The sequence below is a fragment of the Paenibacillus apii genome (assembly GCF_011043685.1).
Taxonomy (GTDB): Bacteria; Bacillota; Bacilli; order Paenibacillales; family Paenibacillaceae; genus Paenibacillus_AQ; species Paenibacillus_AQ sabinae.
Window position 1 is genome coordinate 1 of the sequence record NZ_JAAKGU010000005.1, and the last position, 57397, is coordinate 57397.

The window sequence follows — 57397 nt, forward strand, 5'->3', positions numbered from 1 at the left end:
TCAGATTGACGGGTTTTTTTTTATGCACGTGCGGAATCGAAATGGTCCCAAAAAAATCGGCTTCCTGCGATCTTAACGGTTTCAGGTGTATATACCTCCACTATCCCACCGTAGTCCATCAGGTGACCGATCGGCGGGTTCTAAGCGAAACCAGACTGATACCCGGGATTGTGTATTTGGAAGTCGGTATCATAACAAATTGAAGTGTATTCAAAATACTACCTTTAGCGGTTTGACTTAGGTCAGTTTTTCTTTGCACCGTAGGTTACCGGCATCTCCAGAATAGCACCGCAAGTTACCTATCAGGAATTCTATCTATTAACCAAAAGCTTTGAGCTAGCATAAATTGTGGTACAGAAGAAGTGCCGAAATCCTGATCAAGATAAAGCTTAGGGAGGAAGGGAAGAATCTTGGCTCCTCTCGGAAAACGCAATAACTCAGGCTCCAAAAAGAAAAACCCTGCTTCCTTGATCAAGGAAAACAAAGGGCTTGAATTAACGGTGGCCGCGCTTTTGTTAACCGGCAAACTTAAAGTCGATTCCGTTCAGTTGTTCACTGACGCTTCTCTGGTTATAAGCCTGGTGGGCAAATACAAAAAATTAAGTGATATCAGCGACAGCAACGTCGAAAAGCTGGTTAACTTCATGAATGATAACGGCGGATTAACCTTAAACGATCTGATGGAAGCTTTAAAGAAGAAAACCGGGAACAGTAAATAAATTTTAAAAAAGAAGGCGGGGAACCGAATGAGTGGCTTCGACGGAGAAAGCTTTGCCGGAAACATTCTATTAATCATTGTTATCACTTTGCTTGTTTTTGGATCTACAGATATCGAGGACTTAACCGGCGCTCCATCTTCATCCTGAACAGATAGCACCAGCCCTTCCGTACAATAGGTACTGCTGAAATGCAAAACAACCCCGCCGGCATGACGCCTGACGGGGTCTTTGCTAATTTTTTCAAACTCTGTCTTCCGGTCTGTATGTTTCATGACCATCACGGATTTCGCGATTTTTCGTATAGATGTACAGATCGAGCGCCTCAATTCCGCGACGGGCAAGCTTGACAAACAGGATAAAGGCGTAGAGCCCAAGCCCTGCTGAAATCAGCCAAAAGAAAAAGAAAAATGGAGCGATAGCCAATCCTCCGCCAAAAAACATCCCTGGTTGCACCATCAAATGTCTCATCTCCTTGTGAATGCAGCTTCAAATAGTATATTAATTCAATTGGTGCATCTTGTTAGTGAATAAAGTCTCGGTAAGGGATTAAAGCCGTGAATTAACGAAGAAAAGCCGAAGGAAACTGCTGGACAATTCCTCGCGTCATGACGTCGGCCATTTCGAGCGCCTGTTGTTCGATCCGGTCACTCGATGCGACGTTCTCCGCATAATTGCCCGCAATACGCGTGGCGACCTCATTGCTGAGCAGTCTCAAATGCTCATGAAGCATTTGGCGCCATTCTGCCTCGGACCAATGGGGATTGATCCGGCTTAAGAATGCAGCGATAGCATCCGCATTCGCATACCAACGCTTTTGGGCATCCGCAGCCGCTTTGGAATTCCCCGCTTTCAAAGCCTTGACGAGCTCTGCTGCGATCGTGAGATGCCCCCGCAATAATTTGGCAAATTCGGCCGCGACTGCCGTACCGTACAGAGGGGCGAGAACAGCCGCAAAGTCGTCGGGATTCCGAAGAAGCCTTTCCGTTGTTTCTTTTTCATCCTTAAGGCCATCGACGATACTGTTGACCGTTAACCGGGTCCAGTACACCTGCTGTTCCCACAAAGACCTGAGCTTTCGGTTCAACTCTACTTTCGATGGTGTCCACTCCATTTGATGAGGCTGCCGGTAAGCGTAATGGTGATAAATCGGGAATAAACATTCATTGGGCTGGCTCCTTCTTTTTTTAACAGTATATAGGCGGAATCCTCATTTGTGCCTGCTTTAATCCCGATTAGCAAATCCGGCAGCAGAAAAAGGGACCCCTCCTTGCAACCTTTACGGTCACTGGATAGGTCCCATTCGGAGCGGCGCCCCAATCAACCACTTTTAATAATTGCGAACTCAAACTTGCTTCGATTTCAGACTTTTTAGTTCCTGTCTCTTGGCTGCCAACGAAGAAAAGGTCTCGAAGGTTTGCCGAGCCAAGTCGGGGAGTTGTTCCAGATTCAACGGCAGGCTCTCCGCCAAATCGTGAAGCTGGTTCTGCAGGCTGACCGCCTCACTGTTTAATTGCTTGATTTCTTCCTTCAGCTGAACGATTTGCTCCATACATTACCCCTCCTGTTTGAGCCGTTTCGCCCGAATACAGCCCATGGTATTAATCTTACTTTAATAATTATACTGTTTTTATAACTATTATTATGTAATAAATGTTACACTCGAATATTTAGGAACCGACTTCCGCTTTATTGAGCAGCTCCGGTTGATTAAGGCGCCGGCTTGTTTTATCATGAATGACAAACTGAGGGGGTGTCTAAGCTATGTGCGGCCGTTACACGATAACCGTCTTATTGGAAGAGCTTATGCTGAAATATTACACCGAAGATGTCACGATCAAACATTACGCTCCAAAATATAATGCCGCGCCCATGCAATATATTCCCGCCGTTATCGGCACCGGAGCCGGGAACCGGATCGGCCATCTGCGCTGGGGGCTTGTTCCTTCATGGGCAGCGGATGACAGATCCGGAAGCAAATTGATCAATATCCGGGCCGAGACGCTGCGGGACAAGCCCTCATTTAAAAAACTGCTCTCTTCGCGGCGCTGTATTATTCCGGCAGACGGATTTTACGAATGGCAGAATCAGGGCGGAAGCAAGCAGCCGATGCGGATTGTGATGCGTGACGGCGGTATTTTTTCGCTGGCGGGGATTTATGATATTTGGGTAAATGCTGATGGCGCGAAGCTGGGCACCTGTTCCATCATCACTACGGAGCCCAATGCTTTAGTGGCGGAAATTCATAACCGGATGCCGGTCATTCTTCGGCCGGAAGATGAGGCTAGCTGGCTTGAGCGAAGCAATCAAGATGCGAACAGCCTGGCCCGGCTGATGAATCCGTATGACGCTTCCAAAATGCGGGCCTACCCCGTCTCCCCTAAGGTCGGCAATGTCCGCAACGATTCGAAAGAATTGCTGGAGGAGGCTTAATGCTCGTTTTGGTTAAAAAATTCCTCGACCTCATTGTAGGTCTGCTGTAAATTTTTGCTCCCGTCTATTTTTAATACATCAAGATTAAGTTCTAGGGCTTCATGTTCGACAAAAGCGGCAAATCCGGCATCCCTTGTCATCCATTTGTCAAAAGCTACAACCGGATCATCCGTGCAGTCCAGTATTTCTTGTATCCACTCCCGCTTACGGTAATGATGACGCTGAAAAGGTTCGGTAGGGATAAGCCAGATGGCTTTATGTCGGGAATTCAGGCATGGCGCAACCAAAGATGGCAGCAGCTGATTGCCCTCGACAATTATGGACTGATGGCTTCTTTCCTCAAGATCTCGCAAGACAAAAGTAAAATCTTCTTTAAAAAATTCGATATACTCTTTTAATTGTTCCTGAACACTTCGAATATAAAAGGCTTCATTATAAGTCATCCTCGAAACCTTATGCATGGCAGGCTGATTCGAGGCAGATATGCTCCGCAAATGTCGATCCAGATACTCATCGCAGGAGTACAAATCAAAACCGCGCTTCTTTGCGTACTGCCTCGCGATTATGCTTTTACCGGCACAGGCTGAGCCCCCGATCCAGTAGATAACTTGTTCCAAAATTACCCCCTCCTTTCGAAATAATAATAACACTTTACGGGTCAAATGTAAGCGTTTCTAATTCTAGTCCTATTGCTCCATTTAACCTCGAGAGCGGATTCTGCTACACTTGTGTTATGATCAAATCCAGCGCCAAGGAGGATCAGAATATGAGAAAGCCTATCTATACCGAATGGCGGTTTTGGGTTATTATCGCCGTTATTGTATTGGGGATTGCCATTGCAGCCGCGATAGTACAGCAGCAAGAGCAAGCACGGAACAACCCGCCGTCCGCCTCTCCTCAGCCGGCTGCAGCCACTCAATTGCCATCGCAGGAAACGGCCCCCACACCTTCCGCAACGGTGGCCCCCGTCGCTTCTGCGGCAAATCCGACGCCTCCTACGTCAACGCCAACGAACGCAGTGCCTTCGGCGGGAACTCCGCCGACAACCACTCCGCCTTCGGCAGATCCCGGCCAAACCGCCCCTGCGGATCAGGTCCCTTTGCCTAAATCAGAGGTGCTGGCCTACTCGCGGCAGTTGAAGGGCGCTCCGTATATAAGAGATGTTGCGGTCGGAACGGATAATATTGAAATCCATTACTTTGGCAGCTTCGCGGAGTTCGCACAAGCCAACCCTGGCACGCAGTTAACCAAAGCGGATTATAATGAAAATTTCAGCTCCCGCGATGCCATTAACAAAATCCTTATGGAAGCACCGGTCCAGCTGTTCCGCCAATTCCCGGGCACGGCCTCCATTGACATCACTCTGCCATACAGCGGCAAAACCTATTCGGTCTCACTGACCAAAGGTTCGGTGGAGAAGTTTTTCAATACCGATTTGGATGGCATCGAAACCGACGAGCAGTGGGCCGAGCAAATCAGCGGTCCTTACTTCAATAAAGAATACCGGGATCAGTTCGCACAGCGATACATTCAGGTTAAATAAAAAAAAGAACCCCGCCTCTAAAGCGGGGTCAATCCTGTATTATAAGGGGGTTATGATTCTAAATTAACCCCTAGCCGCTAAAATGAATCTGAATCGCAACTAAAAATTAATCGATTTATGATCGGGGGCCGATTCCAGCTTCATCAGCACCTCTTTCACTTTGACAACTTCCCCGATGATGATCATCGCCGGATTGCCAATCTCGAGCGCGAATGCCAGTTGTTCCATGTTATCCAGTGTCCCGACCGCCGTCCGCTGGCGGCTCGTCGTTCCATTCTCAATCAGTGCCACCGGTGTCGATCCCGATTTGCCGTGGCGGAGCAGCTCCTCCCGGATTTGCCCAAGGCGGCCAACACCCATATATACGGCTATCGTATCCACACCACGCGCAAGATGCTCCCAGTCCAGCTGAGCTTCCGGATCGCCGCACCGGCTGGCGGTGATGACGGCAAAGGAAGCGGCGACGCCGCGGTGAGTTAGCGGGATGCCGGCGGCTGCGGCTGCTCCGATAGCAGAAGTAATACCGGGAACGACTTCCCAGACAATACCGGCCTTAGCGGCCGCCAGCGCTTCCTCGCCGCCCCTGCCGAACACGAACGGATCGCCACCCTTCAGCCTGACAACCTTGGAACCTTGACGGGCATGATTAATCATCTCAAGCTCAATTTGTTCCTGGGTCATGGTGTGCTGGCCCGGCGCTTTGCCGCAGTAGATCAAACGCGCATCGGGTTTTGCATAATCGAGCAGCTCCTTCGACACAAGCCTGTCGTACAGCACGACATCCGCTTCCCGGATGCGGCGCACAGCCTTCAACGTGATCAATTCCGGATCTCCCGGCCCCGCCCCGACGATGGATATACGTCCGCTCTTCATAAGCTTTTCTCCACCGGAAAAACAACCGCGCTTGCAACCGGAATTTTCGTCTGTGCCGCTGCAGTATTAGACAGGGTGGTGGCAGAGGCCAGTATGGCTCCGCCCAACACACCGCGTGTCACCAACTGAGAAATGGTCAGCTCCGCTTTAGTCTTCTCTGCATCAATCATTGACTGCTGAACTTCATCGGGTTTTACGTAATCCATGATGTGCTGCCCCCTTTCTAACCAGACTCCGAAATCTATCTCCCGAGACCGGAACCTTGCCGGCCTTTAGACGGTTAGATAAATGGCGCCAGTCGCCGGATCAACCTCAACTTCAAAGGTGGGAACGCATCCCGTGTCCGGCTCCTGCACTTTCCCCGTATGAAGGTCAATGCGCCAGTCATGCAGCGGACAGTGGACCTTGTCGCCGCAGACTATTCCTTCCGACAACGTGCCCCCTTTATGCGGGCACTTGTTCTCCACAGCCAGCACTTCCCCGTTCGACAGGCGGAACAAGGCAATTTCCAAGTCCCTTACTTTAAGTGTCCGCGATCCCTTAAGGTCGATTTCCGACACATTGCCGACATGCATTTTGGTCATCGTCATATCCTTTAGCCCTCCTGGTATACCGTCTCGGTCCGAGAGATCGGCTCGAAATTTTTGCGAAGCTTTTTGTTAGATACGATCTCCTTCCACGGATCGGTGGTCACACTGAGCGCTGTCTGGATTCTTTCCTGAAGCGCAAGCCGCTCCTCTCTTTCCTCAAGCGCCTTCTTGATGCTGTCCAGCCCGACACGCTCCACCCAAGTCGAGGTTCTTTCGTTCCATCCGGCATTTTCGCGGTAATATTGAAGGAACGCGCTTGCCCACTCGACAACCTCATCCTCTGTCTTCACTACGCAGAGCAGATCCGTCGCCCGGACATGCACGCCGCCGTTGCCGCCGACATGCAGCTCCCAGCCTCCGTCGATTGCGACAACGCCAAAATCCTTGATCGTCGCTTCCGCACAGTTGCGCGGACAGCCGGAGACGGCAAGCTTGACCTTGGCCGGCGTATTCAGCCGCTCGAATTCCTTCTCCAGACGGATGCCCATCGCTATGGAGTCCTGGGTGCCGAACCGGCAGAAGGTCGATCCGACGCAGGTCTTGACCGTACGCAGCGTTTTGCCGTATGCATGTCCCGAAGGCATGTCAAGCTCTTCCCAGATTTTCGGCAGGTCCTCTTTTTTGATGCCGAGCAGGTCAAGCCGTTGGCCTCCCGTGAACTTCACCAACGGAACGTCGAATTTCTCTGCAACCTCGGCAATCTTCTTCAGCTCAGCCGGGGAAGTGACGCCACCGTAGATCCGGGGAACGACGGAGTACGTTCCGTCCTTCTGAATGTTGGCGTGAAAGCGTTCATTCGTGATCCGGGATTCTTTCTCATCCACATATTCTTCCGGCCACAGCATGCCGAGATAATAGTTCAGGGAAGGACGGCATTTCGAGCAGCCCTCCTCATTGTTCCATTCCAGCACATTCATGACTTCCTTGACACTCTTGAGCTCCATTCGCTTGATTTCCGCAACGATTTCGTCCCGGCTAAGCGTGGTACAGCCGCAAATGCCTTCCTTGACCTTGACCGCAGCATCGCCCGCATACAACTCCAGCAGCCCTTCTACCAATGGCTTGCAGCCTCCGCAGGAAGCCGACGCTTTCGTGCAGGCCTTGATCTGCCCTACGCTTGTGCAGCCGCCGCTTGTAATGGCTTCTGCAATGGCTCCCTTGGATACACCGTTGCAGCCGCAGATGATTTCATCATCCGCCATTGCATCGAGGCGGGCCGTCGGAGAAGATTTCACCGCGTCATCCGGCAGGCCGAGCAGCAGAGCTCTTTCTTTGCCCTGGATCGATTCGCCGCTCTTAATTAGAGAGAACAGCTGCGCGCCGTCCGCTGTATCGCCGAACAACACCGCGCCGATGAGCTTGTCTTCACGGATAACGAGCTTCTTGTAAACTCCACCGATTTCATCCTGATAGCGGAGCGCCCGCGATCCGGCCGGTTCCTCGTATTGTCCTCCGGAGAAGACATCCACGCCCGACACTTTAAGCTTGGTCGAAGTGACCGATCCTTCATAGCCTTGCGTTTCAACACCTGCCAGCTTTTTGGCAAGCACGGCACCCTGCTCATACAGCGGCGCGACAAGACCGTAAGCGATGCCCCGGTGCTCCGCGCATTCCCCAATGGCATAAACGCCCGGAATATTTGTTTCCATATAGTCGTTGACGACAATACCGCGGTTAACGGTTATGCCGCTCTTTTTCGCAAGCGCGGTATTGGGCCGGATTCCGACCGCCATCACGATCAGATCGGCTTCCGCCGTGCTGCCGTCCGCGAAGAGCAGGCTTTTGACCCGCTTTTTGCCGAGAATGGCTTCCGACTGCTTGGTCAGCAGGAACTTCATGCCCTGGGCCTCCAGCTCCTTCTGCAGCATGACCGCTGCTTCCCTGTCGAGCTGTCTTTCCATTATATATTCGGAGATATGGACAACGGAGACGTCCATTCCCAGATGCAGCAGGCCACGGGCCGCTTCCAGGCCAAGCAGTCCTCCGCCGATTACAACGGCTTTTTTATAGGACTTTGCGGTTTCCATCATGATTTGACAGTCTTTGATATCGCGGAAAGCGATAACGCCCTCCTTGTCCGCTCCCGGAAGCGGGAGCATAAACGGATCAGAACCGGTAGCGAGAATCAGCTCATCGTAAGCCGCCTCCACCCCGAGGTCGGAACGGACAACTTTGTTCTCCGTATCGATACTCTCGATTTTGTGTCCTGTATACAAAGTGATATTATGATTCTTATACCATTCATAATCGTTAATAACGATTTCGGATAAATCAGTTCCCCCTGCCAAAACGGAGGACAGCATAATCCGGTTGTAGTTCGGATGCGGCTCGGCGCCAAAGATCGTTATTTCATAAGTATCGGGAGCCAGCTTGAGCAGATGCTCGATTGCCCGCACACCCGCCATACCATTGCCGACAAGCACCAGTTTTTTACGCGATGATTTTATCATGTATCTCTCTCCTCTCCTTGGGGAACACAAAAAGCCCGCTTCAAAGCCCGTACGAGAGAAAGCATCACTCGAATCAGACATGAAAGCAGGCGCCATTGCCGCTTTTTCTCAGATACGCCTTTGTATCCGCAAAAGATTGAATTTGTTAAATCGACTATACAACACCGTTTTTTAAACGTCAATAAATTTAACATATAAATTTTTAATTTTTAAAAATATCGACATTTAGGCGCATTTTGTGTTATATAAAATAACATTGATAGATAATCGCACGATTTATACGGCGACTGTCAAGCGTTACCAAACCAAATTTCTTCCAAGTTTAAAAAAAGGGGCGTCCGACTATGCATTCCCTGTTGGTTGTCTATAGCGAGCTGGCCGGGAAACACCCTGGCAAGACCGATGCCCAGTCGAAACCGGAGGTTATTCTCAGGTCCTGCGGCTATATTGTTGAAGTGGCCGCTTCTCGGGAAGAAGCCGTCAAGCTAATTGCGGACGTCGACGCCTCTATCCTTTGTATTCCGATTACGGAATTCAAATGCTGGGCGGATCTTTTGATGTCCCGCAAGACTGCCCCCGTCATGTGGTGGTGTACGGACGAGACCGCTACGCTCTCTGTATCCGCATGCGAGGACAATATTATGACTGACGGTATCCTCTGCCCGTCCATGCGGCCGCAAGAGATTCATTGGAGTCTTCACTTCGGCGCCAAACAGTGCTTCGAACGGAAGCAGTGGATGAAGGAAAAGGAGCAGCTGCTCTCCCGGCTCGAAGAAAGAAAATGGATCGAAATGGCGAAAGGGATTCTCTCCAAGGCCAAAAACATCCCCGAATCCGAAGCGTACGATCTTCTGCGCAAGCAAGCGATGAACGAACGCAAACGGATGGTGGATGTCGCAACTTCAATCGTCAAGGTATACCAGATGCTTCAGGATCAAAAGTAAGGGGGCACCGAACATGATTAACCTACTTAAAGAAGTCGCCAGAGGCAAACGGGGCGCCCGGGATTTAGACTTCGGAGAAGCTGCCGCCGCCGCAGAAGCGATTCTAGGTCAGTCCGCCACACCGGCGCAGATTGGAGCGTTCCTTGTAGCCGAACGGATCAAGCTTGAAAGTATAGAGGAATTGGAGGCATTCGTGTCCGTCTGCCGAAAATTTACGCGCCGGGAGCCGATCCAGGAGGGCCTGGACTGCGCCGGACCTTATGACGGACGAATCCGTTCCTTTGCGGCGACATTTCCGACCGCCTTCCTGCTCGCCGCGGCGGGACTGCCGGTGACCCTGCACGGTTCCGCTCCGCTCCCTCCGAAATGGGGGATCACCCTGCAGGACATTATTCTGGAGGCGGACATCCCGCTCTCCGCTCTTTCCCGCTATAGCTCCATTCATGCGGCCCGCCGCAGCGGTGTGCTGTATGCAAGCTCCGAAGAGTGGTGCCCTCCGTTCGGTAAAATCCGGGGAATCCGCGAGGAAATCGGGATGCGGACCATTTTGAATACGACCGAGAAGCTGATGGATTACTCCTGCTCGCCTTTCATCGTGTTCGGAATCTATCACAATACTGTCTTTGACCGTCTCGCGCGGCTCATGATTAAACTCGGATACCGGAAAGCCATGATCATACAAGGGACTGAAGGCTCGGAAGACCTTTATATCGACCGCCCGACACGGGTTTACAAGGTCGAGAACGGCTCGGCGGGTCTTGATATTATTGATCCCGAAGCGCTCGGATTGGATACTCCCGTTCCGGAGCTTGTCTGGGATGCCCGCCTGCAGCTGACAACGGCTGAAGCCGTGCTGCGGGGCGGCGGCCACATCGCCTTTTACAATCAGGTCCTCCTCAACGGGGCCGTCCGACTGCATTTGGCTGGCCGTGTCGGTTCCATTGAGGAGGGTGTGTACACCTGCAAGGATCTGCTGGATGGCGGCAAGGCTTGGGACAGCTATAATGCATGGAAGAATGCACTGCTCAGCGAGCCGCCCGTTACGCATCAAGTCTAATCTGCGGAAGACCGGATCAAACGCCCTTATTAATACGCAGAAAGCGCCTTTCCCTAAAATGCCGGGGAAAGGCGCTTTTTCTATACATACCTATTCAGTTAACAGCCGTTCCTAATACATAAAAGTCCGAGTAATAATGACAAGCAGGATAAACAATACCAGAATTGTTCCTGTCGATGTTCCGATTCCGCAACCGCCGCCTGCAACTTCACCCATTCGAAAATTCCTCCTTCAAAGTAGCGTACGACATATCCTATTCCGCAGCCCCTTGAATCGATTGGGTGTTTATCCCCAGCATTAAACCGCTGTTTCAAATGTAATCCGGTTCTTGCCGCTCCGTTTGGAAATATAAAGCGCGTCGTCAGCCAATCGCAAAATTTCGCTTGTGTCCTGGGTTTCGGGACTCCAGACCGCGGCGCCGACGCTGCAGCCGACCTGCACGATTTCTCCGCCGATCAGGAATGGCTGATTAATTTTGTCGATAATGCGCTTGGCTACGACTTCGGCTTCCTGCATCGGCTTTGCCGCCGAAGTGTGCAGGATCACCACGAATTCGTCTCCCCCGATACGGGTAACCATCTCATTGTCCCGGGTCGATTCAAGCAGGCGGAAGGCGACCTCTTGCAGCAGCTTGTCTCCGGCTGCGTGTCCGAGCGTATCGTTCACCTTCTTGAAGCCGTCCAAATCCAGATACAGGAAGCTGAGAGTAGTGCGGTTCTGTTTCGCCTTGTTGACGGCATGTGCCAAATAATCGTCCAGAGCCATCCGGTTAGGCAAGCCGGTCAGAGCATCATGCCGGGCAATATCCGACATATAATTCAGCTCCGTCTCGGTTTGGCTCAAGTTTTGGACCAGATTTCGCAGAGAAACGGAGAGGATGGACAAATCCTTGATCCGGTTAAATTTCGGAATCTCCGCCTCTTTTCCGGTACTGAGGAGATCGGCTTTCTCGGCTATAAGCTGAAGCGGGCGGGCAATCCACCCGGCGAGAAACCAGCCTGCAATGCCGAACAGAACGGCGACGGCGAGTCCGGAGAGAGCGATATAATTTTGCAGCCGGTGTACGGAAGCGAAGGCAATTTCCGCCGGTTGGCGGATGATAACGGACCAGCCTAGACCGGGATAATCCATGTATCCGTCTCCGTGTGCGTAACCTGTCAAATAGGCTTGTCCGTCATCTGATTTATTGACGAGCCATGAGCTTTTGCCCTGACGGGCCTCAGTCAGCGCCGCGTCCTTCATCGGCTTGCCCACCTGGGTGGACGGTCCGAGCACAATCGTATTGTCATTTTTGCTGACAACGAAGACCTGCACTCCCTTCATATTTTCCTTGAGCGGCGTGAGAATGGACGACTCCACCTGACGGGACCATTCCCAGCTGAGATGTGCCGCCAGGACGCCCACCGCTTTGCCGCTTGCATCCATTACAGGGACGCTGATATCGACGAATTGTAGTGGCTCTCCGCCCGGATTGGGCAGCAGTTTGGCGAGCAGCTTGGCATCATGGACATCCCCGACAAAAGGAGCTTCGATCCCGAATTTGAATACCGGCCGATCCTTAATGTTGCTTCCGACCAGAATGTTATCCGTTGCCGACAGAACATTGCCTTTTGCATCCATATATCCGACCCAGGTAAATACCGGAAGATTTTCTTTCAGCTGGTTTAATAATTCCCCAATTTCCTTCTTGTCGACAGGCTCCTGGAACGCTTTAAGCTTGCTCAGAACCTCCACTTCCTCAGACCGCGCCCACATGAAGTGATCCAAACTATAAGACATCTGGAAAGCGACTTCCGCCAGCGATCTGCCTATGGTAACCTCCGCGGTCTTCGATGATTCTTTGCCGATCAATAAACTGAGCAGAGCCGTCAGCAAAATAATAACAACAGCAAACGCGCCTGCAAACAAAGTCCGCAAATGGATTGACACCCGTCCGTTCCTCCCTCCCCGTCGCCCATCCGGGTATAAAATCGTGCGGAATGGCAACGGCGTAAAAACGCATGATAGTTTTTTAGTATATATATCGGCTGATCGCCCCCTTTTTTGTAGGCTCGCACCCTCATCGAAAAGAGCGCTTTCGTTAGGAAAACTGACAGCTTCTTGTGTACGGCTATTGCCTGATGCCGCAATTTGAACCGTCTGTTCCTTTAATTTTTTTACAATTTATCCTCCCGGCAGATTGTCCAAAGCGCATCATTCCGATATAATAGTGAATAAATGAGCGGAGGGAATTTATGGGTGCTGCCAGCAGAAAAGAACCATTCCGTTTTGTGATGAATCAACCGATCGATTGCTGGCTGGAAGTGCCGGCCCGTAATACCGGTCCCGGTACCGGCAAGCGTACCGCAGGTGTACTGCTCGACCTCAGCCGCTCGGGCTGCAAGGTTCGCAGCTCTTTGAATCTCCGGTTTACAGCCGGGGATACCCGGCTTATTATTTATTTTCAATTAAATGAGACCCTGCTTCAGTTCAATGGAAGCGTTCGCTGGGGCTGGATGTACGGACTTGGCGAATATCAGTACGGAATCAGGCTCGATTTGACGGATGAAGAAGAAGATATTCTCAAGCACGAGCTCGATATATGGACGATGTCTTCAGGCGGTGAAGGCGTTTAGAAGAAGACGGGGCTGCCCGTCTTTTTTTTGGGTGCCTAAATGTTCGCGGCCCTAATTCTCGCCTTACGCTTCTTGAGATCATGACACTCCTCCCGCTCCATGCCTCCTGTTCTCTTTGTGTATGCTTCTTTATTCGATATAATAGACTTTAAAATAATAGCAAAATTAGGAGGAAGGTATAATTGATGGATACCGTCGTTTCTCCCCGCTGGCTGTTGGCCCGGCTGTACGAGCCTGAGCTTGTGATCGCGGATTGCCGTTTTCTGCTGTCTGAACCCGAAGCGGGTCGCAGCGCCTATCTAAAGGATCACATTCCGGGAGCCGTATATTTGCATCTGGAAGAGCAGCTGTCCGCTCCTGTCGGCAAGCATGGCGGACGCCATCCGCTTCCGGAGCCTCACGAAATTGCGGCTGTCCTCGGCCAAGCGGGAATCAGCCGGGACAGCATCGTCGTCGCTTACGATGATCAGGGAGGCGCATACGCTTCCAGACTTTGGTGGATGCTGCGTTATGTCGGGCATGAGAAAGTGTATGTCATGGATGAAGGCTACTCGGCATGGAAAACGGCGAATTTCCCTGTGAGCGACAGCCAGCCAGTCCGTATTCCAACGCTGTATGAACCGGAGGTCCACCCCGAAATGCTGGCCGGAATAGAGGAAGTCCGTACAGTTTCACAGGAAGGCGGAGCGTCCTCTCCCCTGCTGATCGACTCACGGGAGCCAAGGCGTTATGAAGGTCTTGAAGAGCCGATCGACTCCAAGGCAGGTCATATCCCGGGTGCGATCAACCGGTTCTGGAAGGACGTCCTTGACGAACAAGGCCGATGGAAAGACGCAGAAGCGCTGAAGCAGCATTTTGCCGATGTTGATCCTGGACGCGAAGTCATTGTCTACTGCGGCTCCGGCGTCAGCGCCTGCCCGAACGTGCTCGCGCTTCATCGAGCCGGATACGACAAGGTGCGGCTGTACGCGGGGAGCTGGAGCGACTGGATCAGCTATGAGGGGAATGCTATCGCCACTGGTGAATAGTCAACATGATGAGCCCGCTGGACGCGGGCTTTTTGTGCTGGAGTTATACCGGTGGGCGGCACGCGATTAACCTTGAAAAAGCTACGCTGCATCAATATTTGGACAGCCTGAATATCGGCCTTGCAATCTTGCGAAGCCAATAAGCAAATACGGTCGTTCCGGTCCACGAGCTGCGCTTATTCTGGAGGTATTGATCGTTGATAATATAAGTCCGAGTGGAAGAAGGGCTCTTCAGACCGAACTTTTCCCACTTCGCCGGGTCATTCGAACCTCCGAGCCTTACAAGCATATTCGCCGACTCCCTATTGATTTTAGCCGGAATTTGCTCGTAGGCTTGGGTGATTAGCGCATGAAATTCGTCGATTGGATTGCGGCTGGCAAGGCTCTCCAAGTGGATGCCTTCGCGAAGATAAGAAACGTATGCCAGATGGTCAGCCCAGAACTCGTCAATATAAAAAAGTCGTACCCGCTGCTCCGAAAGGCTCATCGGCTGCTCGCCTTTTAATATTCCGAGCCGCTCCTCGTATAGAATTCGCCTCTGATCCTCCACCATATCCGAATAACAGTTCAGTTCCTGGTGGATATCGAAGTTTTGGCCCATAATAACGCGCTGAATATGCGCGATTTTGCTGCGGAGCACCGGCTCTTCGAGCGCCTCATCCTGCCTGGGAGCGCGAATCACTTTATTGATGCCGAACCGAAGCAGCAACTCGTCTTCCAGGCTTACAAAAAATACGGAAGCTCCCGGGTCGCCTTGGCGGCCAGAACGCCCGCGCAGTTGGTCGTCGATCCGCACACTTTCGTTCACATGTGTACCAATCACATACAACCCGCCCAGCTTGGCGACAACTTCCGCTTGCGCGGGGTCCCCGCCGCCGAGCCGAATGTCGACGCCGCGTCCCGCCATATTCGTAGACACCGTCACGGCGCCGGTTTCTCCCGCTTTGGCGATGATTTCGGCTTCTTCTGCGTCGTTTTTCGCATTCAGAACATGGCAAGGCACGCCGGCAACCGCCAGCGCCTCCGCCAGCTTGTCAGACTCCTCGACGCTGGACGTACCAATCAGAATGGGGCGTCCCGCCCTATGGACGGACGAGATTTCTTGTACAAGCGCCTTATATTTGGCTTCTTTATGGGTATAAATCCGGTGTGGGTGGTCGATCCGTATGTTTGGCTGGTTCGGCGGAATTTGCAGCACCTGCAGCGCATAAATATTTTCGAATTCCATTGCAGAAGCGTGTGCAGTAGCCGTCATTCCACAAATCCTCGGATACAGGCTAATGAAGTGTTGAAGGGTAATCGTCCCTAGAATTTTCCCGCCAGCGTTCCACTGCAGCCCTTCTTTGGCCGCAAGCGCGGCTTGCAGCCCGTCCGGCAAATACCTGTTCTCGGCCACGCGGCCGGTATATTCTTCGATCAGCTCGATTTTACCGTCCCGGACGATGTAATCAACGTCTTTTTTTAATAACGATTCCACATGCAGCGCGCAATTCAATGATGTTAACAAATGACTGTTATGGCTATCGTACAAATTGCCGCATCCCAGCAGCGACTCCGCTTTCGCAGCGCCTGCTTCATTCAAGTAAACGTTCCGCTGAAACTCGTCGAAGTCGTAATGCTCTGTTTGCTTTAGCTGCCGAGCCACATCTGCGAAAAGGAAGCCGTCGCTCTTGAAAGAGCCCAGCTCACCGCTGATAACTAGCGGCACCCGCGCTTCGTCGAGAAGGAGTGAATCGGCTTCGTCGACGATGACGTAGTGGAAAGGACGATGCACGGTATCGGCTTCGCTTAGTGCGATCGTGTCGCGCAAATAATCGAATCCCGCCTCTTTGGCCGTAACATAGGTTATGTCACTGGCGTATGCTTCCCGCTTCTCGGACAGGCTCATGCCCGATTGAACCGAGTTTACCGTTAACCCGAGGAAACGATAGACCGGGCCCATCCACTCCGTATCCCGCTTGGCCAAATAATCGTTAAAAGTCAGCACATGAACACCTTTGCCGGTCAGCGCATTCAGATAAGCAGGCATAACAGCAGAGAGGGTTTTTCCTTCACCGGTATGCTGCTCGATCAAAAATCTCTCGTGCAAAGCGATGGCAGCCATGATCTGGACATCGTAAGGCTGTAATCCGAGCTTTCTCTTCGCTGTCTCGCAGACTAACGCATAAGCATCGACAAGCAGCTCATCTAAAGGCGTGCCCGATTTTGCTTCTTTTTGCAGCCGGAGAGATTCCGCTTGAAGCTGCCCATCATCCCATGCTTCCAAATTCCGGTTCCTGATGAGATCCGCTTTGTCCCGATAGACTTTCAGCTTATTCTGGGTATCTAGGTCTTTGAATTTTTGTATCAACTTGACGGCTATATTCATAGAAACTTGCTCTCCCCTCGGTAGATAACAGTTAATAGATTGCCGGCTAGTCCGATGATGCCTACTCCAATCGGAGATAAACCCCACGCAATACCTAAAATTCATCGGACCAAGGGAGCGCAGTGAGGCGGTCTTTCGGATTTATTCGATTATAAATGCTTACAAGCATCACCCTATAGGTTGGGAATTATTGTAACTTGTGTATTGCAAAATGTAAACATTATATTGCATTTCGGAAGCCACCTTAGTCATTGAAAAGCCAATAGAAGACAGCAACACGTTAAATCCGTCACTATAATGATCGGACATATGGATGAAAAAGAGCCGCCAAACAGTATCAGCTTTGAGGATAATCCGGTGGCAACGGGAACAGAATAAACGTGAAGAAGCCCGCGATTGACGCGGGCTTTTGCATCTGCTCAGCTTGAGCTAATCGGTTATTTTTCCAGTTCCATCATATCAACAAGCACATCAAACACAATCGGCAAAGCGGTAAAACCGTCACCTTCCAAAAAATGCCCTCCCTTGTCCACTTCAAAGAAATCGGCCTTAAGTTGCTCCATTAGTTCTTTGCTGAAGGCAAACGGTACAATGGGATCGTCCTTAGCCGCAATACCGGCACACTGGCTGGCCCGCTGAATCAGTTGATGATAATCAAGAGGCTGTTCGACAAATTCATCCAATATCGGCAAGGTCGGCAATGATTGTGCAAATCCGGATACAAGAACGAGGCCGCCAATTGGCTGAGAAGAATTTTGCTTCAGAAGAAAACGCAGCAATGTAATACAGCCCAAACTGTGCGCGACAAAATAGGTATCGGAATCCATATCTTTGGCTGATTGAGCCAACTGATTAAGCCACTCGTCGAGCTTCGGCGTTTGCGGAGTTGGCATTGCTATAATTTCAACATCCACTCCGATTGCCGTTAACTTATCTTTTAGCCAAGGAAACCAATGGTTACCGGGTGTTGCCCTGTAGCCGTGAATAATGCAGACTCGCTTTCGGCTTTGTTGTTCCGCCATATCTTCCACTCCTTCGATTAATCCATACAATAATAGGGATTGGATTTCTACAAAATTTACTAAACGTTTAGATTATAAAACCTCACTTGCAAGCGAACAAGCACTTTTAATAGAGTAAACTCACCTAATTTTCGATCAATCTGTGCCCCTAAAACCTATAACGAACCTTACACTGTCGCGTAATTTTAGCCTTGTTTTCAAGTGATTTTGCATCGTTCAAAAAAAATTTATTAAAAATGGGCGAATTCCAGACATCCCCGGAATTAAGAGCTTCGATTTTCGACTTTATCCGTTTCTGCCGCCGCTCCCCTTGCTGTAAAGCCATCATCGTTCTGAACTCCGCTTCCCTCAACGCTTTCAGCCGCCTCTGTCAGTTTTGTATGCGGAGAATGATAGCGCTATCTTCTTAGAATAATCATTACCCGGACAGCAACTTATTTATTTTATTTTAACACTGAATGAATGCGCTTTCATACAGCGTTTTTTGAAGTTTTCCGACCTTCCCGGTTTGACCCTGGCTTTTGAGTTGTGTTACGCTTTTTTCAGAGAAAAGCGCTAAGCTTTCAATCTTTTTCATGAATATTTCAGACTCAAGCATGAAAATTATCTAACTGAAGGGAGAGCGAACATTCATGATTAAAGCATTGGTATTTGACTTCGACGGTACGATTATCGACACAGAATCCGCATGGTATGCCGCTTTTCGGGAAGCATACGAGCAGCACGGCGTAGAGCTTTCTGTGAAGCAGTACTCCCAATGTATCGGAACGAGCTTGTGCAATTTTAACCCGTATGAGTATTTGATGACCGATTTGAACCTTCCTATTGACCGGGAGGAATTCCGGAAAGCCGTTCAGAAGCGCCATTCCGAGCTGATGGAAGCCGAAGAAATGCGGCTGGGCATCAAGCATTATCTGGATTCCGCCAAAGCCGCGGGACTTAAGATCGGACTTGCGACAAGTTCTTCGACCGCATGGGTTGAAAAATACTTGAAGCAGCTCGGGCTTCGTGAATATTTCGATTGTATTCGTACAGCCGATCATGTAAAGAACGTCAAGCCCGACCCTGAATTGTATCTGCAGGCGTTGGATTGTCTGGGTGTCAAACCGGATGAAGCTATCGCAATCGAGGACTCGCCGAACGGTTCCAAGGCCGCATTGGCCGCAGGCATGCACTGCATTATAAGTCCGAATAAAATCACAAGCCTGCTGGACTTCGACCCTTCGCTTTATAGAGTTGCGTGCTTTACCGACCTCGACTTCGATCATCTGACCACCCGTCTTTTCGAAACTACTCAAATGAGCTAAACCAAACAGGCTGACTAATTGCCTCAGTCCGTCCCCAAATACCTAGCCGGTAGAGACTTACTTCGAATGGATCGATATTGATGAACCTTACATCAAGTTGTATCTCATCTGCCGACAGATAAATTAAGGAGGAATGCACTTTTGAAAGCCGTACACTTCGGAGCTGGTAATATCGGCCGGGGCTTTATTGGACCGATCTTAGCTGAATCCGACTATGAGATTGTTTTTGTCGCCCGTAATGAGAAGAAGATTTCCCTGCTTCAGGAGCGCGGACAGTACCCTGTCACGCTTGCCAATGAATCCCGCGATACCGAGCTTGTTAAAAATGTTACAGCCGTGAGCATCAAAGATGTCGATGAAGTCGCGGAATCCATCGCTGAAGCGGATCTTGTCACCACCGCCATCGGGATGTCGGCGCTTAAGGATATTGCCGAATCCGTTGCCAGAGGTATTAAGCTGAGGTTCAAGAAGAAAAAGCATCCGGAGCCGCTCCATATCATCGCCTGCGAGAACGGCATTGGAGGCAGCCAGCGCTTGAAAAAGCTGGTCTACCCTCTTCTTAAGCCGTCGGAACGCAAGCAGGCTGATGAGCTTGTTGCTTTTCCGAATACGATGGTTGACCGGATCGTGCCGATCCAGCAGCATAAAGACCCGCTGAAGGTGATGGTTGAGCCATTCTGCGAATGGGTCATCCACAAGGCCGGTATGCTGGACGGTTTCACCAAAATCAAAGGCGTCCGTTATGTCGATTCCCTTGACCCTTATATCGAACGCAAGTTGTTCACCGTGAATACCGGCCACTGCGCTGCAGCTTACTTTGGATACCTGGAAGGATTCTCTACGATTCAGGAGGCCATTGCTAATCCGACAGTGCTGAAGCAGGTCCGTGGGGTCCTGCAGGAAACCGGCGCTATGCTGACGCAGAAATACAATCTGGATAGCAAGAAGCATGAACTTTATATTGAAAAAATGATCAAACGTTTTACAAATCCCCATTTTACTGACAAAATCACCCGTGTGGGCAGATCTCCGCTTCGCAAACTGTCTCCGAACGATCGACTCGTTCGTCCCGCTATCCAGGCACACAAGATGGGACTCAAAACCGACCATCTGGTCGCGGCGATTGCCGCAGCTCTGGTATTCGATTTCGTAAAGGATCCGGAAGCCGTCAAACTCCAAAACTCCATACGCGAGCATGGAATCGGCTATGTAATCGAACATCACTTGGGAATTCCGGACTCCCATCCACTGCACAGCCGTATTGCTGACAAATATAACGAATGTTTCTCTTCACACCGTTCCGGGGATCAGCCCGACGTTTTAAGTCAACTGTAGGACGGACCGCCAGAAGGAGGAACCTTGGATCACAAAGAGGCTGCACATAGGCAGCCTCTTTGCATTTTACGGAAAAGTTAAAAGGATTCATGTCTACTTCGTTTCTAACGTCCGCCGGTCGTGCCGAACAGATACACCCCTTACTCTTTACGCGCCACCACCCGAATACGGCGGTAATCCATCTCCCAAACTCCGCTGCGATAAAGCGACGGTTTCAGTTCGTGCTCCAAGTGTTCAATGACCGCCACCCTTTCCGAAGGAGAAAGTACACTTAAGACTCCATTGGCAAAAGTGTTAACCCACTGGCGGAAGCCCTGCTCCCCACCCTCAAGCAATGTCGGACGGTCAAAACAGTGGGCGAAGTCTACCGTAAGTCCATGCCGCTCCAGCAGCGTTGTGTACTGCCCGATACTTGGGAAATACCAAGGAAGCTGGAGCCTGTCATTTGCGCCTATAGCTTCAAAAGCGCGCGGCAGTCCGGCTACGACCGAAGCGATATTTCCAAACGCGCCGAATTCTGCGACAAAACGCCCGCCCGTCCGCAGACTGCCTGCGATGGAGGCCGCAGCCCCTTCCGCATTCTTCAGCCAATGCAGTGCGGCGTTACTGAAAACAGCATCTGCCGGCTGCTCCGAGACATACGTTTGTCCATCCGCTAGGATGAAGATACGCTCCGGATATTTGCCCCGGGCGGCCTGAATCATCTCGGCGGAGGCGTCAATTCCGGTTACTTCTGCGCCGTTTCCGGCAATGGCTGCGGCCAAATCACCTGTCCCGCAGCCCCAATCGATAATCCGCTCTCCCGGCTGCGGCTTTAACAGCTCGATTAACGACTCCCCAAAGCTGGAGACAAACGACATATCCGCATCATAGGTTCCGGTATTCCACTGCTGTTTCATCTCGGCACTCCCTTCTTGTTTCAGAAACACCCCGTCATGATTACAGAAGATCTGTTTTTCATGTATATATTACAACGCTGCCTTTTTATAAGTGAAATATATAAATCGTATAGATGTGATTGGTTATACCTATGATTCAGAACCCGGCCGCTTATGAGCGGAATCGGAGAATCAAAAAAACCGCCAAAACTCTAGCGGCAAGGATCGGCAAAGCCGATTTTGGGCGAATCAGTTATTTGAATCAATTGGCACGGATTCTGAAGCTGTCCGGTAACGCTCGCGTATCCGGTCGCAGAAACCGAGCAGCCTGTCTTTCAGCCTAACGGCCCATTCTGGCGTGCTAGAATCATCCATCCCCTCGATACTGCGAAGCAGCCGCGCGAACATATAGAGATCTGAAAATTTCTGAAAAATGAACGGATCGCTGGTGTATTGTTCATCCAAGGGCTTCACTGACCGGTATCCGGCGAGGAACTGCCCGATCTTCCCTCTGGCCTCTTCGTCCTCCTGTTCATACAGATCGGAAATGGCGGCGGCAACATCCATCATGAACCAATGATGCATGGAATCGTCGAAATCAATAGCGCAATACCGCGCAAGTTCATCATTATAGAAAATATTATCCGTCTCGAAATCATAATGGATGAATCCGGTATGCCCTTTGCCGGTCGGAAGCTCAGAAAGCTCGCGCCGCAATCGTTCCAGCTCTTGCCGGAGCCCGGTTTCACCGGGGTACCGCTCCAATACCGATGAGACAAAATTCAGCGCATCCCGCCAGCTTCTGTATTCCACCGCTGGAGGACGGTATTGTTCGGAAATCAGATGAAGAGCGGCAAGCGATTGTCCCCATTGTTCGTAATGAATGTCCGACATCTCCTCAAGCGGAAGCTGCCTTCCCTTCGCCTGCTCAAATACCACCCCGTAATAAAGCCCGTCCTTTGTAGAAATGGTTTCAATCAAGTCCCCGTTCGTTGAACGTACAGGAGCAACCGCCGGATAACCTTGACTGAGCAAAAATAGCATGAAATCAAGCTCAGCCCGGATATTGTTGATCGTGTTGTCCTCTTCATGAATAAACCGGAGAAAGCGCCGCTCCCCGTTTAATTCGAACATGTACACAAAATTGCTGCTGGCTCTCCAGAACTTCAGCGTGCCGGCATCATGCTCCCATAACGCAATTAATTGTTTGGCCGGAGCATCATATTCCAAGCCCCGAACCATGTTTCTTAATGACATCATAACTTAACTGCCTCCCGTTCCCGGTGAGAGGCGCGATGATTTCAAAGGCTCTTATAAATCATGACCTCTCTCGGATTCATTTGAAATGGAAAACGTCTTCAAACATCATCACTCCTTTAGGTCGATAGTAGGGATTTCTAATCAGTAGGCACATCGGTAGCTCTTCCCCCAACCATTATTGTCGTAGATATTTCCAGATTTATCAAGTGAAAACTTAAGGAGAATGTGAAATAGGATTGATAAATATTGGTAATTAGTGTATTATACCATCTATATAGATGGTGGGGGGATGGCGTATGGCTGATCAAGAAAAAATCACTATTAATCTTGGCCCAGTGGATTTAGGTCAAGTCGATTTATTGGTGGACCAGGGCTTTTATTCGAACCGAACAGATTTTATTAGAATCGCTATCCGGAACCAACTTCAAAATCATACGAATGAAGTACAGCGCTACACTACCGAGAAGTTCTTCGTCATGGGAGTGCTGGAATTTAACCGCGAACGGTTGGAGGAAGTCAAGCGATCGGGGAAAACATTGGACATTAAATTAATTGGCGCGTTAATCGTTTCAAATGACGTGACACCCAGTCTCGCTAAAGATACGTTCGGAAAATTAAAACTGTATGGAATACTGAGAGCTCCAAATGAAGTGAAACAAATATTGCAGGATTTAAGCAGAAGTCGGTGATATCAGGAGGACAATTACAATGCAGGATATCCAGGAAAAAATCCATGAATACCTGTCTAGGCTGTCGGATGGCATTCATTTTTCCGGATCGGTTCTGGCTTCGTTAAACGGTAAAGTCGTATTTCAAGGCGACTACGGTAAATCAAATTTTGAGTTATCGACAGATCATACCGAGCGAACCCGATTCAGGATTGGCTCTATAACAAAATCTTTTACAGCCATTGCAATTCTTCAGCTTACCCAGAAAAAGCTCATTCAGCTTGACGATCCGATAATCAAATATTTTCCGCATCAAAAGGGTTCGGGGCAAATAACAATTCATCATCTGTTAACCCACTCTTCCGGGATTGTAAATTATGTGGACGATCCTCATTTACTGGATTGGTTTGCATCCCCCTCAACAACAATAGAGTTGATCAATCGCTTTTCCGATCTTCCTTTGGCGTTTGAACCTGGGCAACAATTCAGCTACTCCAATTCAGGATATATCCTTTTGGGAGCTTTAATCGAATGCATTACCGGGAAATCATTCGGTTCTTATTTTCAGGATTTCATCTTTAAGCCCCTTGACATGATGGATACATGTATTGACCATCCCGCAACGATGATTAATGATCGGGCCTCAGGATATCAAATTAACGATGAAGGACTTTTATCAAACGCTCCCTATATCGACATGTCCAATACACATGCGGCTGGAGCGATCATTTCTTCAATAAGGGATTTATTCAAGTGGGATCAAGGAATCGAATCCAACAGTCTACTGAGCGCAAAAATGAAGTGGAAAATGTTAACGCCTTACTTGAAAGCTGCTGAATTTTCATATGGCTACGGATGGATAATTCAGGACACACCATACGGAAGGGTTGTTGGTCATAGCGGGGGAGTACACGGATTTTCTTCGATATTTTTAAAGTATATAGACAGACAAGCAACCGTTATTGTACTAAGTAATATTTTTCAGCCTGTTGATACGATCGGTACAGCTATCGCCGAAATTATCTTAAACAAATAGGTGCGAATGTATCTTTCAATAAGTCTTGTTTCAAGGAGGATTACTCATGAACCGATTACATGGCAAAATCGCAATTATTACCGGAGTAAGCCGCAGCAAAGGAATTGGAAGCGCTATCGCTCGTGCGCTCGCCCGTGAGGGGGCGGATATCTTTTTTACCCATTGGAGTATGTATGACGGTCGGCAGACTTACGGGGCCGAGTATCAGTCAGTGAATGCCGTGGACCCCGGACCGACGGATACAGGATGGATGGACGATGATTTGAAGCAAACCCTGCTTTCCAAGTTTCCGATGGGTAGAGTTGGAGAGCCCGGGGATGCGGCGAAGCTGATCGCCTTTCTTGCAAATGACGACGCGCAGTGGATCACCGGGCAAATTATCCATTCCGACGGCGGCTTTAGGGGCTAAAACTAAGCTTTACGCCATCAAATAATAATCCAGCACAAACTGCCTGAACCGTTCAGCCGCGGGGGACAAAAACCGGTCTTCCATCCATGCGATTCCGATTTCTCTGCGGCAGGAGCGGTTTGCGATGGACACCCAGCTTACCTCTTCATGGTCCAGTCCGCTGTATTTGGGCAGGATGGCAACACCGAGTCCGGCGGCGACCAGCCCGGCGACAGTATCGACATCTTCCCCCTCGAAAACAATACCCGGAGATATCCCCGACTCATCCAGCAGTTTATCGGTAATAATGCGGAGCCCGTAGCCTTCTTTAAACGAGATCAAAGGTTCCTGACCAATCTCGCACAATTCCGCCAGTGACGAACCGGCAAGCCGATGTCCGGCAGGCACCGCTATGAACAGCTCCTCCGACCACAATCTTGCCCAACGAATGCGCATGTCGGCATCCTGAGGCGAAGCCATGCACAGATCAATTTCACCTGAGACCAGCTGTTCCAACAGACGCTGGGTGCTGCTCTGATTAAGCTGAAACCGGGTGTGGGGATGCGCTCTGCGGAACCTGCCGATCAGATCGGGAATATGGTGAATGCCGAGCGTATGCAGAAACCCCAGAGAGACCTCCCCTTGTGACGGGTTCAGAAGATCGTCAATCTCGCGCTTGGCCATCCGGAATTCTTCAAGAATATGTTCAACATGGCTGAGAAAAAGCTGGCCGTAGCGGTTAAGACGGATCGACCGTCCCTCCCGCTCAAAAAGCGGAATACCAAGTTCCGTCTCCAGTCTGGCGATGGACCGGCTTAGAGCCGGCTGTGTAATGTTAAGTGTCTGTGCCGCCAGCGTCATATGCTGCAAACGCGCGGTTGCTTCAAAATATTCGAGTTGCTGCCATTCCAAGGCCTGTTTCCCTCACTTCGATTACACAGAATATATGAAAACAATGAAAATAATGCATTATACTTTCAGGTCCTCTTCATTTTATACTTGCTTTGGCTAAGAATAAAGACACAAATCACCAAGCAAGTTGATGAATGGGAGAGAATTAGGCATGAATGTAATCGAAATCGGAAGCTCAGACCATCGGAGGGCTTCGGCAGGCATGTTGATGGGAAGCATAGTTGTATTCGCTGTTTTGTACAGCCCGCAGCCATTGATCAGCCTTTTTTCCAAGGAATATCATATTTCACCGGCAACGGCGGGAGCCTCCATTTCCCTGGCCACGATCGGTCTTGGTATCGGCCTGATCCTGATTTCGGCGTTATCCAGCACTCTGGAAAGAAAAAAATTAATGAGCCTATCCCTGCTGCTAACCTCTATCCTTGCAGTGGCATCCGCATTCTGCCATCAATTTTCGTTATTTCTCGTCATCCGGTTCTTGGAGGGTGTCAGTATTGCGGGATTTCCTTCGATAGCGATGGCCTATATTAATGAAGAGTTCCATAGAAAAGACATCGGGAGAGTCATGGGGAGTTACATTGCGGGAACGGCCATCGGCGGATTTACCGGGCGGATCGTGATCGGAGCATTAACTGACTTATTGGATTGGAAGACCGCGCTGATGATTCTGGGAATGATCAATCTGCTGCTTAGTCTTTATTTCTGGAGATACCTTCCGGCGTCGCGCAATTTCCATCCTCACCGGCGGTCTTTCAAGCAGTGGCAGGCAGGGATGATCGACAACCTGCTGAATAAGCGGCTTCTCTTGCTGTTTATCACCGGATTTTTGCTGATGGGCGTCTATATCATGATTCTGGATTATATCGGCTATCCGCTGACGGCCAAGCCCTACGAATTGAGCCAGACCGTCTTCGGCTTTCTGTTTGTCGTCAATTTGGTCGGTACATTTAGCTCTATTTGGTTCGGTAAGCTGGCGGATCGTCATTCGCGCCCGCAAGTTGTTGCGATAGCGATCTCCATTTTTGCGTTAGGGGCGCTGCTGACTCTGATTCCTGTTTTGGCCATCAAAATCGCAGGAGTCGCTCTGGTTGCCTTTGGGTTTTTTGGCGGACATTCGGTTGCAAGCGGCTGGGTAGGGTTGGTGGCAGATTCCAAACACAAAGCACAGGCCGCCTCTCTTTACTTGCTCTTCTATTACGGAGGCTCCAGTCTGGTCGGATGGTCAGGTGGCCTGTTTCTCCGCCATTTGGGGTGGAGCGGCCTGATTTATTATGCATTTGCTCTGCTGGCTGTTGCCGTACTTGTTACCTCAATTGCGGGAGAAGCCATCCACCAGCGGCGGTTGCAGTTAAAATAAGCGTCTTGAACAAACAGCCTCGCCATAAAATCACAAAAGGACGTTCCCGATACCGATTTCGGGGACGTCCTTTTTTACGATCATAACAAACACAGGAATAATATACGCTCCAATCAGCGATCCTTCCTCGTATCTGATCAGGACAGCATTTCGATAAAAGCTTTAATCCGCGTCAGCAGTTGTCCGCTGGGGGCTCCGACCTGGAAGGTTCCTTCCAGATTAATGCTCGGAATGCCTTTATTATGGAAATAATCCCTGTACATCTCGCGGGTGACGCTTCCGAACGAGCAGCCCAGGTATCCGTATAAAATAAGTCCGCGAGCCTGAATCCGGTCTACTTGCTGCTCGATAACGTGGCGCCGGTATATCGAGGCTCCAGCCATCTGACTCTGGAGCTGGAAGCGGGCAACCGATTCGACCGGATCGATATCCTCTGGAAAATCCCTTGTATATGGCGAGCTAACAAATCCGAGCAGCGCCCCTCCTGCATTGTCGATTGTTTCGTAAATTCCGAATTCCTGCCCGCTGCCGCCTGTCCAGATTAACGGAATCGCCCGTTGGCGTTCGGCTTCATCAGCTTCAAGACCGGACAATTCCTCAACCAGCGCATCCAATACTTCGGTGTATTCCTCCGGTTTGCCAAAATAATGGGTGAGTCCGTTCATCAGGTACATAATTCCCAGACTTTTGACATGAAACGGATGCTGCAGCCGCAAATCCATAATTTCCCGCATTCTGCGCATGAGATAGTTCTTGCGTGCAATTTCACGATGCAGGCTTTCCTTGTCAATCTCCCGGCTTCCGGTCAGCCATTCATTGAAGTCATAAATTTCATCCACAAAATAACGGACCAGTTCCTCATAACGCTCGCCTTCAACGCCCGGAGCGCGATAGACAACGTCGCTCGTATATACGTCGAAGCCTTCCTTCTTCATCACTTCCCACGCTAGGTTATATGGTTCACAGCCGGAGGATGAACCGAATATGCGGGTGATCGAGGTCCCGGCCTGTTTCCGCAAATGCCATTCCCCCGCTGTCGCTTTCACCATGGAACAGGTTTCTGCGGGCATCTGATAATAATCCTCCGAGACCGTAATAGCCTCTTGTCCGCTGATGCGTCCCACCTCCGAAAAGGCGACCGGTATGGCTCCAGCGGAATAAATCAAGGGCATCGCCCAGGGCACGCCGGCCCAGATGACCTTAGTGCCGTTCTTTCCGGCTATCTCCGCATCATCCACATAATCAATAACAAGATTGAACAGCTTTTGGATCGCGGGCGAGTGGGCATGAACCGTATCCCGACTGTATCGGATATGATTGAGCTGCTCCTGCGCTTCGTTTGTCAGCACCGTCGACATAATCATCTTCCTCTCACAAAAAATTAATTCATTTTTCGCTTTTAACTACTCATCATTTCGTTTTTAGCAGAGCAAAATCGCCCAACTCCTCATCGGTGCTGGAAGCCGCCTTCTGGGCAAATATGGCTGCCCCCAGCGCTCCAGCAAAGATCGTATCAAGCTTGACCTTGCTGATCGGATGTCCGAGCAGTTCTTCAAGCGCATGGGTCATGCCCGGATTATTCGATACGCCGCCCGAAAAGACAAGGTCCGGTTCGAGGCCGATCCGGTTGACGAGATTGCGGACGCGTCGCGCCGTTGCCAGATGAATGCCGGCGGCAATGTTCGCCGCGGATACGCCTTTCGCTTTCAGGGAGATCACCTCGGATTCGGCGAAAACGACGCATTGGCTGCTGACATCGGCGGGAGCATCGGCTTTCAGCGCTTCGGCACCGAGCTGCTCCAGCGTCAGATCGAGCAAATGCGCAACTTTCTCCAGAAATCGTCCGGTGCCGGCGGCGCACTTGTCGTTCATGATAAATTCAATCACCTTGCCCGTGGCCGGGTCCACCCGGATCGCTTTGGAATCCTGACCGCCGATATCCACGATGGACCTGACCTTGGCGTTCAGATAATGCGAGCCCATGGCGTGGCATGATATTTCAGTCACAATCTTGTGCCCGGTCACGCCGAAGTTCAGCGCTATTCGGCCATACCCGGTCCCGACAATATAAGCGATATTCTCCCGCGCCACCTTCGACTGCTTAAGCAGCTTGTCCAGCAGCTTGTCGGCCGTCTCCTGCATGAACACGCCCGTTGGGGTAATCGCCGTGTAGAGCTTGCCACCGGCCAAAAGCACTCCTTTTCCCGTTCTGGAGCCCAGATCGAGCCCGACCGCAATATCGCCGGTCACTGTGGACAACAGATCAGGGTCGATGATTTCTTTCAAATCGCTCATGCACGTTCATCTCCCTTAAGAAATGTAATTGAAGGATTTTCGATTAAACCGGCATTGTATCAAGGTTCCTTTCGAACGGTCTGCTTATCAAGCCGATCCGACGGCGGCCAGCCCTTTTCGTTCTCTCAGCACTTCGATAAATGCTTCGAGCCGTGTTTTGAGCTGACCCTGATCGCTCTTGGAATAGTCGATCGGCAGCTCAAGAACCGGAATGCCCAGCTGTTGATAGTGGCGGAAGAATTCGTTCTTGATTTGTCCGTAGCATGGGCAGAATTTAAGGTAAGCGTACAGAACGCCGTCCGCCTGATATTCGGTTGCAAGCGCGCCGGAAATTTCCACGCGTTCCTGGAGAGGCTTCATCCGTGCGCAAGGGGTCTGGTCAATATATCCCTCGGCCAGAGCCCGGTACGGATCGCCTTCCTCATCGATATGTCCGGAGGCTATTTTCAGCCCGGTGCAGTGATCCTCGGCAACGATTCTGGCGCCAAGCTCATCCTCGATAAGCTCAAGCAGCTTACGGTCGCCATCCGCGATAATGCCCCCGGCCATGAACAGCCGGATCGTCCGGTCTTCGCGGACGGGGACCGCGGCCAGCTTATCATAAATGCCCTGGTATAGAGGAAGCAGCTCTTCGGCGGGCAAATAATAGAAGGCTTTGACCAGGTCCAGATAATCTTTGCCCGAAAGCGGCGGATTGGGCCGCTTGCGCAGCTCGGAAATTTGGGTCAGAAGCTTGCGCACCTCGTTGTACTGCCGAATCTGCAAACGCAGCTCACCTTCGGTGATGATATTGCCGGACAGCTGTTCCAGATCGGCCTTGAAGCTCAGGATTTGGGAGCTGTAGAAGTCTCGCGAAGACGGCTTGTCCTTAATCCGGGGAAGCGTATAAATGTCAGCAGGCGCAAAGAATTCACCGATAGCTTCTCCAACGGTCTTGATGCAGTCGCAGGTATAGAAGGTGTAGACTTTATCCAGAGAAGTATACAGCGGATCTTCTTCTTTGAAGGCGCCGAGAATGCTCTTGGTAAAATCGCAGAATACGCTCTGCGTAATCTGCTCGCCGCTGGCTACCGTATGAGTATCTCCAGCCTTGAACAGCCGGATATGGGAAACGCCGGCGGCGCTGATCAGCTCGAGCGGCGTATAGGAGCATAGGTAGCCGACTTTTTTGTGTTCGTCCGCACCAAGGATAAGCTGTTCCTGGCGCTCGGCGATCCGGTTCTCCAGACCGGTAAGGTCCAATCGGAACACGTTCTCCGTTTCCTGGGTTGAGGTGACTGCTGCCCTTGAATAATTCAGGGCATGAATGGCCGCGCCCAGAGCGCCGGCGAAGATCGTGTCGATCTTGGACTCGATCAGCGGATGCCCGGACAGCTCCTCGAGCGCCTTCCTCATCCCGACGTTGTTCGAAACGCCGCCGGAGAAAATCAGCCCCGGCTCGATACCGACCCGCTTCAGCAAATTGCGGACCCGCTTGGCCGAAGCGAAATGGATGCCGGCTGCGATATCCCGCCGTGTCTCGCCTTTGGCCCGGAGAGAAATGACCTCAGACTCGGCAAAGACGACGCATTGACTGCTGATTTCCGAAGGCGAATCGGACTGCACGGCTTCTTGTCCAAGCTCGGTTATGGACAGCTCCAGGATTTCAGCGACCTTCTCCAGAAAGCGGCCGGTGCCTGCGGCACATTTGTCGTTCATGACGAACTCCACAACACCGCCGGTCAACGGGTCAACCCGAATCGCCTTGGAGTCCTGCCCTCCAATGTCCACGATGGTCCGAACGTCGGCGTTTAAATAATGCGCACCCATGGCATGGCAGGATATTTCCGTTACAATCTGGGATGAAATATCGCTATACTTAAGGGCAATTCGGCCGTAACCGGTGCCGACGATATAATCGATATCCGAACGTATCAGACCCGATTGTTCCAGCAAATCCTCGAGCAGCTCATCGGCCGTTTCCTGCATGTTGATGCCGGTATAGACCTTGCTGGTATATAACTCACCCCCGGACAGCAGCACCGCTTTACCGGTTCTCGACCCAATGTCGATGCCAATCACGCTGCCGCCGGATATTTGATCCAACAGTCTTTCATCTACCACATCTTGAATCCGCATTTGCATCACCTCGTATTTTGAAATTGAAAAACCTTCTACCGCCAACTATCTGCCTTCTGAAGATCGGCACCATCAATGTGAATGTCTTTCCCTGCCGGAGGAATCGCCCGCACCATGACCATAGAGACGCAGTAGCGCTTCCCAAGCCGAGAGAATCAGCAGCCTAATGACGGATTTCCCGGCCGCGGTCTTCAATATGGGGAGGAATGGAGTCTTATGGCCTTCGGCCTTTGAATGAATCCGGTTCACCGGGTAAGTCCGTAGCAGAATTTCACTATCGATCTCGAGCATTTCCCATTCACTTCCTTTCATTCTAATTTAGTAAAAAAGGTCAAGCCCGCCGGATGGAAATCGGCTGCTTGACCTCTTTTGGAAAAGTGGGCTGCAAAGAAATACTGCACTTTCAAAATACATCCATGCTCAAATACCGTTCGCCCGTATCCGGTGCCATGCACAGAACCCTCTTGCCGGGGCCGAGTCTGTCCGCGACCTTCAATCCGGCCCACACCGCCGCACCGGAGGAGGGCCCTACAAGCAGTCCTTCCCTGCGGGCAAGCTCCCTCATGACGCCGAGCGCATCATCGTCGGATACCTGAACAATTTCATCGTATACCTTTGTATTCAGCACTTTTGGAATAAAGCCCGGACCGGTTCCAACCAGCTTGTTCGGCCCAGCCTTTCCGCCGGAGAGTACAGGAGAGCCTTTGGGCTCGACTACATAAATGGAAATCCCCGGAATCAATTTTCTCAGCGTTTCTCCGGTTCCCGTAATAGTTCCTCCAGTACCGGAGCAAGCAACGAAGGCGTCCAGCCTGCCTTCCGTCTGCTCTACGATCTCCAGTGCCGTTGTCGTCCGGTGACAGTCCGGATTGGCGCTGTTCTCGAATTGCTGGAGCATGAGGCTTCCGGGAATTTCCTCGCGCAGCTTGACCGCCCGGGCAATGGCGCCCTTCATGCCTTCGGCAACCGGAGTTAGTACCACCTGGGCGCCGTAGGCTTTCAGTATACTAATCCGTTCAGGCGTCATGTTATCCGTCATGACAATAATTGCCGAGTATCCCCTGGCGGCTGCGTTCATGGCGATTCCAATTCCCGTATTTCCGCTGGTCGGTTCGATAATCGTGCTCCCCGGACGCAGCAGTCCCTTCTCCTCCGCTCTCCGAATCATGTTATAAGCGGCCCGGTCCTTGACACTTCCGGAAGGATTGAAAGATTCCAGTTTAACGAGAACCTCCGCAGCATTTGTTCTGGCCAATCGCTGCAGTCTCACCACCGGAGTATTTCCGATCAGTTCTGTGATACTGTTCACAACATGCGTTCTTGCTTTCAAAGCTTCCTTCTTGTCAAAGACCGCTCCGGATACCGGCAAATGGAAGTTCTCCCGAGATGGAGTTCTGGTCTTCATACCAAATTACAAATTACCGGCTGCGGCGGGAGCGATCAGGCCGGATTCCAGGGCCACAAGCTGTTTGCCCCATTCGGCGGCCCACTGCCTTAGCTCGCCGGTTTCCATTGGGGCCGGCACTTTGGACTCGGTATGATTAATAATTTTCTGGGCCAGAGATTTATATACCTTCGCCTGATTGGAATCAGGGTCCGCTTCGATCGTTGTCTTGCCCTGAAGCTCCGCCTGCGTTACCGAAACCGAGCGCGGAACGTATTCCATCACCTGGGTGTGGGTGCGGGCAACGAAGTCATCCACGATTTCCTTGGCATATGGGGCGTTGATGGAATTGGCGATAACACCGCCCAGCAGGGCTCCGCCTTCGGTAGAATATTTATGAATACCTTTAAACAGGTTGTTGGCCGCGTAAATAGCCATGAAATCGGCAGAAGTTACGGTAAATACATGCTCAGCGATGCCTTCACGTACTGGAACGGCAAACCCTCCGCAGACGACATCGCCCAGTACGTCATAAATAACATAATCGAGATCCAGTTCTTCAAATACCTTTTGCTGCTTCAGCAAAGATACCGATGTGATAATCCCCCGACCAGCGCAGCCGACTCCGGGAGCCGGGCCGCCTGCTTCAACGCAATAAATGCCATTAAACCCTTCAAATATAACATCATGCGCTCTCACGATTTGTTTGTCCCGCAGCGTGTCGAGCACAGTGGGAATATATTCTCCACCGCGCAGCGTGTTCGTCGAATCGCTCTTTGGGTCGCAGCCAAACTGCATTACCTTGTAGCCAGCCACCGACAGAGCCGCGCTTATGTTGGAAGTTGTGGTGGACTTGCCTATCCCCCCTTTGCCGTAGATTGCAATTTGTTTTATCTTTTTAGCCATTAAACTGCACTCCTTATCCTTAGTGAAAATTTTATAACGCAGCCGATGAGGATAGCTGTTCGGCAAGCTCAAGCTGCGCTTGCGCCGGAGCCTTCTGGGCCACCGGTTTGACTTCGGCTGTTTCCCCCTGCAGAAGCTCCCACACTCTGTGGCGGATCCAGCTGAAGTCGGCCGTGGATTGGACATCCCCTACTCGTCTTGGACGAGGCAGGGTAACATTAACAATTTCGCGCACTCTGCCCGGATTAGGCGACATGACAACAACACGGTCGGCAAGTGCGACGGCTTCATCAATGCTGTGGGTAACAAAAATAATCGTCTTTCCGGTCCGCTCCCAGATTTGAAGCAGCTCATCTTGAAGCGTCTCCCGTGTCTGGGCATCCACCGCGGCGAACGGCTCGTCCATAAGCAGCACTTCAGGATCGTACGCGAGAGCCCGGGCAATAGCGACCCGCTGCTTCATTCCGCCTGACAGCTCATATGGATAACGGTCGGCGTATCCGCTTAATCCGACAAGCTCCAGAAACCGGTCGCTGATAGCTTGGCGGTCTTTTTTGGGAACCTTCTTGATTTCCAGACCGAATTCCACATTGCGGCGAACCGTCCGCCAGGGGAATAACGCATATCCCTGCATAACAATCCCTCTATCCAGCGCAGGACCGGTAATTTTCTTGCCGTCGATGAACAATTCGCCCTCCGTCGGCAAGGCAAGCCCGGCAATCAGATCAAGCAGCGTCGATTTTCCGCAGCCGCTCGGTCCCACAATGGTCAGGAACTCGCCGGGTCTCACATTCAGGTCGACATCCTTCAGAGCGGTAAACTCCTTCTTCTCATCCTCCGTATTCCGCCGGATCATATACTGGCGGGTTACCCCGGTCACCTTGATTTTCGCTTCATTTTCGGACATTTTCATTCTCCCTTCCTCTTACTTGTTCTTTCCATCCAAAGCTATTTCAAGCTATCCAATACGGGCAGCGATGCTCGCCGAATCGTCAATGTACGTGAACGGGTCCTGCTCATACCAGCTATCCCGGTAAGGCAGTCTCGTGTTTTTGCCCAGATTTTTGTTAAAGGAAGCATTTCTCAAAATACGACTGACCCGCGTTGCCACCTCGTACACGCCTTTGTAGCCCAAATAGTCGTCGCTTTGCCCGAAGAGCGGGAAGATCGGATATCCTTGCTTGGCTGCCGAGCCGTTAACGCCGATATGTCCAACGAACAAGTCAGGAGTAATTTTGCTGAGCAGATTGGCCTGCTCGAACACCTGGCCCGAACCGATATTGAAGATCGCTTTTTCCGAATTCGGTACATCCTCCATATATTCTTCCAGGAGAATCTCGCCGTATTTATCAAAGTGATATCCCCGGAGGCCCAGGATTTCGAAGCCGAGATTATGCAGCAGCTCCGCCGTAGTCAATATCCGAACCTCGCCGCCGGTGAGAAATGCGGTCTTTCCATTGAACTCTGCTTTGAACGGTTCGATCGCCTTGTTCAGCTCCGCCGTTTCCGCCGCAATCAGCTTCTCGGCCTGCTCCTCGATTCCGAAGTGGGCAGCGATATCGCGCAGCCATTTGTTCGTATTGGCAATGCCGATTGGAATGGTCCGCAGTACGTAAGGAATACCATATAATTTCTGGAAATGCTCTACGAAATAATCATCATGCGTTGCGCAGATGCTCACATTGAGCGCCGCTTCATAGGCATAGGTAAAATCTTCGGGGTGCGAATACGAGGGCAAAATTCGTACGTTAAGATCCAGCGCCTTGAGCAAACGAACCAGCTCTTCCTCATCGATGCGGCTCATCGAGCCGACATTGAGCAGATTGACCGTTTTGCTGATTTTCTCCTGATGCTCGAGCTCTTCCTCCGGTGTACGAATGATCGCCGGTTTGGTGCTTTTGTCTTCGCCCACAAGATTACGGATTAAGCCGTGGTACACGGAGTCATAGGCGGTTGCCTGAATTTTCGTTTTGAAGCCTTCGCAGTGGATCGGTACGATCCGGGCCGATACCTGCTTTTGCAAATCGTCCAGAATGCCGTCAATATCATCGCCGATCAAAGCCGGGACACAGCTGTTAAAAACAAGGATGGCGCTAGGGCGAAATTCTCGCTCGGCTTTGAGCACGGCCTGTCTCAGCTTGGCTTCGCCGCCGCTGATAACATCCACTTCGCTCAGGTTGGTGTTAATCCAGCGCAGGCCAACGGCTGATTGCTGGCGCAGCTTCTGGAATACCTTGTTAATCCCGGCGTTCTGAATCAGGTTGCCGCCGCAGCCGATCGGACTGTGAATGACCATAACCGCATCGCGCATGGAGCTGATCATGCCCAGACTGAGGTTAAGCTGGCAGCCCTGGGTTTGGGAGAAGGTCCGTTTGCTGGCGTAGAGACATCCTTTCTTCGAATCATTGGACAAATCTCCGCACGTTCCGCCGTAGGCCTGGCAAGCCATCAGGCGGTCTTCACGCACCGGCGGCACTTTATGTTTAATGTAATCCATGGAACAAGCCTCCTTTTTTCATTAAAAAAACGATGGGGTTCATTACCGGTGGGCAACAACCAGACTGAGCACGTCCTCGGCAAGAGTAAGCCCGCCGGAATAACCGGCATATGCCCGGTTCAGCACCACCCGGTTGGAGATAGGATAGGTGACCGGCAGCAGCGGCACCTTGAACTGTTCCGCCGTATCGCGTTCCATGACGCTTCCGATAATGACTCCAGGGGCGAAGCCTTTATAATATTTTTGCCCTTGATTCTGCGGCCAGTGACGATTGATATAGCCTACGACGCTTGAGGCATCCTCATCGAACACAATTTCCGGACGAAGCCCGGATTCATATTCACCGAATGATGCCAGAACCCGTTCCTTCTGCTCTTCCCCCAGAATATCGGTGATCACAACCAGTTCAGGCAGCCAGCCCAGATCGTCGGAAAGAAAACGGGTAATGGCTTGCGTATAGTTGGGATCGCCGACCACGGTGGCGTAGCGCTGGAAATCGAGATCGTTGTAGACATCCGCCAGACGCTCCAGATAAGGGTAGTAGGCTTTTCTTTCTTCCTGGATTAATTTCTCGACCTTGATTTCATCTACCCCGAGTGCCTTGCCTACTGTGCGAAGGAAGCGCGAAGTTCCGTGATCCCCGACCGGCAAAGGAAGCGTGATATAGGGAACTCCGTGTACCTCTTCAAATACTTTCGCCGCTTCAATCCCGTAAGCTTCCGACACGACGATATTCAGGCTGGCTTTTCCGGAATTTTTCAGGTTCTCCAACGTCTCGCCCTGGCCGAAGAAGGTGTTTGTCTCAAAGCCCAGCTTCTTCAGCAAGCCTTTCAGCACGCCGAGGTTTCCTTTCCAGAACACATCCTGCATGGGAACGACTCCCCACAAATTCACTGTCCCGGGATCTTTCACCGGAGCCGGCTCCACAAATTCACGGAACAGGGTTTCCAGCACCAGCTCGTAGCCGTAATAGGAGTTGCCTTTGAAGCTGACCGTTTCCGCGGCCAGTACCGGCAATTTGCCGTCCTTGAACCGTTTGGTCACGGCATGAACGTTGTCGCCGATCATCTCGACCATGCAGCCCGTGACGACAAAATACAAATCCCCGTCCATAACCTTCAGCGTATTCTCGATCTGTTCGTACAGCCGGCCTTCGCCGCCGAACACGATGTCTCTTTCGGATACGTTCGAGCTTGGGAGCGCCTGCCCGCCGCAATAATTGCCGCCGTTATAGCCCGAAGCTCCGCTTAAAGCCCCCGCCAGATTGCCGCCGCAGCCGGAAGAGGAATGTAAAATCGGAATCGCCCGGGGCAGGGACTGGATGGTGCCGATCGCGCCGCCGAGGGCGCAAACATAACGCGGTCTCTCGATGACTTTGCTCATGACAATCCTCCTGTCTGCGCCGGTTCCTGAAACAATACGGTAGATAAATAGCGTTCACCGGTATCAGGCAGCAGAACGACGATATTCTTGCCTCTGTTCTCTTTCCGCTTGGCAAGCTGGGAGGCTGCAAAGACGGCAGCGCCCGAGGAGATGCCGACCAGCAGTCCTTCCGTGGCCGCCAATTCTCTCGCCGTTTCCAGCGCTTCCTCATTTCGAACTTTGAATACCTCATCAATGATTTCCCGGTTCAGGATGAGCGGAACAAACCCGGCCCCAAGGCCCTGAATTTTGTGCGGACCCGGATTTCCTCCCGAGAGAACCGGTGAATCAAACGGCTCTACGGCCACAATCTTCACATCCGGATTCCGTTCTTTCAGAACTTCCCCGACGCCGGTTATCGTGCCTCCGGTTCCGACTCCGCTGACGAAAATGTCCACTTTACCGCCCGTATCCCGCCAGATTTCCTCTGCAGTTGTCTGGCGGTGAATTTTGGGATTGGCCGAATTGTTGAACTGCTGCAGAATGAACGAGTTCGGTGTAACCGCCGCCAGCGCTTCCGCCTTGCGGACAGAGCCCTTGATACCCTCGGCTCCGGGTGTCAGCACCAGCTCGGCGCCCAGCGCCTTCAGCAGATTGCGGCGTTCCACGCTCATCGTATCCGGCATGGTCAGAATAAGACGGTATCCGCGGGCCGCGGCCACAAAGGCGAGAGCGATACCGGTATTGCCGCTGGTCGGCTCGATCAGCACGGTTCCCGGTCCGATCAGGCCCTGCTCTTCGGCGTCCTTGATCATGGCGTAGCCAATCCGGTCTTTTACACTTCCCGCCGGATTGAAATATTCCAGCTTCGCGATTACCGAAGCGCCAAGCTCCTTTTTCCCGCTAAAGCTCCTGAGTTCCAGAAGCGGCGTGTTTCCAATAAGATCTGTCAGTTTGCTTGCAATTTTCGACATGATACGTTCCTCCATCTTCAATTTGCTTGGCTTGCTTGTATTAAAAAAGAGACTTGACCTGTCCTGTAAAGGTAAAGTCAAGCCTCCAGTGAACTGGTTAGCCTAAGTGTGCATATCAGCCGGTATTTGTGATAAAAATCACAATAATATCATAAAAAAAAGGAAGCCAAGCGCTCCAAATCCGTTGGAGGCCCAGCTTCCGGGTAACCGGTCAGCTACATTTCTTAATTCATATTATTTCAATGTGAATTAATGGTTAATATGGATTATAGTGAAGATTGTCTGCTCTGTCAATAAACTTTTTGCCTTATAGCACATTTTCAGGCTGGCGGCTAAGCTGGTACTGCTTAGGCGTCATGCCAAACTGCTTTTTAAACAAAGCGATGAAGTGGGAGATGTTGTCGTAATTCAGCTGCATCGCCGTCTCTGTAACCGTTAGCTCCTGGAGCAGCTTACTAGCGAGCTTCATTTTTTCGCGGGTGATGTATTCAAGCGGGGCGAGACCCGTCATCCTTTTGAACAGATGCGTAAAATGAGTATGCGACATATTATAACTGCCTGCCAGCTCTTTTACGGATGCAAGCGTTAACAACTCCGAGTGAATATCGCGGATGGCGCGGAACACGGGATGTTTGCTTTCATTTTTCAGACTCAGCCGGAAGGCCCGAATACGCAGCAGATGATAAGCCAGTTCCTGCGCCGCAAGGTCGACCAGAAAGATTTTGCTGTCTCCCGGGTAAGCCATGTAGGCCTTCATCCGGCCGATTGCTTTTACCACAGGGTCCATATCGTCGCTCTTCAGTCCGCACCGCACGACATCTCCGACCGTCGCTTTCTCCGCAAGCCCAAATTCTTCGCTCACCACCGGCTCCAGACGCTCGATCAACTGATCGCCCAGCTCGAACACAAGCGCTTTCGTCTGGCGCTCTATCGACATCTCGACCGAGGAGTGCGGCGGCAGAAGAATCATTTCATCCGATCCATACTGAAAGCTCTCCGTTTTATTGATCCGTACTTCCTTCTCCCCGTCCAAAATCGTGCACAGCTTGGAGCATTCATATGAAGAATACTGCTCGTAGTAATGCTCCGGCAGATCATAATATAAAATCCGGATCAAATCCGTTTGGAACCCATAGTGCAGTTCATCGAACCGGCTAAAATTCTTCAGAAGCTTTTCCATGCGATCCTCCAGAAATTTCGTGTATTTTACCGCAGTTTCGATTAGTTTTTTGGTGTTCGAAGCCTTATTTTAATAATAGAGCAAGGTTATCACAATATTTTCCAATTAACAAATAGCGAGGTGTCGAAATGTCAGGTAATGCGAAATTTATGATGCCGGGAATGAGTCTGCTGGGATCTGGAGCGCTTTTGGACGCAGGTGAAGAAATTCGAAAGCTCGGTTACAAAAAAGCGCTTGTCGTCACCGACAAGCCGCTCGTGGACATCGGGCTTGCCGCCAAAGTCACGGATATGCTGAATCAAAATGGAATCGGCTCTGCCATTTACAGCGGAACGCAGCCGAATCCCACAGTAACAAATGTACGTGAGGGGCTTAAGCTCTATACCGATTCGGAGTGTGACTGCGTCGTCTCGCTTGGAGGCGGTTCGCCGCATGACTGCGCCAAGGGAATCGCGCTGCTGGCCGGGAATGGAGGAGAAATCGGAGATTACGAAGGCGTGGACAAGTCCGCACAGCCTGCCGCTCCGCTTATTGCCATTAATACGACGGCCGGAACGGCCAGTGAGATGACGATGTTTTGTATCATCACTGACGAGGAGCGCCATATCAAGATGGCGATTGTTGACAAGCATACGACGCCGCTGATCGCGGTCAACGATCCCGACCTGATGATGGCGATGCCGAAATCCCTGACTGCCGCCACCGGCATGGACGCGCTGACGCACGCTATCGAAGCGTATGTCTCAATCAACGCGACGCCGATTACGGATGCTTGCGCAATTAAGGCGATTAATCTTATCCGGGATTATCTCATCCGGGCGGTTGACGACGGATCGGATAAGGAAGCGCGCGAGCAGATGGCATATGCCGAATTCCTTGCCGGCATGGCGTTCAACAACGCGGGCCTAGGGCTTGTCCACGCGATGGCGCATCAGCTCGGAGGCTTCTACAATTTGCCGCACGGAGTCTGTAACGCCATTCTTCTGCCGCATGTGGAGCGTTATAATTCGGTCAAAGCCGCGCCACGGCTGAAAGATGTGGCAGAGGCGCTCGGCCGGAATGTAGGCGGCGTCACTTCAGAAGAAGGCGCTGCGCTTGCGCTTGAGTCTATTGAGGTAATGGCGAAGCGGGTCGGCATCCCGCCCGGACTGTCGGCGCTTGGCGTGAAACGGGAAGATTTCCCCGTGCTGGCATCGAATGCGCTGAAAGATGCTTGCGGCGTCACCAATCCGGTTCAAGGCTCGCATGACGAGATCATGGAAATTTTCGAGCAAGCCATGTAATGAGGTAAGCAGCTATATATGGACGAACCCATCCTCTGCAATTAGGGGGATGGGTTTTTGCGATATATTAGTTGGAGCAGCGATCTGTCTCCTGCCCGGTTTCGGTTATGAATTACTGGTTCCAGACCATCATAAGCAGCTTGTTAACAAGCACTACAATCCCATATACCGCTGCCTGCCCGGGCCGGTTCATCAGATACAGCAGCAAGACCGGCGTTCCGAACATCAGGATTTCCAGCAGCAGATGCAGCGGGGCGGGCAGAGCATAAGCGGCTTTGGGTGCGCCCAGCATTCCCCAAACGGCGGCCGCGATCAGCGGCAGACCAAGGCTGAACAGCGTTCGGCTCCAGCCGCTGCCACCCATCCGGTAGCCCCATAACCCGTAAACAATAAGGGCAACGATCTCCAGCAAAAGACGCAGCGCAAGATTAAGCATTTGCAATACTCCGATCATGTTTCATCCCTCTCCTATCCTGTTATTTAATATGATTTTCCGATAAAAAACAAAAAAAACTAATGGTGTTAGTTTTATAATAAACTAATACCATTAGTTTTTCAATAGTGCTTTTTGTATAACCGTATGATCGAAGCGATTAATTGAACCGCCAAGCCGTCAGGCTCAGGCTGCCCCATTGGTAACTGCGGTGCAGAAGCTCCGCTTGCCGCACCCCATCGCCGCTCCCCATCGCCAGAAGCAGCGGAATGAAATGCTCGCTCGTCGGAACGGCTCGATCCGCGTAAGGCGCGAGCTCGCTATAGCGGAACAGCTCCGGCAAATTCCAGTCCTTAAGCCGCTTCTCGATCCAGGTGTCGAATTCAAATGCCCATGCATCGATGTCCTCCGCTCCGACGCCCCACTTGATCTGCCGCAGGTTGTGGACGATACCGCCGCTGCCGATGATGAGTACGTCCTGCTCCCGCAGCTTCGCCAGCGCTTTTCCAATCTCGTACTGGTTCGCACTGTCCAGATACTGGTTCACCGACAGCGCCACCACGGGAATGTCCGCATCCGGGAAGATGAGCTTCAGCACTGCCCAGGAGCCATGGTCAAGCCCGCGGCTGGTGTCGGATACGGCCGGAATGCCTGCGTCATTCAGCAGCGACAACACCTGTTCAGTAACCGAGGCGTCTCCGGACGCCGGATAGGTCATCCGGTACATTTCCTCCGGAAATCCGGAGAAATCATATATGGTACTGTACGTATCCGCCGCGCTGACTTGCTGAACCGTATGCTCCCAGTGGGCGGAAAAGATCACAATCGCCTTAGGCTTGCGCGTAAGCGTGGCGGCAATATTTTTCAGGAAAGAGGTATACTCGTGATCTTCAATTACAAGCGACGGTGCTCCGTGCGCAAAAAAGTAAGATGGCATCATCAGCGGTTCACTCCTTTTTCTCTTCAATTAATCGGTTAAACGGTCTTCCAGCAAAAAGTTCATCACATCCCGGCGGTTCGCCCCGGTTACTTCGTGCCCGCTAGGGTAGGTCTTAAAGTTGACGCGGTCGTTCAGGTTCTTGAAATAGGCCGCGGTCTCATAGCCGATCTTGACCGGGAATACGGGATCAAATTCACCGTGCGAGATAAAAATGGACATGTTTATAACGCTGCGCTGCGGGTATTCCGTTTTTACGAAATCAGGGATGTATCCATTTAGCGCCACGATTCCCTTAATTCTTTCGCCCATAGTAAGCGCTAGCGTCATCGCCAGAATCGCCCCTTGGCTGAAGCCCAGCACATAGCGCCGCGCGGGATCAACCGCATATTTTTCCGTAGCGTATTCAATAAAAGCTTCCAGACGGCCAACCGCCCGGTCAAACATTTCACGGATCGGATTCCCGAGGCTTCTCAGCTCATAATATTGATAGCCTTGCCCCATGGGCAGGTCGCCGCGAATCCCGATCAGAATAAACTCGTTCTTCAGCGGCTCTGCCAAACCGAGCATATCCTGCTCATTCGAGCCTTTCCCGTGAAGGGCGAACAACACCGGATATCGCTTACCCTCCGTATAGCCCTCCGGCAGTACAACGCTGTATTCGTATGGAATACTCATTGACTGTTAACCTTTGTTAAAAATCACGCGGTCGAGCGACCATTCCGTCGTTCCTGCCACAGCGAGATACAGGGCGATCAGGATATAGGCGATATCCAGCTCATATCCGGCTGCTTGCCCGTTCCCGAGGAGGCCTGCCGATAGCTTCGCGGTAAAGACCGCGCCAACGAGCACAATAATCAGCACAACCGACACGTAGCGTGTAAAGAGACCCAGAATCAGCAGAATCCCGCCAATCAGCTCGATTGCTGCAACGACATAAGCCAAAAACTCTGGAAGACCGATACTGCCGAACCAGCCCGCGACGTTACCCAGCCCCATTTGCAGCTTGCTGATCCCGTGAGCCAGAAATAAAATCCCGAGTACCACCCGCATCAAAACCGTCACCTTGTTTTTCATCAATCATGTCTCCTCTCAAAATATAAGTAATATAAATTTTTGTTTTGTGTAAATAAAGATATACAAAATAAGTCCATTTGTCAATATTAAATATAGTTACTGACTATTAGTAATTTATTAACCGTTTTTTGTACGTTTATTCAGGTGGAATAGCCTTACCGCAGCCGAAAATGATAAGATATTGGAATGACTACCCCAACTTCAATCGAGGTGACCGCCTGTGGATATCGGTTCCACGATCCGCGCCATTCGCAAGCGCAAAAATATCACGATCGCCCAGATATGCGAGCAAACCGGGTTATCGCAAGGATTCATGAGCCAGGTTGAGACGAATAAAACCTCTCCATCCATCGCTACGCTGGAAAGCATTGCCGAGGCGCTTAACGTGCCGCTTGCTTACCTGCTGCTGAAGAAGGAAGAACGGATGCAGATCATCCGGGCGGGTGAGCGTACCCAGAGCACTAGCGGCCCGGAGCGGCTAAAAGTCTCCCATCTCGGCCGGACGAAAAATATGCGGATGGTGCTGGTAGAGCTTCCCCCCGGCGCATCCACCGGCGAAGCCCCCCATGCCCATGAAGGCGAGGAGACGCATCTGGTAATGAAAGGACGAATTCTTGCCGAGCAGGGTGAGGATTCGGCCGTACTGGAAGAAGGAGACACCTTTAGCTGGAACGCCTGCACACCCCATAAGGTCAAGAATATCGGGGATGAGACCGCTCTCGTCCTGGTTGCCGTATATACCGAGGAACAGACGGACTGGAGGCTGATGTAGGTTACAGTTGATGCAGCTTAGGCCTTGAAGCGGGAAGGATCACGGTAGAGCTCTGACGAATCTTTCAGCACTGTGGTGTAACATAGCGGATAAAACCTCCCGATATAAATAAGAGTATAAAGCCCGGGAGGAATGGAAATGAAAGTCAGAAGTAAATTGATCGTGCTGGTGTCGCTGCTGATTGCAGCGCTTACCTGCAGCAGTATTTTGGCTGTAACATCAATCCGAGGAATAGCGGAAGAAGCGCAGGCTCTGCGTGAACTGAATGAACTGCAGCGGGATATGAAGCAGGTTCAATATCTGCTGGCAGGGCTGGCCAATGACGAGAGAGGATATTTGCTTACCGGCCAGAAGGAGTTCACCGTGGAAATGCAAACAAAAATGGACAGTATAAACAAACTGCTCCATACTATGGCCCCGGCTCTTGAGGCCAAATACGGCTCAGCGATGCAAGAGATCAACAGCGCTTTGGCCAAGCTGTCCCAATTGAGCGGAGAAATGGTTCGCCTGCGCGGCAGCGGCTCTCTGCAGCAGGCTGAAAGTATACATTTCGGGCAAGAGCGAAGTCTGCGGAAGCAAAATGTAAATCCGGCCGTTGAAAAAGTGGTTAAGCTTCTTGCGGATGAGGCTGCTCCGGTCGAGAGGCATATTAAAGAAAACTCAACCCGCTCGCAAATTATTTTGCTTACAGTCGCTATTTTAAGCGTGATTCTCGGAACGGCCGCCTCCATCCTGCTTGTGCGAATTATTGTGAAGCCTTTGAGACTTCTTAATGATCAGATGAATGAAATCGCAGCGGGTGAAGCCGATCTTACAAGAACGATTCAGATTGTTCAAAAAGATGAATTTGGCATGCTGGCGGGAAGCTTTAACGCTTTTGTCGCATCCTTGAGAGATATCATTGGAAAAGTCGGGGAAGCCACCAACCACCTTTCTTCCGTAACGCAGCAATTCTTCGCCAGCGTCGAGCAGTCCCGTTCCACATCACAGCTTATCGCCGGGTCCATGCAGACCATTGCAGACAGAGCCTCCGAGCAAAATAGTCTTGCTGCCGATAATGCAAAAGAGACGCGTGAATCGCGGGACAGGATCGAGTCCATCTCTCTCCACTCCAAAGGTATGGCCTCCGCTGCGCTCCATATGAGTGAACGGGCCGGTGCCGGAGAGCAGACCCTTGCCCGAATGGGAGAGAAGATGATCGATATCACGCGCGCAGTTGACGAGGCGGATTCAAGATTAACCCTGCTTTCCGGGCAAACGGTGAAGATCGCGGAGATTTCCTCGCTGATCAACGAAATTTCCGAGCAGACCCACCTGCTTGCTCTCAACGCCTCAATTGAAGCGGCAAGAGCGGGCGAAGCGGGCCGCGGATTTCACGTAGTAGCCGGGGAGGTGAAAAAGCTGGCCGGGTACTCCGCCGAATCCGCCAAAGAGATCGGAGCACTCACCTTAAACATAAGCGAGAACGCCAGTCTCGCGCTAAGCAGTATGACTGACGTCAAAGCCCGAACCGCCGAAGGGAACGAGATAACGAGCCTTGGCCTGGAGCAGTTCCAGGAGATCTTGCGTTCAATTAGCGAGGTTTCGGACAAAACGTCGGAAATCTCCGACTCGGCGCAGCTGGTGCATAGCCAGTTCACCGTCGTTTCTCAATCCATGGAAACCGTGGGAGCTGGAACAAACGACATTTCGGCAGGTACTCAAGAAATATCCGCAGCAACCGAGGAGCAATTGGCTTCCGGTGAAGAAATGGGTGCCGCAGCTGAAGCACTAAGCAGTATGGCCGGTAAACTCCAGTTGCTGATCTCCCGTTTTAAAATCTGATGGCCACTCCTCTCCATTAAGCAGAAAAAGACAAATAGGCCGCTCCGCGTTAGCGTACTCTAACTCGGAGCGGCCTTATTTAATTCTGTGTTACTCCCGGTACATTCAATGGCCGGGAGTTATTTTCGCAGCAGCAAATAGGCAAAGTACGGCGCTCCGATTAAGGCGACCATAATTCCAGCCGAAACCCCATCGGGACCGACGATATGATGGCCGATGAGATCGGCGAGCGTAAGCAGCCAGCCTCCAAGCAGCAGCGTCACAGGGATGTACATCTGGTGACGGGGACCGACCAGCGATTTGGCTATATGCGGCGCCATCAGACCGATAAAGGCGATCGCCCCCGTTACGGAAACCGCGGCCGAAGCCAGCGCCACTGCGGCGATCATGAGCCCCAGCCGTTCACGCTGCAGCCGCACTCCGACGCCAACGGTCACATGATCACTGAGCGCCAGCAGATTCAGAACGCCCGATTTGTACAGTACATAAGGAATCAGGATGACCAGCCACGGGGCCAAAGCGGATAGATATGGCCAGTCCGTGCCCCAAATATTACCCGCCAGCCATTTGGCGATAAATTCGTACTTCTGCCGGTCGGATGACGAAATGATGAAGATCATCAGTCCCGACAAGGCCATCGAGCTGCCGATCCCCATAAGCACCAGCTTGATCGGCTGCAGCCCTTCACTTCGGCTGTAGGACAGAATATAAATCAGGGCGGCAGCCAGAAAACCGCCGGCAAATCCGACCAACGGCAGCAAATATGCGAACGATCCGGCGTCAATTGGCGCATGCAAGAAGAAAAGAGAAACCGCTACGCCAGCGCCTGAATTAATGCCTACGATGCCGGGATCGGCCAGATCGTTCCGGGTGACGGCTTGCAGAATGGAACCGGACAGCGCCAGGGCCATGCCGGACAGTAAGGCAATCAGCATACGGGGAAGCCTTATGTCGAAGAGCACAAATTCATCTTTGAAGGAGCCGTGCCCCATTATCGTTGGGATAATATGGCTGTAAGAGACGGAGGCGCTTCCGATTCCCATGCCCGCAAACAGGGTGAAGATTAGCAGCAGCGTTAGTGCAAGAAGGATTTTTCGCTGACGGGCAGCAAGCTCGGATCGGATCATGACAGAAATTTCGCCCCTTTCCGGACAATAATCAGAAAGAAAGGAAATCCGAGCATGGCTATGATGGCGGCGACCGGCGTCTCAAAAGGCGCATGAACCATCCGCCCCATTGTATCGGCCAGCAGCATGAACGCAGCTCCCCCAAGCACCGACAGCGGTAGGATGCTCCGGTAATCGGTTCCGGCAAAAGAGCGGATAATATGCGGAACCATGAGCCCGAGAAACACCATATTCCCCGCAAGCGCGACGGAAGCCCCCGCCAAAATAACGACGAGTGTGTAAAGCACGGCCTTGACTTGCCCTGTCTTCAGCCCGAGCCCGGTCGCCGCCGTTTCGTTCAGACTGAGCAGAGTAAGCTGGCGGGCGTAACATAGCGAAATAAGTATTCCGGCGATTACAAAGGGAGCAAGGCTCCTGACCTGCCCCCAATTGGTGCCGACAAGCCCGGCCGCCGTCCACATGGATACGTCTTTTGATATTTTAAAATACAGGGCGACGCCTTCGGCTATTGCGGTCAGCAGCGCCGTAACGGCTGCCCCGGCAAGCACCAGCTGCATGGAGGACAATCCGCTTCTTGATGCGGACCCGAGCCCGAATACCAGAAGGGCCCCCGCCGCAGCGCCTAGAAAGCACGCCACCATGATGCCAAAGTAGTTCAGCGCAGGAAAAAAAGCCAGCGCACACGCCAGTGCGGCATTGCCGCCCGATGTGACCCCGAGCAGTCCGGGGTCCGCCAGCGGATTACGCGTCAATCCCTGCATAATCGCTCCCGCAACGGCGAGAGCCGCGCCGACCAGAATGCCCGCCGCGATGCGCGGCAGGCGGATTTCCCGAATCAATGTAATGTCATCTCCGGAAGCGCTAGAAACAAGTGCAAGCCAGGCGTCATGAAGCGTGGTGCTCTTCGCCCCCATAACCAGCGAGACCGAAAAAGAGAGAATTAAAAATATAGAAGCAGCCAGCAGTTTTCCCCATAGCGATCTTGATGGTGCAGATTCTGCTCTCATTAGTCGCTCCGCTTACTTGCCAAGAATACTCTTGCTAATGAAGCTCAGCTGATAGTCCAGCGTCAGCGGATCGTTGAAATAGAACGACATGGCATTGACTTCATAGACACGGTTATTTTTGACTGCGGGAATATTCTTGTAAGTCGCCGTTTGCTGGAAGGCGTTATCCATCGCGGAGCTGCGGCTGAAGATGACATAGTCGCCCATGTATTCCGGCATAACTTCCAGCGAGAGTGCATACCAACCGTCTTTTGCAACCGCGTCCTTCACTTTTGGCGGCATATTCAGCTTCATGCCCTGATACAGAATTTCCGTGCCGCGTCCCCAATGATCGCCGAATACGTAGAACTGCTTGGCGTCGTTTTCAGTGACCGAAATCGTCTTATCGCCGATCTTCGTCCGAATTTCTTCCCCGGCTTTCTCCATGCGGGCCTTGAAGTCGTCGACCCAAGCCTGAGCTTCCTTCTCTTTATTCAGCAGCTTGCCGATTTCCAGATGCTGCGTCAAGTAATCGACCTTGGCATACGTATAGACCACAGTTGGCGCAATCTGCTTCAGCTTGTCCACATTCTTGACATTGTCGAGCCCGATGATCAGATCGGGTTTCAGCTCGATAATCTTCTCCAGATCCTCATCAGATACGGCTTCCACATTGTTCAGCTTTTCGGCAAAGTTCGGATTCATCTTGCTCCACGAATCGACACCGACCAGATTGACGCCCAGCGCCATCACATTGCCCGCAAACGACGACAATACGATGACACGCTGCGGATGCGCCGGAACTTCAACCGGTCCGTTCTGGGATTGGTAGGTGATGGTGCCGGATGCGCTTGCCGGGCTGGTTTCCGCCGCCGCTGTGCTCTCAGGCGCGGCCGAAGCCAAGGCGCCGCTGGCAGACGGACTGCTGCTTGCCGCCGCCCCGCCGGAATTACCGGCGTTAGAGCCGCATGCGCTGACGACAAGCGCCAGCAGGATCAGAACCGGAAAACATAATTTCTTCATTTTCTCTTGTCCTCCTAGAGATGTATAGTATTTATGTATTAGTGATAATGATTATCACTATCAATGTTTAATACTTTAAATTCTTATCTTCCCGCTGTCAATATGCAATTGCTATTTATCGGAACAGATGGCGGTGACCTTTAACCCGCTGATATAGTTGTAACTGCTACTGACCTTGTGCTAACTTTAAGCTGGAGACTCTAGCGATGAGACATATTTGGAATGATTATTCGGGGAGGGAAATTCATGATTAATCTGACAGTTACCGCCGCTTCCGGCGATGATTTTGACCTGTTGGCAGAGCTTAACCGGCAGCTTATCGAAGATGAGAAGCACGATAATCCGATGAATACAGAACAATTGAAGGAGCGAATGAAGCTCTTTTTAGAGGGGGAATACAGAGCGTACCTGTTTACGGAATCCGGAGAGGTCAAAGGTTACGCCCTGGTGCATCACGGCAGGAATCCGCTTTATCTGAGGCAATTTTTTATTTGCCGGAACAGCAGAAGACAGGGCTTCGGGCGGGCGGCATTCACAACATTGGCAGCGTTTCTGGGGACAGGCAGGCTGGACATCGATGTTCTGTACTGGAATGAACGAGCCCGTTCTTTTTGGAAATCGCTCGGATTCAAGGAGAGAAGCATACATATGAGATTGGAACCGTGAGATGGAAACGTATCTAGCGGCGCTTAATCATTTCAGGTTTCAATCTTCCCATAACAACGGTGTTATAGAATTTTCCGTCGGAAAGTAACTTGTCATTCTTTAACACCCCTTCGATCTCAAAACCGAACTTCCTATACAGCTCAATCGCCTTAACATTGGTTTCCAGAACGTTCAATGTCATTTTTGAAATCCCGGTGGAATCGGCCCAGGAGACGGATCGCTTTAACAGATTTTTTCCAATCCCATAGCCCCAATAATCTTTCAGTATGCATATCCCGAACTCGACTTTATGGGAAAATCGTTTCAAAGCATTCCCTTCGCATCTTGAAAAGCCGACGATTTGGCCTTCCGCTTCCGCAACCAGGAACAGGTTCACCCTGCTTTCGGTATCCGTTCTAATGATCTGTTTGAAACCCGGTGTATCGATGAACCCTTCGCCTTGTTCCCGGTCCAAATTCTCAGTCTCTCCGTCAATTTGTACCCGGATTTCAGATAACCTGTGCGCATCCTTGTCCAAGGCAGATCTGACCGTATAGCTTAGCCCGTTGACACGGAGCTTCTGTTCTTCTATTTTCATAAGCTTGCCCTCTCTCCTTTCCTATGGCAAAAGGATGCCCCAGCCGCATCACATGACGCTGAGACACCCTTTCTAAGTTAAACAGAATATTCCTTATTTGAAAATCCCCGCGAGGGACTTTCTTTTCCAATTTTGCTGAAAAAGCGATTGCGTATGGTTCTTCAGCTGCTGAAGATCGACGGACCGGAGGTAGTCCCAGCCCAGCCACTTCATCTTCGCCTGCGCGGGCAGCGCGTTGTCTACCTCGGCATTGAGCGCCGGGAAGGAACAGGAGGCAACCTCGCGCCCCAGCTGCGGACCGGTCATGTAGCGCGCAATCGGTTCAAGCTCCTGGTAACGGTCTTTGCGGACGAGCATAAACAGCGGGTTGGCAATCGCGCCGTCCTCCGGCCACACGACGGATACTTTATCCGGTCTTGGACTGAACCGGGCAAACGCCCACGGCAGCACATATATCGCCGCCCCATCCGATGAGCCGCTTCCCGCCGTTTTCGCCATTCGGGAGCCGTGCCAACCGTCCTTAATCGTAACGCCGAGCCGGCGGATGCCTTCGTCGCCATGCTCTTTGTGCGTGTACATCAGCAGCAGCTCGGACACTTTTTCAGGAGATCCGATCACAATCACATTATCCTCGTATACGGGATTCATCAGGTCCGCCCACTCCCTCGGGCGCGGCAGCGAGCCGATCCGGGTCTCGTCAATCATCATCACATAAGGGTAAATACCATACAGGGTATAAGCGCCATAAGGATCAATCAGGTCGGAAGAAAGCGAAGCGTTGATCGGCATATCCACGGCTTGGAAGACGTTCTTGTTCAGCAGATTGTCCCGGAATTCAGCCCGAAAGAAATCGCTGAACCCGCAGCCGCTTACGATTCCCGGGAAGTCCCTAACATTCTCCGCCTGCCAGACATTTCGGTACGGATTGCCGCTGCCGCAGTTCCGGGGCAAGTAGCAATTAAAGCTTCGGCCCGTTTCCCCCCTGTAATCCGTCATCCATTCGTCAAAACAGGCTTGAAACCGCTGGCGCATCAAACAGATGGTCATTCCGAGAAAATCCAGCTCTCCGGAATGCATCAGCGCCCGGTCCTCCTCGCCTTCATTCAGCAAAGACAGCAGCGTGTCCGCCGGCTTCCCTTCACTTCTAAGCATCCGGTTGAGGTAAGCGTCAGCCCCATATCGGCGTAACAGCTCCTCTGATGAGCCCGCATCAAAAAAATCCTTGAGCACACCCTCTTTATCCGGATACTGTTCCAACAACTCACCCAGCTTCAAATACGTTCTGATCGCGCCCATTATATAGCCTCCTTTAGACTTGTTATGCCTCCTCTGTGATGACTTTTGTGTTTCATTCGATTTTCTTAAAATTTTGCAAAAAAGGGAATGATGCATGTCATACCAAGCAAATTTAACGTCCAATTCGGTGTTAAATCGTTACCCCTACGACTTCAAATCTTTCAGACCGTAGGTCGTGCCGCGCCAGGTCATTCCGCCCCGCCGGGAAGCCCGGAGAGCGCCGCGAAATCCGCCATAAATCAGGCACAGTCCGATTAAGGGATGGGCGATGCCGTACCAACGGCCGCCGCCGGCATGGCGCGAGTATACGTAGTACAGCAAGAACACGGCCAGCAGGCTTACCGCGCAGAGCACTCTTGGAACCGGAGGACCGATGAAGAGACCGGCCCAGGGATACAGCATCGTCAGCAGACAGGATACAGCGGTTATCAGGGCGCTTTGAAAGCTGAACACCGATTTTTCCACACTTCGAATGAGCTGGCTCAGATTCTCATACCAATTCCAGACGGCGATCATCCGGGTTCCGTAAACCGCATCCTGTCGGAAGCCCGCCTGTTTGATCCGCGTCGCATCGTCCGTGGTGTTATAGGAAAAAGCCGCATGCGTACCGATTTGTTCATAGGCGCTTCGCTTGACCAGATTAAAAGCGCCAACGCCGAGCGATTGCGGCGCTTTCGGATTTTTGACCCTCCAGAGCATGCCGAAGGACGATGCGCTCATAAAAATAAAGGCGCCATACCATTTAGAGAACAAATGGCTGCCGTGAAAATCTGGAATCAGCGTTAAATGATCAAGCGTATTTTTTCTGCAGTAACTCTCCGCTTTGGTCAGGCACTCCGGGTGAAACAAAATATCCCCGTCCGCAAACAGCAGCCACTCCCCTTTCGCTCGCTTCACGCCTTCGTATAAGGCATGGCTTTTTCCCATCCAGTGCTTTGGCAGTTCCTTAATATAAACTCCGGACACATTGGGGTGTTTGGATGCCATTTCTTCGATAATCGAGCGTGTTCTGTCCGTAGAACGGTCATCGACAGCGATGATTTCAAGGCTCGGGTAAGTTTGGCGGGTAAGCGAACGAATGCAGCGTTTGAGCGCCTTCTGCTCGTTTCTCGCAGCAATAATGACCGAAATCAGCGGCGGCTCCTGAATCGGCTGCGCTTCCATCTTGTACAGCTGGCCGATCTGGCCAACCTTGGCCGTATACAGAACCGCCACGCCTACCCACATCAGCACATTCAATCCCGAAAGCAGCCAGTATACCCATTCCATATCTTTTCCCCACCTTTTTAAAATTTGGACAATCGTTCTAATTATCTCAAAACAACAGGGATCTACCCTGAAATCGACCGCAAAAACAAAGCCGCCGTCTCCCGGTACAGGCCCCGCAGCGTATCCCGGTCCATCGTGTGCACAAACGAATTGAGTCCGCCGAGCCATGCGCCAAACAGCAGACTCAACTGGTCCGCGTCTCCTTGTCTGAAATCACCGCACGTCATTCCTTCTTCGATGATGGCCTTGTAAGCCGCCATAGGCGTTACCGCTAATCCGTACAGCGCCTGCATGGTCGACGGCTGAACGCCGGGAAGAGAGGCCAGCTCTTGCCCCGCTTTCAGCAGATCCTGCTGGTAATTGTCCATGACAAAATCGGCAATCGCAAACAGCTTCTCAGGCGGAGAGGAACAAGTCATTGCGCGCTCCTGCCAGCGCTCCCCCCACTTCCGCATCGTCTGCTGCGCCAGAGCAACGAACAGCTCCTCCTTGCTCTTGAAGTGATAATATATATGTCCCTTGCTGTGCCCGGTTACCTTGGAAATGTCCGCGATCGAAGTGGCGGTGTACCCTCTCCGGGAGAACAGCCCTTCGGCTTCCCTGAGCACATCCTGACGGACACGCTCGCTGTCATAGCTTCTTTTGGCCACGTCTCACACCACCCTCGCCATATATAGAACGATTGTACTAAAGTGATGATAAAAGAAATTCCGGTTCTTGGCAAGCGGGAAATACCTGCGAGGGTGGAGCACCTCTTTGCCCCCCCATATTACCGGCCGGAAGTATTGCATGACACCCTCAAAGCGCGCACCTTATCCAGAGCGCGCTTTGATAAGGCGCATGTCAGACCCATTATCCGGGCTAAATCATGAGGTAATAAACCTTCCGATCAGCATCCGGAGCTCGGCCGCCATGACGCTGATCCTTTCCGACTCCAGACTGACCTCCTTCATCGATCCGAGCTGTTCCTCCGAAGAAGCCGCCACGCTTCGGAAATGTTCCGATGCCGTGCGTGATATTGCCTCCAGCTCGCCAACCGATGCCGCAAGCTCCTCGGAGGTCGCACTCATTTCCTGCGTGGAGGCAGAAATCTCTTGAAGTCGATCCGATAGGCGGGCGATCCCGCCCGTAATATCGCCAAAGGCGCTGCCCGCTTCATTGACCAGAGTCCGTCCTCTCCTTGCTTCAGCCGCTCCCTGTTCCATGAATGTCGCCAGCTCCGCCGTTCCCGTGCGGATTTCTCCCGCAAGCCGCGAGCTGGCCTCAAGTGAAACCTGCGTCTGATCGGCAAGCTTACGCACCTGCTCCGCGACAACGGCAAAGCCCCGCCCGTGCTCCCCTGCCCGCGCCGCTTCGATCGCGGCATTCAGAGCAAGCAATTGCGTCTGCCCGGCAATGTCCGACATGAAGGCGGAGATCTCGCCGATCTCTTCCGCATGAACCGCCAAGCTGCGGGCGGCGGCAGCCATTTCCTCCGTCATATTGGCAATTCGGTTCATCTGTTCGACGCTTCCGGCGACCGAGAGGCTGCCTTCCTGAGCCGCGCCCGTTGTGCTTGCCGACAATTCCGCCGCTGCAGCGGCGGATTCGGCAATACGCTGTACGCCGGAGGCCATTTCCTCCATCGCCCGGCACATCTCCACCGTCTGCACCGCTTGCGTCTCAGCTCCGGATGCCGCTTCCTGCATCCGGCTGGAGATATCGGTGCTGGCCGCTGCCGTGCGCTTCGAGTGCTCGCTCACCTCGGAAGACGACGAAAGCAGCCTCTCCGATCCATCCTTGATACCTTCAATGACCGTCCGGGTTCCGCTAACCAGGGAGTCGAAGGCGGAAGCCAGTCTACCGATCTCGTCTTTGCGTGTAACGGGCACATACACGGTCAGATCGCCGTCGCCGACCCGAAGCATCTCGCGCGTCAGCCTCTTCAGCGGTGTGGTTAAAAATCTGGCCAGCGCATAGACGAGAGCCAAGCTTGCAAGCAGAATTGCGGAGCCGGCAATCAGCATTATTCTCCGGGATGCGGCCATTGATTCATAGACACTCGTCGCCTCCAGATCGGCTCCTATTACACCGAGCTGGCGCCCCGCCCCGTCATAAAAAGGGACATAAGCGGATACCGTCGCCCCATACTCGTCCCGGGACAGCTCTCCGAATTCGGCCGTTCCCGCAAAAGCCTTCACCATCTCGGGATAGTCGTTGTCCTCCACGGAGCCGAGCGGAGAATAATCATCCTCCTTGGCGTCCGCCGGCGCGCCGTCCACCATATAGACATAAGAGGTGCTGCCGCCGTCCTCGGTCCGGTTCAGGGTGTATAAATATTTTAATCCATTGTTCTCCCTGAATGTATTAAGCTTCTCCCGGAGTTCGGCGTAATAGGCATTCTCCCCGCCCGCCTTGGCGGGAATACCAGCATATTTATCCGAATCAATAAGCTTCACTGCCCTTTCGGCAACAGCCAGCGCCTGCTGTCCCATGGACTTTTCGACGAGCCGGACGGAGGAGAGGTAAACGGTTCCCCCGAGGATCGATCCGCTGACCAGCAGCAGCACAGAGAAAAAAATAACCATACGCCACAACAAACTATTCACCTTTCCGCCGACGCCCTTCCTACTCTTAAATTATGTATTTAAAATTCAACTATTGCAGACCGTCCCGGTCTGATGGGTCTATTGTACCACCATCTCCCCTCTTGTCCCGATTCTACCAGAACATTCCTACGAAAACACTAGATTTCCGCACAAATCCGGCTGCGCTTAATCCGTCAAATGATTGGATGCCTTCCGTCTCCCTTTCAGCAGCAGAAGAAGCAGGGGTGGCCCGATAACAAGCAGGACAATCAGGCTGCTTCCGATATCGCTCCAGTCCGCGGCGCCCCCGTCAAGAAACCGGTAAAAAGCATACGCCGAATAGGGAAGCGCAATGAATATGGCCGTCCAGACGCCGGGCGTGTACATTTTTAAATATAAAGCTTGAAAAGCATGTGTGAACGAATGGAGAAAGAACAAGGAAAGCGCCGCCAGAAACGGCAGATAAACCGAGAAGAACACAGCCAGTATGGTCGAAGCCACGATAACGGAATACACGTACAGCACATCCTCGGCAAACCGGCGGGTGCCGCAGTAGAATGAGGGAAGAAGGGCCTTTCGGGCAAAAGATGGCAATGCACCCAGCACCTTCTCTCTGTTACTATCGGCCCATTTCTCGACCGTCAAAATTTCCTCGAAATCATGAAACATGAATAACACGGGAAACAGCCACAGCAGGCTGACCCAATCAACTGCCGTATCCAGCCACTCCAGCATGGTTATACCTCCTTATTTTAGAATCCCCCGTAAAAATACTCTCGCGGCCTGCCGGCCAAGCTCCTCTTCGCTTCCTTCTCCGTTCAATAAATACCGGTAGGTCAGGCTTTCCACTGAGGCAACGAGCGACTCGGCTGCCACCTCCGGATCGATGTCGGGGCTGACAACTCCACGGGACTGGTTTAATTTCAGATTGGCGTACACTTGCGTCACCAGTTCGCGGCGAATTCGGTCGCCTGATGCTCCCTGCAGCGCGATTTTGGTCAAATTGATGTTCTCTCCCAAAAGCTTGAACATTCGCACCAGAGAACCGACGGCGAAGCTTTCCACCGCTCCTTCCGGCTGTCTGCCGGCTTCTTCTCCGGCATTCCCGAGCACTAACATTCGGGTCTCGAACCGGTGCAGCAGTTCCTTAAGCATTTCCTCTTTGCTTGCAAAATGCAGGTAAAACGCCGCCTGAGTCAATCCCGCGCCAGCCACGATCTGGCTCACTGTTGCCGCGTGATAGCCTTTGCCGGCAAACAAAGCCTCCGCCGATGCGATAAGCTTGTTGCGGGTTACTTCCCCTTTCCCTCCGGCCATAGCCATCCTCCTCTATTTAAATTTATATAACTAACTAGTTAGTTATATTCATTGTAGCACGATTCCCGTAAGGCGAAAATGCCAAGCATTCATTTAGAAACCACTTCTTCTTTTCGCAAATGAAGCGCGGGTATCCGGTACAAACTGTTTTAGATAATGTGGAGGGAAGCTGTGTTTTCATAAAAAGTAGATGATGGTGGGAGATGAGGATGCGAAAGGTGTGCGGATGTGAAGTATGAGGGGGATGAGGGTGTGAGGACGTCAGGTTATGAAGGATCTGAGGATATGGGGGATATGGAGATATGGGATATTGGGATATGAAAGGTATGCTGATATATGGTTGTTTGGGATGCATGGGGTGTCTGGGATATCTATAAGCATGTGCGGCTTCTAGTGGAACGGGTGAATTCGAGATCAGTAGATTGAATAGGTGTCCGCGTTAAATGGGATCAATATGCGTGGGTGATGAAAGGGAAAACCTCCCTGTTATTTCGCAAAAAAGGGACGAAACAGCCATTAAGCGGGAAAATCTCCGGTTTATTAACCCATTCCTATTCAAATTCGGCCAAAAGGCCGGATTAGAAGGGAGACTTTCCCGCTCAGGCTACCGTAATCCCCAGTTTCGTAAAAATAAGCGGGAGGAATTCCGCCTTATTTGCAAATCAGCATCATTCGACCACTTTGATGTCAACCTCGGAGTCGTATTCCCGGATGGCTTCCATCACCAGTTCAGCATCAATCAAGCCC

At 51.7% G+C, this 57397-nt stretch carries 58 protein-coding genes (1 of these 58 cut by a window edge); 17 read left to right on the plus strand and 41 right to left on the minus strand.

Annotated elements, in window-relative coordinates; translation table 11 throughout:
* Positions 1–410: 410 nt before the first annotated feature.
* Positions 411–719 carry a hypothetical protein gene (locus tag G5B47_RS12150; protein ID WP_165098318.1) on the plus strand — a complete coding sequence of 103 codons (309 nt, stop codon included), beginning with the start codon at positions 411–413 and terminating at the stop codon, positions 717–719.
* Between the two features lie 240 nt (positions 720–959).
* Here the strand turns inward: G5B47_RS12150 and G5B47_RS12155 are convergent, their stop codons facing one another.
* From G5B47_RS12155 to G5B47_RS12165, 3 genes are all read right to left on the minus strand, one after another.
* Positions 960–1175, minus strand: coding sequence for a hypothetical protein (locus tag G5B47_RS12155; RefSeq protein WP_235949743.1), 216 nt, complete (start codon positions 1173–1175; stop codon positions 960–962).
* 103 nt (positions 1176–1278) lie between these two features.
* The gene (locus tag G5B47_RS12160) at positions 1279–1830 is read right to left on the minus strand and encodes an acetylglutamate kinase (RefSeq protein ID WP_165098320.1); all 552 of its coding nucleotides are present in this window, start codon (positions 1828–1830) and stop codon (positions 1279–1281) included.
* Between the two features lie 231 nt (positions 1831–2061).
* Positions 2062–2268, minus strand: coding sequence for a CCE_0567 family metalloprotein (locus G5B47_RS12165; protein ID WP_165098322.1), 207 nt, complete (start codon positions 2266–2268; stop codon positions 2062–2064).
* 212 nt (positions 2269–2480) lie between these two features.
* Between G5B47_RS12165 and G5B47_RS12170 the strand changes: the two genes are divergently transcribed.
* Entirely contained in the window at positions 2481–3149 is a 669-nt protein-coding gene (locus G5B47_RS12170; RefSeq protein ID WP_165098324.1) for an SOS response-associated peptidase, read from the plus strand.
* Here the strand turns inward: G5B47_RS12170 and G5B47_RS12175 are convergent.
* Entirely contained in the window at positions 3146–3766 is a 621-nt protein-coding gene (locus G5B47_RS12175; protein WP_165098327.1) for a hypothetical protein, read from the minus strand. The genes G5B47_RS12170 and G5B47_RS12175 overlap by 4 nt on opposite strands.
* Positions 3767–3915: 149 nt before the next feature.
* On the opposite strand from G5B47_RS12175, the gene G5B47_RS12180 reads away from it, so the two are divergent.
* Entirely contained in the window at positions 3916–4692 is a 777-nt protein-coding gene (locus G5B47_RS12180; protein WP_165098329.1) for a hypothetical protein, read from the plus strand.
* Between the two features lie 99 nt (positions 4693–4791).
* Here the strand turns inward: G5B47_RS12180 and cobA are convergent, their stop codons facing one another.
* The 4 genes from cobA to nirB all read right to left on the minus strand — a co-directional run bounded on the left by cobA (position 4792) and on the right by nirB (position 8605).
* Positions 4792–5565, minus strand: a complete 774-nt coding sequence (gene cobA, locus G5B47_RS12185) for a uroporphyrinogen-III C-methyltransferase (RefSeq protein ID WP_165098331.1) — start codon at positions 5563–5565, stop codon at positions 4792–4794.
* Entirely contained in the window at positions 5562–5771 is a 210-nt protein-coding gene (locus G5B47_RS12190; RefSeq protein WP_165098333.1) for a formate/nitrite transporter family protein, read from the minus strand. The genes cobA and G5B47_RS12190 overlap by 4 nt, the downstream gene beginning before the upstream one ends.
* Before the next feature lie 66 nt (positions 5772–5837).
* A complete protein-coding gene (gene nirD / locus G5B47_RS12195; protein WP_025334809.1) occupies positions 5838–6149 on the minus strand; it encodes a nitrite reductase small subunit NirD in 312 nt (103 codons plus the stop codon).
* Between the two features lie 11 nt (positions 6150–6160).
* On the minus strand, positions 6161–8605 hold the full coding sequence (nirB, locus tag G5B47_RS12200) for a nitrite reductase large subunit NirB (protein WP_165098336.1): 2445 nt from the start codon (positions 8603–8605) through the stop codon (positions 6161–6163).
* Positions 8606–8949: 344 nt separating this feature from the next.
* On the opposite strand from nirB, the gene G5B47_RS12205 reads away from it, so the two are divergent.
* Together G5B47_RS12205 and G5B47_RS12210 are read left to right on the plus strand one after the other, a co-directional pair.
* Positions 8950–9549: an ANTAR domain-containing response regulator gene (locus G5B47_RS12205; protein WP_165098339.1), complete on the plus strand. Its 600-nt coding sequence runs from the start codon at positions 8950–8952 to the stop codon at positions 9547–9549.
* Positions 9550–9562: 13 nt separating this feature from the next.
* Complete coding sequence (locus G5B47_RS12210) at positions 9563–10606, plus strand: anthranilate phosphoribosyltransferase (protein WP_165098341.1); 1044 nt, start codon at positions 9563–9565, stop codon at positions 10604–10606.
* A gap of 111 nt (positions 10607–10717) precedes the next feature.
* Here the strand turns inward: G5B47_RS12210 and G5B47_RS25590 are convergent, their stop codons facing one another.
* Entirely contained in the window at positions 10718–10822 is a 105-nt protein-coding gene (locus G5B47_RS25590) for a YjcZ family sporulation protein (RefSeq protein ID WP_235949723.1), read from the minus strand.
* A gap of 81 nt (positions 10823–10903) precedes the next feature.
* Positions 10904–12535, minus strand: coding sequence for a sensor domain-containing diguanylate cyclase (locus tag G5B47_RS12215; protein WP_165098344.1), 1632 nt, complete (start codon positions 12533–12535; stop codon positions 10904–10906).
* A 305-nt stretch (positions 12536–12840) separates the two neighbouring features.
* Between G5B47_RS12215 and G5B47_RS12220 the strand changes: the two genes are divergently transcribed.
* Positions 12841–13221, plus strand: coding sequence for a PilZ domain-containing protein (locus G5B47_RS12220; protein ID WP_165098347.1), 381 nt, complete (start codon positions 12841–12843; stop codon positions 13219–13221).
* 185 nt (positions 13222–13406) lie between these two features.
* Positions 13407–14249 (plus strand): sulfurtransferase, encoded by an 843-nt coding sequence (locus tag G5B47_RS12225; protein ID WP_165099079.1) that lies wholly within the window; start codon positions 13407–13409, stop codon positions 14247–14249.
* Positions 14250–14340: 91 nt separating this feature from the next.
* Here G5B47_RS12225 and G5B47_RS12230 read toward each other — a convergent pair whose 3' ends face one another.
* Both G5B47_RS12230 and G5B47_RS12235 read right to left on the minus strand, forming a co-directional pair.
* Positions 14341–16617, minus strand: coding sequence for a preprotein translocase subunit SecA (locus G5B47_RS12230; RefSeq protein WP_165098349.1), 2277 nt, complete (start codon positions 16615–16617; stop codon positions 14341–14343).
* A 437-nt stretch (positions 16618–17054) separates the two neighbouring features.
* A complete protein-coding gene (locus tag G5B47_RS12235) occupies positions 17055–17639 on the minus strand; it encodes an RBBP9/YdeN family alpha/beta hydrolase (protein WP_165098351.1) in 585 nt (194 codons plus the stop codon).
* Positions 17640–18271: 632 nt separating this feature from the next.
* On the opposite strand from G5B47_RS12235, the gene G5B47_RS12240 reads away from it, so the two are divergent.
* Together G5B47_RS12240 and G5B47_RS12245 are read left to right on the plus strand one after the other, a co-directional pair.
* Positions 18272–18946 carry an HAD family hydrolase gene (locus G5B47_RS12240; RefSeq protein WP_165098353.1) on the plus strand — a complete coding sequence of 225 codons (675 nt, stop codon included), beginning with the start codon at positions 18272–18274 and terminating at the stop codon, positions 18944–18946.
* Between the two features lie 141 nt (positions 18947–19087).
* Positions 19088–20281: a mannitol-1-phosphate 5-dehydrogenase gene (locus G5B47_RS12245; protein WP_165098355.1), complete on the plus strand. Its 1194-nt coding sequence runs from the start codon at positions 19088–19090 to the stop codon at positions 20279–20281.
* A 140-nt stretch (positions 20282–20421) separates the two neighbouring features.
* On the opposite strand, the gene G5B47_RS12250 is transcribed toward G5B47_RS12245, so the two are convergent.
* Positions 20422–21180 (minus strand): class I SAM-dependent methyltransferase, encoded by a 759-nt coding sequence (locus G5B47_RS12250; RefSeq protein ID WP_165098357.1) that lies wholly within the window; start codon positions 21178–21180, stop codon positions 20422–20424.
* A gap of 228 nt (positions 21181–21408) precedes the next feature.
* On the minus strand, positions 21409–22419 hold the full coding sequence (locus tag G5B47_RS12255) for a phosphotransferase enzyme family protein (RefSeq protein ID WP_165098359.1): 1011 nt from the start codon (positions 22417–22419) through the stop codon (positions 21409–21411).
* Positions 22420–22715: 296 nt separating this feature from the next.
* Here G5B47_RS12255 and G5B47_RS12260 point away from each other — a divergent pair, with 296 nt between their 5' ends.
* Genes G5B47_RS12260 through G5B47_RS12270 form a run of 3 tightly spaced genes read left to right on the plus strand, consistent with a single transcriptional unit; the run spans position 22716 to position 24532 of the window.
* Positions 22716–23108, plus strand: a complete 393-nt coding sequence (locus tag G5B47_RS12260; protein ID WP_165098361.1) for a CopG family transcriptional regulator — start codon at positions 22716–22718, stop codon at positions 23106–23108.
* 19 nt (positions 23109–23127) lie between these two features.
* Positions 23128–24123: a serine hydrolase domain-containing protein gene (locus tag G5B47_RS12265; protein ID WP_165098363.1), complete on the plus strand. Its 996-nt coding sequence runs from the start codon at positions 23128–23130 to the stop codon at positions 24121–24123.
* Positions 24124–24169: 46 nt separating this feature from the next.
* Positions 24170–24532 (plus strand): SDR family oxidoreductase, encoded by a 363-nt coding sequence (locus tag G5B47_RS12270; protein ID WP_165098365.1) that lies wholly within the window; start codon positions 24170–24172, stop codon positions 24530–24532.
* Positions 24533–24541: 9 nt separating this feature from the next.
* Here G5B47_RS12270 and G5B47_RS12275 read toward each other — a convergent pair whose 3' ends face one another.
* Positions 24542–25423, minus strand: a complete 882-nt coding sequence (locus G5B47_RS12275; RefSeq protein WP_165098368.1) for a LysR family transcriptional regulator — start codon at positions 25421–25423, stop codon at positions 24542–24544.
* Positions 25424–25574: 151 nt separating this feature from the next.
* On the opposite strand from G5B47_RS12275, the gene G5B47_RS12280 reads away from it, so the two are divergent.
* Positions 25575–26780: an MFS transporter gene (locus G5B47_RS12280; protein WP_165098370.1), complete on the plus strand. Its 1206-nt coding sequence runs from the start codon at positions 25575–25577 to the stop codon at positions 26778–26780.
* A gap of 137 nt (positions 26781–26917) precedes the next feature.
* On the opposite strand, the gene G5B47_RS12285 is transcribed toward G5B47_RS12280, so the two are convergent.
* The 11 genes from G5B47_RS12285 to G5B47_RS12340 form a co-directional block, all read right to left on the minus strand.
* The gene (locus tag G5B47_RS12285; protein ID WP_165098372.1) at positions 26918–28138 is read right to left on the minus strand and encodes a 2-hydroxyacyl-CoA dehydratase family protein; all 1221 of its coding nucleotides are present in this window, start codon (positions 28136–28138) and stop codon (positions 26918–26920) included.
* 52 nt (positions 28139–28190) lie between these two features.
* The gene (locus G5B47_RS12290; RefSeq protein ID WP_165098374.1) at positions 28191–29075 is read right to left on the minus strand and encodes an acyl-CoA dehydratase activase; all 885 of its coding nucleotides are present in this window, start codon (positions 29073–29075) and stop codon (positions 28191–28193) included.
* 87 nt (positions 29076–29162) lie between these two features.
* On the minus strand, positions 29163–31193 hold the full coding sequence (locus G5B47_RS25365; protein ID WP_206107345.1) for a 2-hydroxyacyl-CoA dehydratase: 2031 nt from the start codon (positions 31191–31193) through the stop codon (positions 29163–29165).
* A 72-nt stretch (positions 31194–31265) separates the two neighbouring features.
* Complete coding sequence (locus tag G5B47_RS12305; protein ID WP_165098378.1) at positions 31266–31484, minus strand: hypothetical protein; 219 nt, start codon at positions 31482–31484, stop codon at positions 31266–31268.
* Between the two features lie 112 nt (positions 31485–31596).
* Complete coding sequence (cysK, locus tag G5B47_RS12310) at positions 31597–32523, minus strand: cysteine synthase A (RefSeq protein ID WP_235949745.1); 927 nt, start codon at positions 32521–32523, stop codon at positions 31597–31599.
* A gap of 81 nt (positions 32524–32604) precedes the next feature.
* Entirely contained in the window at positions 32605–33483 is an 879-nt protein-coding gene (gene nifH, locus G5B47_RS12315) for a nitrogenase iron protein (RefSeq protein WP_025334792.1), read from the minus strand.
* A 31-nt stretch (positions 33484–33514) separates the two neighbouring features.
* Positions 33515–34390 carry an ABC transporter ATP-binding protein gene (locus tag G5B47_RS12320; protein ID WP_206107354.1) on the minus strand — a complete coding sequence of 292 codons (876 nt, stop codon included), beginning with the start codon at positions 34388–34390 and terminating at the stop codon, positions 33515–33517.
* Positions 34391–34441: 51 nt separating this feature from the next.
* Positions 34442–35980: a nitrogenase component 1 gene (locus G5B47_RS12325; RefSeq protein ID WP_165098384.1), complete on the minus strand. Its 1539-nt coding sequence runs from the start codon at positions 35978–35980 to the stop codon at positions 34442–34444.
* 42 nt (positions 35981–36022) lie between these two features.
* Positions 36023–37363 (minus strand): nitrogenase component 1, encoded by a 1341-nt coding sequence (locus G5B47_RS12330; protein WP_165098386.1) that lies wholly within the window; start codon positions 37361–37363, stop codon positions 36023–36025.
* On the minus strand, positions 37360–38316 hold the full coding sequence (gene cysK / locus G5B47_RS12335; RefSeq protein WP_025334788.1) for a cysteine synthase A: 957 nt from the start codon (positions 38314–38316) through the stop codon (positions 37360–37362). The genes G5B47_RS12330 and cysK (G5B47_RS12335) overlap by 4 nt, the downstream gene beginning before the upstream one ends.
* Positions 38317–38623: 307 nt before the next feature.
* The gene (locus tag G5B47_RS12340; protein WP_165098389.1) at positions 38624–39496 is read right to left on the minus strand and encodes a helix-turn-helix domain-containing protein; all 873 of its coding nucleotides are present in this window, start codon (positions 39494–39496) and stop codon (positions 38624–38626) included.
* Between the two features lie 128 nt (positions 39497–39624).
* Here G5B47_RS12340 and yiaY point away from each other — a divergent pair, with 128 nt between their 5' ends.
* Entirely contained in the window at positions 39625–40779 is a 1155-nt protein-coding gene (gene yiaY, locus G5B47_RS12345) for an L-threonine dehydrogenase (protein WP_165098392.1), read from the plus strand.
* Positions 40780–40891: 112 nt separating this feature from the next.
* Here the strand turns inward: yiaY and G5B47_RS12350 are convergent, their stop codons facing one another.
* The 4 genes from G5B47_RS12350 to G5B47_RS12365 form a co-directional block, all read right to left on the minus strand.
* Positions 40892–41233 carry a YrdB family protein gene (locus G5B47_RS12350; RefSeq protein WP_165098395.1) on the minus strand — a complete coding sequence of 114 codons (342 nt, stop codon included), beginning with the start codon at positions 41231–41233 and terminating at the stop codon, positions 40892–40894.
* Positions 41234–41372: 139 nt separating this feature from the next.
* Positions 41373–42152: a DODA-type extradiol aromatic ring-opening family dioxygenase gene (locus G5B47_RS12355; RefSeq protein WP_165098398.1), complete on the minus strand. Its 780-nt coding sequence runs from the start codon at positions 42150–42152 to the stop codon at positions 41373–41375.
* A gap of 27 nt (positions 42153–42179) precedes the next feature.
* A complete protein-coding gene (locus G5B47_RS12360) occupies positions 42180–42827 on the minus strand; it encodes an alpha/beta hydrolase (protein ID WP_165098401.1) in 648 nt (215 codons plus the stop codon).
* Between the two features lie 6 nt (positions 42828–42833).
* Positions 42834–43226 carry a DoxX family protein gene (locus G5B47_RS12365; protein ID WP_165098404.1) on the minus strand — a complete coding sequence of 131 codons (393 nt, stop codon included), beginning with the start codon at positions 43224–43226 and terminating at the stop codon, positions 42834–42836.
* 220 nt (positions 43227–43446) lie between these two features.
* Between G5B47_RS12365 and G5B47_RS12370 the strand changes: the two genes are divergently transcribed.
* Both G5B47_RS12370 and G5B47_RS12375 read left to right on the plus strand, forming a co-directional pair.
* Positions 43447–43998 (plus strand): helix-turn-helix domain-containing protein, encoded by a 552-nt coding sequence (locus G5B47_RS12370; protein ID WP_165098407.1) that lies wholly within the window; start codon positions 43447–43449, stop codon positions 43996–43998.
* Between the two features lie 138 nt (positions 43999–44136).
* Positions 44137–45822, plus strand: a complete 1686-nt coding sequence (locus G5B47_RS12375; protein ID WP_165098410.1) for a methyl-accepting chemotaxis protein — start codon at positions 44137–44139, stop codon at positions 45820–45822.
* A 119-nt stretch (positions 45823–45941) separates the two neighbouring features.
* Here the strand turns inward: G5B47_RS12375 and G5B47_RS12380 are convergent, their stop codons facing one another.
* From G5B47_RS12380 to G5B47_RS12390, 3 genes are read right to left on the minus strand one after another with little or no spacing between them, the layout of a single operon-like run.
* Entirely contained in the window at positions 45942–46946 is a 1005-nt protein-coding gene (locus tag G5B47_RS12380) for a FecCD family ABC transporter permease (protein ID WP_407945223.1), read from the minus strand.
* Entirely contained in the window at positions 46946–47956 is a 1011-nt protein-coding gene (locus G5B47_RS12385) for a FecCD family ABC transporter permease (protein WP_165098414.1), read from the minus strand. Before G5B47_RS12385 ends, G5B47_RS12380 begins: the two co-directional genes overlap by 1 nt.
* Before the next feature lie 12 nt (positions 47957–47968).
* Positions 47969–48958: an iron-hydroxamate ABC transporter substrate-binding protein gene (locus G5B47_RS12390; protein WP_165098416.1), complete on the minus strand. Its 990-nt coding sequence runs from the start codon at positions 48956–48958 to the stop codon at positions 47969–47971.
* A gap of 246 nt (positions 48959–49204) precedes the next feature.
* Here G5B47_RS12390 and G5B47_RS12395 point away from each other — a divergent pair, with 246 nt between their 5' ends.
* Entirely contained in the window at positions 49205–49624 is a 420-nt protein-coding gene (locus G5B47_RS12395) for a GNAT family N-acetyltransferase (protein ID WP_165098418.1), read from the plus strand.
* Positions 49625–49637: 13 nt separating this feature from the next.
* Here G5B47_RS12395 and G5B47_RS12400 read toward each other — a convergent pair whose 3' ends face one another.
* The 8 genes from G5B47_RS12400 to G5B47_RS12435 all read right to left on the minus strand — a co-directional run.
* Positions 49638–50201, minus strand: coding sequence for a GNAT family N-acetyltransferase (locus tag G5B47_RS12400; RefSeq protein WP_165098420.1), 564 nt, complete (start codon positions 50199–50201; stop codon positions 49638–49640).
* 93 nt (positions 50202–50294) lie between these two features.
* Positions 50295–51497, minus strand: coding sequence for an ABC transporter substrate-binding protein (locus G5B47_RS12405; protein ID WP_165098421.1), 1203 nt, complete (start codon positions 51495–51497; stop codon positions 50295–50297).
* Positions 51498–51641: 144 nt separating this feature from the next.
* Positions 51642–52766 (minus strand): glycosyltransferase, encoded by a 1125-nt coding sequence (locus tag G5B47_RS12410; RefSeq protein ID WP_165098423.1) that lies wholly within the window; start codon positions 52764–52766, stop codon positions 51642–51644.
* 62 nt (positions 52767–52828) lie between these two features.
* On the minus strand, positions 52829–53416 hold the full coding sequence (locus tag G5B47_RS12415) for a TetR/AcrR family transcriptional regulator (protein WP_165098425.1): 588 nt from the start codon (positions 53414–53416) through the stop codon (positions 52829–52831).
* A gap of 216 nt (positions 53417–53632) precedes the next feature.
* Positions 53633–55354, minus strand: a complete 1722-nt coding sequence (locus G5B47_RS12420; protein WP_165098427.1) for a methyl-accepting chemotaxis protein — start codon at positions 55352–55354, stop codon at positions 53633–53635.
* Positions 55355–55519: 165 nt separating this feature from the next.
* Positions 55520–56068, minus strand: a complete 549-nt coding sequence (locus G5B47_RS12425) for an HXXEE domain-containing protein (protein ID WP_165098429.1) — start codon at positions 56066–56068, stop codon at positions 55520–55522.
* Between the two features lie 12 nt (positions 56069–56080).
* Positions 56081–56650, minus strand: coding sequence for a TetR/AcrR family transcriptional regulator (locus G5B47_RS12430; RefSeq protein WP_165098431.1), 570 nt, complete (start codon positions 56648–56650; stop codon positions 56081–56083).
* Between the two features lie 739 nt (positions 56651–57389).
* On the minus strand, positions 57390–57397 hold the 3' end of the coding sequence (locus G5B47_RS12435; protein WP_165098433.1) for an aminopeptidase. The gene runs 1225 nt beyond the window's last position; the window shows 8 of its 1233 coding nt (coding positions 1226–1233); the start codon falls outside the window, past its right edge; the stop codon is at positions 57390–57392.

Coding starts and splice junctions, on each gene's coding strand:
- G5B47_RS12285 (WP_165098372.1), bottom strand. CDS start 28,138: ATGTCGACGGTGCTGACAAACGAAGCGCAGGAGCAGCTCAATCATATC.
- G5B47_RS12235 (WP_165098351.1), bottom strand. CDS start 17,639: ATGGCGGAACAACAAAGCCGAAAGCGAGTCTGCATTATTCACGGCTAC.
- G5B47_RS12220 (WP_165098347.1), top strand. CDS start 12,841: ATGGGTGCTGCCAGCAGAAAAGAACCATTCCGTTTTGTGATGAATCAA.
- G5B47_RS25365 (WP_206107345.1), bottom strand. CDS start 31,193: ATGCGGATTCAAGATGTGGTAGATGAAAGACTGTTGGATCAAATATCC.
- G5B47_RS12330 (WP_165098386.1), bottom strand. CDS start 37,363: ATGAGCAAAGTCATCGAGAGACCGCGTTATGTTTGCGCCCTCGGCGGC.
- G5B47_RS12320 (WP_206107354.1), bottom strand. CDS start 34,390: ATGTCCGAAAATGAAGCGAAAATCAAGGTGACCGGGGTAACCCGCCAG.
- G5B47_RS12225 (WP_165099079.1), top strand. CDS start 13,407: ATGGATACCGTCGTTTCTCCCCGCTGGCTGTTGGCCCGGCTGTACGAG.
- G5B47_RS12290 (WP_165098374.1), bottom strand. CDS start 29,075: ATGAGCGATTTGAAAGAAATCATCGACCCTGATCTGTTGTCCACAGTG.
- G5B47_RS12365 (WP_165098404.1), bottom strand. CDS start 43,226: ATGAAAAACAAGGTGACGGTTTTGATGCGGGTGGTACTCGGGATTTTA.
- G5B47_RS12265 (WP_165098363.1), top strand. CDS start 23,128: ATGCAGGATATCCAGGAAAAAATCCATGAATACCTGTCTAGGCTGTCG.
- nirD (WP_025334809.1), bottom strand. CDS start 6,149: ATGACCAAAATGCATGTCGGCAATGTGTCGGAAATCGACCTTAAGGGA.
- G5B47_RS12430 (WP_165098431.1), bottom strand. CDS start 56,650: ATGGCCGGAGGGAAAGGGGAAGTAACCCGCAACAAGCTTATCGCATCG.
- G5B47_RS12405 (WP_165098421.1), bottom strand. CDS start 51,497: ATGGGCGCGATCAGAACGTATTTGAAGCTGGGTGAGTTGTTGGAACAG.
- G5B47_RS12400 (WP_165098420.1), bottom strand. CDS start 50,201: ATGAAAATAGAAGAACAGAAGCTCCGTGTCAACGGGCTAAGCTATACG.
- G5B47_RS12410 (WP_165098423.1), bottom strand. CDS start 52,766: ATGGAATGGGTATACTGGCTGCTTTCGGGATTGAATGTGCTGATGTGG.
- G5B47_RS12385 (WP_165098414.1), bottom strand. CDS start 47,956: ATGAGAGCAGAATCTGCACCATCAAGATCGCTATGGGGAAAACTGCTG.
- G5B47_RS12270 (WP_165098365.1), top strand. CDS start 24,170: ATGAACCGATTACATGGCAAAATCGCAATTATTACCGGAGTAAGCCGC.
- G5B47_RS12165 (WP_165098322.1), bottom strand. CDS start 2,268: ATGGAGCAAATCGTTCAGCTGAAGGAAGAAATCAAGCAATTAAACAGT.
- nirB (WP_165098336.1), bottom strand. CDS start 8,605: ATGATAAAATCATCGCGTAAAAAACTGGTGCTTGTCGGCAATGGTATG.
- G5B47_RS12425 (WP_165098429.1), bottom strand. CDS start 56,068: ATGCTGGAGTGGCTGGATACGGCAGTTGATTGGGTCAGCCTGCTGTGG.
- G5B47_RS12280 (WP_165098370.1), top strand. CDS start 25,575: ATGAATGTAATCGAAATCGGAAGCTCAGACCATCGGAGGGCTTCGGCA.
- G5B47_RS12305 (WP_165098378.1), bottom strand. CDS start 31,484: ATGCTCGAGATCGATAGTGAAATTCTGCTACGGACTTACCCGGTGAAC.
- cysK (WP_025334788.1), bottom strand. CDS start 38,316: ATGTCGAAAATTGCAAGCAAACTGACAGATCTTATTGGAAACACGCCG.
- yiaY (WP_165098392.1), top strand. CDS start 39,625: ATGTCAGGTAATGCGAAATTTATGATGCCGGGAATGAGTCTGCTGGGA.
- G5B47_RS12255 (WP_165098359.1), bottom strand. CDS start 22,419: ATGATGTCATTAAGAAACATGGTTCGGGGCTTGGAATATGATGCTCCG.
- G5B47_RS12350 (WP_165098395.1), bottom strand. CDS start 41,233: ATGATCGGAGTATTGCAAATGCTTAATCTTGCGCTGCGTCTTTTGCTG.
- G5B47_RS25590 (WP_235949723.1), bottom strand. CDS start 10,822: ATGGGTGAAGTTGCAGGCGGCGGTTGCGGAATCGGAACATCGACAGGA.
- G5B47_RS12375 (WP_165098410.1), top strand. CDS start 44,137: ATGAAAGTCAGAAGTAAATTGATCGTGCTGGTGTCGCTGCTGATTGCA.
- G5B47_RS12240 (WP_165098353.1), top strand. CDS start 18,272: ATGATTAAAGCATTGGTATTTGACTTCGACGGTACGATTATCGACACA.
- G5B47_RS12390 (WP_165098416.1), bottom strand. CDS start 48,958: ATGAAGAAATTATGTTTTCCGGTTCTGATCCTGCTGGCGCTTGTCGTC.
- G5B47_RS12325 (WP_165098384.1), bottom strand. CDS start 35,980: ATGGATTACATTAAACATAAAGTGCCGCCGGTGCGTGAAGACCGCCTG.
- G5B47_RS12170 (WP_165098324.1), top strand. CDS start 2,481: ATGTGCGGCCGTTACACGATAACCGTCTTATTGGAAGAGCTTATGCTG.
- G5B47_RS12190 (WP_165098333.1), bottom strand. CDS start 5,771: ATGGATTACGTAAAACCCGATGAAGTTCAGCAGTCAATGATTGATGCA.
- G5B47_RS12210 (WP_165098341.1), top strand. CDS start 9,563: ATGATTAACCTACTTAAAGAAGTCGCCAGAGGCAAACGGGGCGCCCGG.
- G5B47_RS12340 (WP_165098389.1), bottom strand. CDS start 39,496: ATGGAAAAGCTTCTGAAGAATTTTAGCCGGTTCGATGAACTGCACTAT.
- G5B47_RS12250 (WP_165098357.1), bottom strand. CDS start 21,180: ATGAAACAGCAGTGGAATACCGGAACCTATGATGCGGATATGTCGTTT.
- cobA (WP_165098331.1), bottom strand. CDS start 5,565: ATGAAGAGCGGACGTATATCCATCGTCGGGGCGGGGCCGGGAGATCCG.
- nifH (WP_025334792.1), bottom strand. CDS start 33,483: ATGGCTAAAAAGATAAAACAAATTGCAATCTACGGCAAAGGGGGGATA.
- G5B47_RS12230 (WP_165098349.1), bottom strand. CDS start 16,617: ATGAATATAGCCGTCAAGTTGATACAAAAATTCAAAGACCTAGATACC.
- G5B47_RS12155 (WP_235949743.1), bottom strand. CDS start 1,175: ATGGTGCAACCAGGGATGTTTTTTGGCGGAGGATTGGCTATCGCTCCA.
- G5B47_RS12395 (WP_165098418.1), top strand. CDS start 49,205: ATGATTAATCTGACAGTTACCGCCGCTTCCGGCGATGATTTTGACCTG.
- G5B47_RS12180 (WP_165098329.1), top strand. CDS start 3,916: ATGAGAAAGCCTATCTATACCGAATGGCGGTTTTGGGTTATTATCGCC.
- G5B47_RS12355 (WP_165098398.1), bottom strand. CDS start 42,152: ATGATGCCATCTTACTTTTTTGCGCACGGAGCACCGTCGCTTGTAATT.
- G5B47_RS12205 (WP_165098339.1), top strand. CDS start 8,950: ATGCATTCCCTGTTGGTTGTCTATAGCGAGCTGGCCGGGAAACACCCT.
- G5B47_RS12160 (WP_165098320.1), bottom strand. CDS start 1,830: ATGGAGTGGACACCATCGAAAGTAGAGTTGAACCGAAAGCTCAGGTCT.
- G5B47_RS12360 (WP_165098401.1), bottom strand. CDS start 42,827: ATGAGTATTCCATACGAATACAGCGTTGTACTGCCGGAGGGCTATACG.
- G5B47_RS12260 (WP_165098361.1), top strand. CDS start 22,716: ATGGCTGATCAAGAAAAAATCACTATTAATCTTGGCCCAGTGGATTTA.